Consider the following 56,646-nt stretch of genomic DNA (forward strand, 5'->3'; position numbering starts at 1 on the left):
GTGTATGCGGGCGATAGGATAAGCGCCCATGAAAAGCAAATCACTGTCTGGCGGCGGTCTGGTGTATTCCACGGAGACTGGCCGCATGTGCCCAGGGTGCCGTCAGCCCATCGCGCAATGCACTTGCAAGTCCGCCAGCGCCATACCGGTGGGCGACGGCATTGTGCGGGTCTCACGCGAGACCAAAGGCCGGGGCGGCAAGGCGGTCACGCTGGTCAAGGGGGTGGCTTTGGATCCTGTGGCGTTGGCCGCATTGGGCAAGCAACTGAGATCAGCTTGCGGGTCGGGCGGCACGGTGAAAGAGGGGGTGATCGAGGTCCAGGGCGATCATGTGGAGCGCGTCATGGCGGCGCTGCAGGCTCAGGGGTATCGCGTGAAACGGGCTGGTGGGTGAATCGCCGGTCATGTTGAAGGGAAGGGCTGTGCGGGGCTTCGGTCCTTTGCCTAGCTCAGGACAGGGCGACGGGAATCACGTTGGCCGGTGGGGCTTGATTTTGAGTTGATGGAGATGGAGAGATGCCGAGCAGGAGCTCGGCGGTCCCAGCAAACAGCCTGATTCAGGCGGGATCCGACATGAATTTTCAACATCTCCTGGATTCCCGCCTACGCGGGAATGACGGAAAGGCCGAAAGACGGAAAGACATGACGGTTCAGCGGCACGCTGGTTTGGGTATTTCCTGGGACCGCCGAGCTCCTGCTCGGCATCTTCGCCAGCGCGTTCCGCCCCCTGATCATGGCGAAGCTAACCACCCTGCCCCACACGCTTCCAAACGCGCTCCAGGACCTTGCGGCCGTTGTTGCGCAGTCGGTAGGCCACGATGTCGACCTCAGTGCCCCACTGATCGTCAGCCGCCAGAACCAGATCAGGAAAGCGCCCGTGTTCCAGACTACTGTCTGGCAACCATGCCACGCCCAGCCCCTTGTGGGCCATATTGGCCAGCACGTCTGTCATGGCAGACTCCACCATGGTGGCGCTGAGCAAAGCTTGCGGGGCATTCTCAATGGCCGAATCCACTACCTTTGAAAAGTAGACCGTGGGCGCATACATGAGCAGCGGTACTTTCTGCTGCGCAGATCCCGGCAAAGAAAATTTGGCGCTGCGGCCTTGGGGTGTCTCCACGGCCACGGAATAGGGACGCACCTTCTCCGTGCCCAGAAAGATTTTCTCGTGCCGGCTCATATCAGGCGCGATAGGGTTGGCGGCATGCTGGTAGCAGATCACCATGTCCACGCTGCCTTCTGAGAGAGATTGCATGGTGTCCAGCACATGGCCCGTGCCAATGCTGGCAGCCACATCCAAACCCTGGCTCCAATCGCTCCACCATTGCGCCAAGCGCGTGGCGGCCAAGGCAAAGGGCAGCGCTATGCGCAGGACATGGCCCTCTTGCTCTCCCGCAGCCTCGGCCTTGACGTCAGAGATCTGGCCGAGAAGCGCGATGGCGGCAGGTCTGAAACGCTCTCCAGCTTCCGTGATGCGCATGGGAAAGCAAGAGCGGTCTACCAGCGTGGCCCCCAACCATTGTTCCAACGCCTGAATGCGGCGGCTGAAAGCGGCCTGGGAAACGTTGCGCAGCTCCGCCGCACGCGTGAAATTGCGCACTTCGGTCAAGGTCACGAAGTCTTGTATCCAGCGGGTTTCCATAGTCCTTTAACTCTGCGCATCACCGTATGCCCCACATGTTAGGGGAGTGTCTGGGAATTTGGACGGGACGTGATTCGTTTTACGCATGGGCCCTGCGTTCAGCGGATGACGCCATTTGCGAAAGCGGCATTGGACGCAAGACGGGAAGTTTTCAATACTTTTCCCATCAGCAACTGATTCCCGAAAAGATTATGAACACCCATCTGCGCGAAGCCGCCAAGGAATTCATGGTTCGCTACGGCGGCGATACCTTCCCCAGCCTGTTCAGGAGCGCCAAGGGCTCCATCGTCATAGACGACACCGGGCGTGAGATTCTGGACTTCACTTCCGGTCAGATGTGCGCCACCATAGGCCACAACCACCCGGCCATTGTGCAGGCGGTGCATGAGGCGGGTGAGAAGGCGTATCACATGTTCAGCGGCATGATCCCTGAAGTGGTGGCTGAACTGGCCGAGACCATGGCCAAGGATTGGATGCCCAAGGGCCTGTCGAAATCGATCTTCATCAACACCGGGTCCGAGAGCAACGAAGTGGCCATGCGCATGGCCAAGATGTTCACGGATGGCTATGAGATCCTGGCCGTCGGCGGCTCATGGCATGGCGTGACCGGTGGGGCATCGGCAGCATCGTTTGCCAGTGACCGCAAAGGCTATGGCGTACACGTGCCAGGTGTCTTTGTGATGCCTGAGCCCAACTTGTACCGGCCGTACATCCAGGGCCTGGATGGAGAAGCTTCTGCCCTGGCTTGCCTGGAGATGGGCCTGAAGATGTATGACATGGCTTCCACCGGACGCCGCGCAGCCATCATCGTGGAGCCCATCATCAGCGCCGGGGGTGTGCTGGTCCCACCCAAGTCTTACATGAAGGCCCTGCGTGAGGCAGCCGATGAGCGCAACATGCTGCTGATTTTTGACGAAGCGCAAACCGCCTTTGGTCGCATCGGCCATCGGCACGCAGCTGATTTCTTTGGCGTGACGCCAGACATCATGTCGGTCTCCAAGACCATGGGTGGCGGCCTGCCTCTGGCTGGGGTGGCCACCACACCGCAGATTGAAGAAAGCATTCACTCCAAGGGCTTTACCTTCTACACCAGCCACGTTTCTGATCCCCTGCCAGCCACCGTCGGCTTGGCGGTATTGCGCACCATTCAGGAAGAACATCTGATCGAACGCGCTCAGACGATGGGCGCTTACCTGAGAAGGCGCCTTGAAGAACTGCAGTCGCGCTATGAAGCCATTGGCGACGTACGCGGTGAAGGCATGCTGCTGGGCGTGGAGCTGGTGAAGAGCCGCGACTCACGCGAGCCGTTCCACGCACTGGGCGCCCTGACGACACAGCGCTGCTACGAAATGGGTCTCAGCATGAACATCCGACGCCGGCCGGAGCGCGGCTCGGTATGGCGCATAGCACCGCCGCTGACGACCACGCAGTCCGAGATCGACCGCGGCGTGGACATTCTGGATGAGGCTTTGAGAGTCAGTCTGGATGAGATTGCTCGCACCAGGCTCGTAGCGGCTTAAGCCTTCACCATTGCCACCCCCTCCCCATGTTTGTATAGGAGCGAAACCATGAAGATTCACCAAGTTGCTTTAGGCGTCATGGCCTGCATGATCTTAACCATCAGTGCACATGCGCAAGACGCGGGCACCATGGCCAAAGTCAACTCTTCTGGAACGATCGTTCTGGGCGTCAGGGACTCCTCAGCGCCGCTGTCATACACCTTGGGGGGCAACAAGTTTCTGGGCTACCACATTGAGCTTTGCGAGAACATTGCCAACGCCCTGTTCCCCAAGGCCAGTATCCGCTACCAGGTCGTCACGTCTCAAAACCGGATGCCGCTGCTGCAGAACGGCACGATTGACCTGGAATGCGGCTCCACCAGCAACACCGCGGTACGCAAAGAACAGGTCGACTTTGCCAACACCACCTACATCACAGAAGCGCGCTATGCCGTCAAGACAAGCTCTGGCATAGCACGTACAGAGGACCTGGCAGGCAAGACCATCGTGACCACCACGGGCACCACACTGGTGCCACGCCTTCGAAGGCTGGAGAAAGACGGGCTGAAGTTCAACCTGATCCTGGCCAAGGACCATGCTGAAAGCATGCTGCTGGTGGACCAGGGAAGGGCCGATGCCTTCGCCATGGACGACAACACCCTGGCCGGCAATATTGCCAATCTCAAGAACCCGCGGGACTACAAGATCGTGGGCACACCGCTGGGCAAGGAGCCCATTGCCTTGATGCTTCGACGAAACGACCCTGCCTTCAAGCAGGCGGTGGATGGTCAGATTCAGAAGCTCATCGCATCCGGCGAGCTGCGCAAGATGTTTGACAAGTGGTTCATGAGCCCTATTCCACCGTCCAACACGTCACTCAATCTGCCGTTTCCGCCCTCGCTGCAAGCTGCGTTTCAAGCGCCGAACAACGATCCGGCTGAGACGTATGAGAAATAGAGCTTCTTAAAAAGTGTCTTTCAACGGCTTGCAGGATCGGGTGCCAAGACGAGGTGTGGCTCGGCGAGAAAGAGCCCCACACGAGGGCTCGATCAGCATGTGTTCAGCACGGCGGCCAGTTGATCCACAGACTCCCGTGCCTGCTTGTTCGTGGTGAAGCCGGAGAACCCCATGAGCAACCCACCCTGACGTGACCTTCGCATACGCCAGTTGCTCAGCGCTTCAACGGCCAGGCCGTGAGCCTGGGCCGCATCGGCCAAGTCCTTGTCGTGGTGTGACGTGTTCAGACGAGCCAGCACATGGATGCCGCCGGCTTGGGGTTGAACATGCAGTCGGGAACCAAATGCCTGCGAGAGCGCGTCAACCAGATAGCCACGCCGGGTGGCATAGAGTGACCGCATCTTGCGCAGATGACGGGCAAAGTGGCCTTGTTCCATGAAGTCCGCCACCGTGGCCTGCGACACGATGGAACCCAAGCCGCCGAGGTGATCGGCCGCGTCCCTCATTTTTTCGATCTGTGTTTCAGGCACCACCAGATAGGCCAGGCGCAGACCAGGAAACAGCACCTTGCTGAATGTGCCGGTGTAGAGCACGCGCCCGTCACGGTCCAGGCTCTTCAGCGCGGGAAGCGGCCTGCCGTGGTAGCGGAATTCGCTGTCGTAGTCATCTTCAATGATCCACGCCTGGCGCTGGCTGGCCCACTCCAGCAATTGCAGACGTCGAGGCAGCGACATCGCCATGCCCATGGGACTCTGGTGAGTAGGCGTCACTACGGCAAAACGGGCATGGGGTGCCTGCTTCAAGCCGGCTTCCACTTTCAGCCCTTCCGAATCCACAGGTACGGGCTCAAGACACATGCCTGCACGCTCCAGAAACTGGCGGGCAAATAGGTAGCCAGGGTCTTCGTACCATCCCGTATCGCCAGGTGTCAACAACGAACGACTGACCAGATCAAGGCCACTGCGGTAGCCCGCGGTGACAAACACCTGTTCCTGGGTGCAGGCAATGCCGCGTGAAATGCCCAGATAGGCGGCGATAGCGCGGCGCAGCGGCTCGTACCCTGTGGGATCGGGGTACGCCATGGATGCCGGATGCAGCGTGCGCACGTTGCGGCCTTCAAGGCGCGCCCAAGTCTTGCGGGGAAATGCATCCAGCGCCGGCAACCCAAGCTGGAAAGGGCGGATGGCGCCAGTAATGGACTGGGAGCCTGGAGAGGTTCGGGCCAGCGGTTCGGATGCAGCCGGGTGGCCGGAATCGCCCAGCGTCTCCAGCCGCGGAGACACGATGGTTCCCGCAGGGCCCCGGGTGAGGAAATAGCCTTCACTGCCCAGCATCTGATAGGCCATTTCTACGGTGCCGCGTGCCAGGTTCAGCTCACTGGCCAGACTGCGCACGGAAGGCACTCGGTCGCCTGGATGCAGCTTTCCGGCCGTGATCGCATCTCGGAAACGTGCGTACAGTTGCAGATAGATTGGCGCATCGTGTTCCCTGCTTAGCTTTAACTGATGCATGTCCATGAGCTATGTCCTATTCATTTAATCGATTCTTGCACCTTTCGCCTAGGCCATGATTTTTCTAAAGTCATGCCTTCATCGCAAGGAATTGGTATGAGCACTTTTAAATTGACTCTGGCGGACAGCGATCAGGACTATGTGGCCTGCTTCGACGTCATGCACGAGTTGCGGCCCCACCTGCGCGACGCGGCTTCATTTGCTGCACAGGTTCGTCGCCAGTCCGAACAGGGCTACCGCTTGTTGGCTGCAAGGCAGGGCCATGATGTCATGGGCGTGGCGGGCTACCGCATTCAGGAGAACCTGATCTATGGGCGTTTCCTTTATGTGGATGATCTGGTGGCTACCGCTGGTGCACGCAGCCAGGGGCTGGGCGGCGTACTGATCGAAGCGCTGCGCGAGACTGCTCGGCAGCAGGACTGCGCTCATTTTGTGCTTGATACAGGGCTTGGAAACGCCTTGGCGCAGCGCTTTTATTTCCGCCAAGGCTTGCTTTCCAAAGGACTGCATTTCGTCCAGGCTCTTTAAGGCTCAAAGCTCCATGAATCACATTTTCTTTCTGGAATGCAGCCCTGCAGGCAACCAGTCGATGGGTGCGCAGTTGGTGGCGACGGCTTTGCGCGATGGCCAATCTCGCACACAAGGCATGCGCCTGACCACGCGCAGTCTTGCGGCGCAGCCGCTTGCGCCCGTGTCTGCGCAATACGCGAAGGCCATCACCTCGTCAGCGCCATTGGATGATCCCGCTTTGGCCCTTTCTGAAAAGCTGATTAGCGAGATGGAAACTTCTGATCGGTTGTTGATCAGCACGCCCATGCACAACTTCACTGTGCCGGCCACGCTGAAGCTTTGGATCGACTATGTCCTGCGTATCCATCGGACTTTTACGAACACACCAGATGGCAAGGTCGGTCTGCTGCAAGATCGCCCGACCTTGGTACTCGTGCGCTCGGGCGGTGCATGCATTGGCGACGCAGCCCGGCAGCCTGACTTCCTGACGCCCTATCTGCGCCACGCCTTGTCCACTCTGGGTCTGCACCAGGTTCGCTTTCTGTACTTGGCAGGACCATCCCCGACTGTAGAGACGCTGGCCCACACCCGCCAGGCGCTGACTTCATTTCTCTTTCCTTCAATTCAACCGGAAACATCTCGTGAGCACACTTCGATTGCCCTACCAAACCCTGTCGTCTGATGCGTATCGCGGCCTCGGTCTCACCAAGGCCGCCCTGGACAAGAGCAGCCTGGGGAAACCATTGATTGAGCTGGTCTACCTGCGGGTCTCCCAGATCAATGGCTGCGCCTTCTGCCTGGAAATGCACGCATCAAGTCTGCGTGCGAGCGGTGTGCCGAACGCCAAGCTCGACAGCCTGGCAGGATGGCGCGTAAGCGCCCTGTTCAACGAACGTGAAAGAGCGGCGTTGGCCTGGACTGAGTCGCTGGTGGCTGTGGCGACCACCCATGCGCCCGATGAGGATTTCGAACCTCTCAAAGCACATTTCAGCGATGCGGAAATCTCAGACTTGAGCTTTGCCGTCGCATTGATGAGTGCGTTCAATCGCTTGGCGATTGGCATGCGTCAGTGATGCAGGGCCACTGATGCTTTCGCTGTTCAGGCCTTAAGTGGCACCTTGCGCCGCCTGCAAAGCCAAAGGGATGTAGTCGGCCAGGTGTGTCGTTTCGATATCGGTGAGAGTCTTCAACTTGATATGTCGGCGCAGCTTGCCCCCGCCTTGCAAATGCCCTGACTTGTCGGCAATGGCGGCCCCGCGAGAGAACTCGACGGAGATGTGGTCCTTGTACGCGAACACGCCGCCAAACTGGATTCCCGATGAGAACAGGATGCCGCCGTACTTGACCTCTTCTGACAGTGGCTTGACAAGCTGCTTCACCAGGGAACGGACCGCTTGGACTGTGGCGTAGTGTTCTTCGCTCAGGAAGCGGATATCTTCGAGCAGGGCTTGAACAGATTTGGGTTGCATTTTCTGATTGGGTTGGCGTTCGGTGTTGCGATGATGGGCATTCGCCGACTCCGCTTCGTCAGATGGTATTGCCTGGGAGCGCCAAGCTCCAGCTTGACTACAGCTTGTACAGAAGCCCCTAATTGCCAAGCTGGAGCTTGGCGCTCCCAGGGAACAGCCGGCTGCGCACGCGGTCGCACTAGTGTCCGGGATGACGGTAACAGGGCTCGACCATGCGTCGGACAAAGAAGCGGAAAAAAGACGCCTCTTAAGGGCTATTCGCGCACACCCGCAAAGCTTCAATGTCGCCAGCCACGATCTTGTCCAGGTGCTTGGTGACCTTATCAATGGGCCAGTCCCACCAGGCGGTCTCATTGAGCTTGGCGGCATCTTCTGGGTCAAAGCGTCGCTTGACGGGCTTGGCCGGATTGCCGCCCACGATGGTGTAAGGCTCCACGTCGGACACAACCACCGAACGTGAAGACACAATGGCGCCATTCCCGATTTTGACGCCGGGCATGATGAGCGCCTCATAGCCGATCCATACATCATTGCCAATGACGGTGTCTCCCTTGAAAGGCAAGTCACCAAGCTCAGGCATAACCGACTCCCAGCCACTGCCGAAAATCTGAAATGGGTAAGTCGATATGCCGGACATCTTGTGATTCGCGCCGTTCATGATGAACTTGACGCCGCGCGCTATGGCGCAAAACTTACCAATGATCAGCTTGTCGCCTATGAATGGGAAGTGATAGAGAACATTGCGCTCGAAGTTCTCTGAGTCTTCAGGATCGTCGTAGTAGGTGTAGTCGCCAATGACGATGTTCGGGTTCTGCACGGTGTTCTTGATGAAACACACCTGGGGGAACCCGGGCATAGGGTGTTTTGTTTTTGGGTCGGGGCCGTGCATGTTGTTGATGGATGTTGATAGGGCTTTGCGATTTATAGACTTTTCGCTCTGAGCGTAGTGGGGCTTAGCTCCGGCGCCTCTTGCCAGCGCCGAGTTCCTGCTGGGCATTCGGGTAATTTGCACGGGCTGCCATGCCGAGCAGGTGCTCGGCGGTCTCAGGGAGAACAGCCTCACTTTGCGGCGATGCGCCACATTCAGACATCGCCTTTCTCTTGAGCGAAGAACTGATCAAGCGCTTTGATTCTTGGCGAGTCGCTTCCGAGCTCGTTGTCTGCGGCTACCGCTTCGTACAACTTGGCGGCTCCAGCAAACATCTCTGAAGAGCCCCGTTCCGAGTTCAGGAAAAGAGAAATCTCTTCCATCTCACCCACCCATCGATGTGCCTTGGGAACCATGCGCGGCAACTCGCTCACTATCCATTTCAGCAAACCCGGTTGGCTGGTGCGCAACTCGTTCAGGAAGGCTTCCGTCACGTGATGTTCGTTCGCCCCAAGGACCATGGAGGTTGCGAGGGCCTGAAACCCCTTGGTGATTCCCGCGTACGACATCTTGAGGGCCGAAGCCTCACCCGGAGCCGAGCCCAGCGCTCGCACATCAAGGCCATAAGAATTCAACTCCAAGAAGCCGGTTAAATCACCACCCGAGGCATAGAACCGCGTGACAGAGGTACCAGGCTTGGGCGGCGGTCCAATGATGCCGGCATCAACAAATGGTAACCCCAAGGTGGAGAACTTCGCAGCCATAGCCGTGACGGTCTCTGGTGCCACCGCGTTGCAATCGACATAAACCACCGAAGGCTTCGCGGTTTGTATGACGGGTCGAATGCGATCGGCCAACTCAGCGGCTTTTGCTGGAGGCAAGATGGACAGAAACGCCTCGGCTTGCTCAATCATTTCTGCGTCGGTGGGCACAACACGCACATCAGCACGTTGAGCGCGCGCCACACTGGCCGCGCTGCGGCCGCTCAGTACGGTGATGACTTCTGCACCATTCTCAATGAGGCGCGCAGCGACGCCAGCACCCATTTCACCCATGCCTACGATGGCAATAGTCTTTTTCATGACGAGTGATTCCCATTTTCAGATTGACCTGCAGTGACTTGGACCTACCAAAACACATGCTGTGTGGGATGTTTTTCGTGAGCCTCGGCGGGCTGCACACAACCCCAAGCAAGCTTACCGCAGCTTGAAACTATTTCTTCGGCCCGATGATGTATGAACCGTTCACCCTGAGCTTGTCGAAAGGCTGCTCTGGCTTCATCTTGAAGGCTCAAACCCTTGGGTGTTGCTCATCAAGCGGATCAGGATCTCCACAAACGCATCAATCCTCGCCGGCCGGAATCGGCCGGCCACGGTGACGACTTCAATGGGTACGGGCTCAAGCTCCCAACTGGGCAACACACGCTTGACGGCGCCGCTTGCCAAATCAGGCCCGCACAGCCAGAACGCTGCGGCGCCCACACCCATGCCCAGTTGGACCCCTCGATAGCTGGACAACAAACCATCAGTCGCCACAGCGGACTGCATACGCACCTCCCGCCGCTCCTCTGTTCGAACAGATCGCAGCACCAGGCGGTCGTAGACCAAGGGAATCAGACCAATGAGCGGATGGTCCTTCAGGTGCTCTGGTTGCCGGATGGCGCGGCCTGGGTAGTCCTTGGAGGCGATCAGTATTCGTCGCATGAGACCCAGGCGCCGAACATGCAGCGTCTGATCTTGAGAGCCACCTGCGCATACCCACAGATCGGCGCCCTCCTTGATGAGGTCGACCGCACCATCGGTGAGCCGCAGCCTCACCTGAACTTGTGGATACGCGACGCGGTACTGACTGATGGCTTCCATGAGAAAGCTGCTTCCATAGGCATGAGGGCCGACGATGGTGAGTACCCCTCTGGGCACAGACGTGGTCGTCTTCAGGTCGTGTTCCCACTCTGACCATTCGTCTGCCCACACCATGGCGCGGCGTTGCAGTTCAACGCCCTCCGGGGTCAAATGAAACCTGTGAGTGGTTCTCGCAGCCAGGCGCGTACCCAGCAGCATTTCCAGATCGCGAAGCCGACGGCTGACCGTGGGCTGCGTGGTGCCCAGCGCCTTGGCCGCCGCAGAAAGGTTGCCGTGCTGAGCAATGGCAAGAAAGGTGAGGACGAGATGCAAACGGTCCAGCTTTTTGGTCATACGCGCCACGTATAGAAGATATCAATGCGAGCATGCTACCCAATGTGTCAGCTTGGCCGGAAGATGGGGATTAAGAGCAATGCTGCTTAGTTAGCTCCGTTCGCCCTGAGCCTGTCGAAGGGCATTTTTGTTGGGTAAAGGCTTCGACAAGCTCAGCCCGAACGGTTTTTCGGCCAACTAAACAGTATTTTGTCTATGAGCGCACATCCCTCATCCCACGGAGCACCCCATGAAACTACATCGCCAGCTCATCCTTTTCACAGCGGCCCTTTTTGCCTTGGGCACCGCCTCGCAGGCGCAAGACTTCAAAGGCCCCGTCAGGCTGATCGTGGGCTACCCTGCGGGCGGTTCGGCCGATGCGGTGGCCCGCATGGTCGCAGAAGGCCTGAAGGATGAGATCAAGGCGCCTGTCGTAGTGGAAAACAGAGCTGGCGCAGGGGGCCAGATTGCAGCGGATTACGTACGCTCCGTACCTGGAGACGGCACCACCATTCTGGTAGCCAATTCGCACATGATGGTGATGCTGCCTCTGACCTCCAAGGCCGTGAAGTACGATCCTGTGGCAGATTTCAAGCCCATCGGACGCATGACCAGTTTCTATGAAGCCATTGCGCTACCCGCCTCAGTGCAGGCCACAGACGTCAAGCAATGGATAGAGCTGGCCAGGGGCGACGCCAAGCTTTCCAGCTTCGGCGTGCCGGCAGCGGGCAGTGTGTCTCATTTCATTGGCTACAAGCTGGGCGCAGATGCCAAGGTTTCGCTGCAAGCTGTGCCGTACAAAGGTGCCGCGCCCCTGGTGCAAGACCTGCTGGGCAACCAGATCACCGCAGGCATTCAGCCTATCCTGGACGTGGCGCAGCACTCGCAGGCGGGCAAGCTGCGCGTTCTGGCGGTCAACGGTTCTAAACGAGCCCAGCTTTTGCCCGATACACCCACGCTGAAGGAATTGGGCGTCTCTGGTTTCGATTCTCTGGAGTGGACAGCCCTGTTCGTGCCCAAATCAACGCCTGACGCCACGGCAGAACGGCTCAATGCGGCGTTGAACAAGGTCCTGGCGCAAAAAAGCGTTCAAGAGCGCCTGCTCAAGCTGGGCATGGAATCGCACCCCAGCTCTCCGGCAGAACTGGGCTCCCTGGTCAGCAGCGACTTGAACACGTGGCGGCCGGTTGTCAAAGCATCCGGCTTCACCATCGACTGAGCATGAACGCGCCACATCGGGCCGTGGAGCTTCCCGGCCTTCACGCCTATGCTGATCAGATCAGCGTTGAGGCCGGGCAGACGATCTCGCTCCACGTCAGTTCCGACAGACCCTATTCGGTTTCTCTCTGCCGGCTCGGATCTGATCTGGATTCGCCCGGTCAAGACGAGGTTCTGGAGCGGCGGTCTGCCCTGGAGCCCAAGCTTCAGACCATTCATCCGGGCTCTTACGTTCACATAGCCCAAGGCCTGCCTCCAGGACCAGTCGGTACGCTGACGTTTGAAGGCTGGATCAAGGTCTGGAGCTTTTCAGGTTGGCAATGCGTGTTCTCCCAGATGGAGCAGCATCTGAACGCCATGGGCATAGGCTTGTTTGTGAGCCCTGACGGACACCTCACGTTCGGTTGCGGCGTGGGGCCGGAGCTCGACAGCAAGGGCTTGCCTGCGCGCCTGAGATCGCCTGAGCCCATCGAATTGAAAGCGTGGATGCATGTAGCGGTGCTCATTGAGCACGAGCGCGCAGAGATGTGGCTGGACGGTGCGTGCATCGCTTGTTGCGATCTCGCCCAACCCTTGAAGGTCGAGCAAGGCCCCATCCGGCTCGGGGCCTGTGGTGTCGATGGAGTAGCTGACCTGTTCTTTGAAGGCGATTTGGCCATGCCCGCCTTGTACGCCTGTGCGTTGGATGCAACGTGCATAGGAGCGCGTGTTCAAGCACTTGGCGTCATGCCCACGGGTCACCCTGAACTTCTCGCATGCTGGCCTCTGGATGAGTTGAAAGGCGCGAGGGTACGCGACAGTTCCGTTCACGCAAGGCATGGCAGCCTGGTCAATCACGGAACACGTGTCATCAACGGGCCCGCGTTTGATCCTGAGCAAGTGCCTCGGTACCGAGAAGATCCCAAGCTGAACTTCAAGCACTGTGCGCCGCCCGAACGCGCAGGCCTCAGACTGGCAAGTGACGACCTGGTCGATTGCGGCTGGGAGCCCACACATGTGTTTCAGTTGCCATCTAACGCACCGTCTGGCCTGTATGTGGCGCGCTTTGAATACTCTCTGGAAGGAAAGCCTGCGCGTTATGACGTGACGTTTGTCGTCAAGCGCAACCGCACGAAGCCCGCCCCCAAGTTGCTGGTGCTGTGCGCCACCAACACCTGGCTGGCCTACGCCACGACGCCGTTTGCAGCACCTTACATTCAGCCCGCCGTCTGGCCACGGCGCTGCGCGGGCCTGCCGAACAGCCATGCGCTGGCACCTGAGCAATGCCTGTATTCCTACCACCGCGGAGGACAGCCGACCTACTATGTGGGCACGCGCATGCCCAGGCCGCATACCGCTCCCTATGAGTTGTATGACCCTGCAGACAGCGGCTTTGCACAGTGGACGCGGCTGGAGCGGGAGCTCCATAACTGGCTGGATGCACACGGCTATGAATACGATCTGATCGCCGACATTGACCTTCACCGATCGCCAGAGTTGCTCAAAGGCTACAGCACCCTCATCATCAACGGCCACAGCGAATACTGGTCTGAACCCGCACGCGATGGCCTGGAAACGTATCTGGCACAGGGTGGTAACGCCATCGTGCTTTCAGGCAACTCCATGTACTGGCGTGTCAGCTTTGACGAAACTGAAAGCGTCATGGAGCAAAGAAAGACGCGCACGCTCCACGATGGAACTGAGGAAGGTGGTGAAGACGTCAATGCCCCCGCAGGCCCACACGGAGAGCAGTACCACAGCCAAGACGGCAAACGAGGCGGGCTCTGGCGCTACGCAGGCAGACCCAGCACCGAAGCGATCGGCCTGGAAACGGCGGGTTGGGGTTTTGCAGAGGCACAGGACTTTGGTGTGTACCGCGCAGGCAATGTGAATCACCCGTTCTTCAACGCCCCCTTTGCGACCGGCCTGCAAAAAGGCGACACCTTTGGGCATGGCCCTAACCAAAGTCTTCCGCGGGCCATTGGCCATGAATGGGATTTGACAGCTGCCACACTGATGCGCATGACGCCGAACTTCCCCCGCGATGCAGAAACGCTCGAGGCGCAACACGGCATAGAAGTGATCGCAGAAGGTATCAGAGCGCCCGGCAAGCTGGATGCTTATCTGGATTACTTTGAGACGCCCACCGCTTCGCTGGATGGCCTGTCCTGCGAAATGATTGTGTGGGACCGGCCCGATGGCGGCAGAGTATTCAACGCGGGTGCGGTGGGTGCCAGCTGGGTTCTGGGGGTTGACGAAAAAATGGGCAAACTACTGGCCAACGTACTGGCCGCCTTTGATGTGCCGTACCCCGCAGAAGGACACTACATGGATACGACCGAGACCCGCACGCCGCTGGAGAGCGTGTGAAGACACAAGACATACGGTCTCAGCGCCAAGATGGCGTGTGGAAGATCCAGCTGCATCGGCCGCAAAGCCTGAACGCGCTGACGCCTGAGATGGCACAAGCGCTGTTGGCGGGTATTCAGCAAGGGCTTGCAGACCCGGAGGTCAAGCTATTGGTCATTCAGGGCGAAGGCCGTGCCTTTTGTGCGGGCAAAGACAGAGAGGCGCCAGGCACTGCTGCTTTTGTGGCCACCCTGCAGGCCGTGGCCGACGCGCTGGTCAACAGTGAGAAGCCATCCATCGCCGCCGTGCACGGATGGGCTGTTGGCGCAGGTCTGGAGCTGGCCTTGAACTGCGATCTGGTGATCGCCAGTGACCAGGCGCGCTTCAAGCTGCCTGAGGCTCAACTCGGATTGCCCGGCACCGGTGGCGTGCATGCCCTGCTGCCGCGCTTGATTGGATTGAGCCGTGCGAAAGCGCTTCTATGGTTTGGCCAGGAGTTCAGTGCGGACCAAGCGCTTCAGTGGGGCCTGCTTTGGAGCGTGGTGCCGCCCGAGCGACTGGAAGCTGAAGTGACTGCGTGTGCGGAGCACCTCACAAGAGCAGACCCGAAGGCCCTGGGCCGGGTGAAGTCTTTGCTGCACCAGTCTGTGCTGCGGGATTTTCAGACCACCCTGGACGGGGAAAGCGTTCCTGATTGACGCTAAGTTGAAACCTCAGCTGCACGTCGATGAGGCCAGTGCCGCGCGACGACCGGCCTGCCCCCACAAAACCAGAACCAGACCGCCGGCGGCGAGTGCGGCGCCCACCCACGGCACCGCGGCATACCCCAGGCCCTGACCGATGACAAAGCCACCCAGGGCAGCCCCCAGTGCGTTGCCCAGGTTGAATGCACCGATGTTCACGGAAGAAGCTAGGCCCGGTGCTTGAGAAGCGGCCTGCATGACGCGCATCTGAACCGGTGGCACGATGCCGAAGGACACTGCACCCCAGACCACCAGGCCGATGGCCGCGCCGATATGGCTGGTCATCAACCAGGGCAGGGCGAGCATGACCACGGCAAGGGATGCCAACAGAAGTTGGATGGAGCGATCTACGGACCAGTCCGCCAAACGGCCACCCAGGATATTGCCGAGCGTGAACCCTATGCCAATCAACACCAGCGCGAAGGCCACAAAGCCCGGGCTGGCCTGTGTGATCTCTGCCAACAGGGGCGCCACATAGGTGTAGAGCGCAAACATGGCGCCAGAGCCCAGCACGGTGGTGCCCAGGGCCAGCAAGACTTCAGGACGCGTGAGTACTTTCAGCTCACGGCGTACCTCAGGACGCTCGCCTGGCTGCCCTTTGGGCAACGCCATCCACAGGGCCACCATAGTGATCAAGCCCAGAACCGCCGTGCCACCGAAGGCCATGCGCCAGCCCACTTGCTGGCCTATCCAGGTCGCTGCAGGCACGCCGCCCACATTGGCCACCGTCAGGCCCATGAACATGGCGGCGATGGCACTCGCTTGCTTGTCCTTGGGCACCAGGCTGGCCGCTACAACGGCACCAATCCCGAAAAAGGCACCATGGTTCAGGCTGGTGACAAGCCGGGACAGCAGCAAGGTGGTGTAGCCCGGCGCAAAGGCAGACAACAGATTGCCGACCGTGAAGATGAACATCAGTGCCATCAACGCGGTGCGCTTGCCAAACCTGCTGAACAACAAGGTCATTACAGGCGCGCCCACCATGACCCCCACCGCGTAGGCAGAGACCAGCATGCCCGCCGTGGGAATATCGACTTGCACACCGTCTGCAATCACGGGCAACAAGCCCATGGGTGTGAATTCGGTGGTGCCAATGGCAAAAGCCCCGGTCGCCAGGGCAAGCAGGGCGGTGGACGATTTGACAGCAGGAGTGGCTGAAGGATTCATAAAGCGATGGTCTGGTGCTGGCTGTGGAGGGGTGAGAAAAAGCCTTCATGCCTACAACGACGGGCCTTCAATCCACTGGGAGCAGACCCTTCCTATCTCTGAAGGACTGAGTGAAGGACTGGAGTGTGCTGCAATAACTATTGCAAATTAAGCCCAAAATCTGGCATATTCTCTTGATTAAAATTCAACAATGAAAACGACTCTGGATGAGATGCAGGCTTTTGTGGCGGTGGTGGACTCCTCCTCCATCACCGGCGCGGCAGAGGTTCTCGGCCTGACGGTTTCCGCGACCAGCCGAACACTGGGGCGTTTGGAAGAGAAGCTGCAAACCACGTTGCTGCGCCGTACAACGCGGCGGCTGGAACTGACTGAGGAAGGCAGCGCCTTTCTTCAACAGGCCCGTGCCATTCTGGCCTCGGTCAATGCAGCAGAAGAGCAGATGGCCGCCCGGCGCAGTCGCCCTGCCGGCTTGCTGAGAGTAGATGCTTCCACGCCCTTCATGCTGCACATGCTGGTGCCGCTGCTGGCTGGTTTTCGCGAGCGCTACCCTGAAGTGGAGCTGGAGCTGATTTCAAACGAAGGTTTTATTGACTTGATTGAAAAGCGCACAGATGTTGCCTTTCGCATTGGTGCACTGAAAGATTCCACCCTCCACGCCCGCCCCATTGGCAGCAGCCGCCTGCGGGTACTGGCCAGTCCCAAATACCTACAGCGCCATGGAACACCAGCTACACCTGAGCAGCTTGCGCAGCACGTTTTGCTGGGCTTTACACAGCCCGAGACGCTGAACGACTGGCCTTTGCGCCTATCCGACGGCAACCCCCTGCATATAAAGCCGACTATGGGGTCTTCCAGCGGGGAGACCTTGCGCCATATGGCCCTGGCCGGATTGGGGATGGTGTGCCTGTCGGACTTCATGACACGCGAGGACCGTGCGAGCGACAGCCTCGTACAGCTGTTTCCCAAGCACACGCTGGATGTGCGTCAGCCCATCAACGCGGTCTATTACCGTAACACCGCCCTATCCGCGCGAATCACCTGCTTTGTGGACCACGTGGTCGAGATGCTGGCCAAGGCGCCGCTCGAAGCTTGAAAACGCATCGACGGTCCATGGCCTTGGCCGCCCTTGGCCGGGCCATTGGAAGGCACGCCACCGGCGAGGCGCCATACGACTTGTTGCATTGACAAGCTCAACTTGTCGGGCGCCAGCGGAACGATTGCGGGCGATTGCTCTCTACATGTGCGGGTATTCCCCCATATCGTCCGAACTTGATCGACACATGGATCAGATTTCTTCCATCCGCAGCTTTATTCGCGTCGTGGAGTCCGGTAGCTTTACAAAAGCAGCCGATCTCCTGTCCCTGCCTAAAAGCAGCTTGACCAAGCAAATCCAGCACTTGGAATCCCGGTTGAAGGTCCGCCTGTTGAACCGAACCACGCGAAGCGTGACGGTGACTCCCGAAGGAGCGGCTTACTACGAGCGCACGCTGAATTTGCTCACCGAACTGGATGATTTCGAATCCAGTATGACCCAAGCCAACGCCGCGCTCAGCGGAAGATTGCGCGTAGACGTAGGAGCTTCCATGGCCAGGCTGCTGGTCATACCTGAGCTGCCCAAGTTCTTTGCCCGGCATCCGGACATTCAGCTTGACCTGGGGGTCAGCGACCGACCGGTGGACCTGATCGCCGACAACGTCGACTGTGTGGTGCGTGTCGGCAGACTCGTCGATCAATCTCTGGTGGCGCGCAGGGTTGGCAATGTGTCGTTCGTCACCGTGGCAGCACCTGGCTATTTGCAACGCCACGGCACGCCTGCCCACCCCCATGATCTGGAAACAGACGGACACCGCACGATCAACTTCTTCTCGTCCAGCACCGGCCGCGTGTTCCCCCATGAGTTCGTCAAGGGCCCTGAGCACCTGGAACTCTCCGGGCGCTATCAGTTGGCTGTGAACGAAAGCAACGCCCTCACTTCCGCCGTGCTGGCCGGCCTGGGGATCACTCAGATTTCCAACATTCAAGCCGCCCCGTTCCTGGCAGACGGCTCACTCGTGCAGGTGCTGCCTGAGTGGTCGCACCCAATACTGCCAATTCATCTGGTGTATCCCTTGAGCCGGCGCACGAACCCGCGCGTTCGTGCGTTCGCGGACTGGGCGATCTCGCTCTTTGCAGATCGGCTGGCGAACAAACCCACGAGCACTGCATCACAAGGTCTTCAGCGCCCGGCACCCGCCGCAGTCACGCTATCGCGCAAGGATTTTCAATGGGCCGACTTCGAGCGCGGGACCCTGGTCGCTGTAACGCCTTGATGGAAGGGCCAGTTTGAAGCCTCAGCGATGCGTTTTGGTGCAAACTCGCTTGAATGAGCTTCTCTCCTGCCGACATCGCGTATTTCATCGAAGTGGCCCGCCAGGGGCACGTCGGGCGTGCGGCCGAGGCCGCTGGCGTGACCCAACCTGCGGTCTCGAAAGCGATTCGACGATTGGAGGTAGCTACCGGCGTGCACCTGTTCGATCGTGGCGCGCACGGAGCGCGGCTTACCGCCGAGGGCGAACTGTTCCTTGAGGCGGCCCGTCGCTTCGACGCTGGTCACGCCGAGCTGTTGTGTTCTGCGTCTGAATTGCGGGCACAGTACGCGGGGTTGCTGCGCGTCGGCCTCACTAACGCGGCAAGTGACGGCCCCGCCGTGCGCGTACTCGCCAACATGGTGCGGCATCGGCCAGGCCTGCGCGTGACGATGGTGATTGGCAAGTCCGATGCACTCAATGAAGCGGTGGAGAAGGCAGAGCTCGACGTCGCCGTTGTGCCGTCTTATCCCGGTATCTCTTTCAGCTGCGATCAGCTCGCCTTGAGCCAAGACACCGCGCGCCTCGCGGCACGCTCTGACCATCCGCTCACACGGCGGGCTGCATTGAGCTTGGACGACCTCACCGATTTCGCCTGGGTCATGGCGAACCGCCAGAGTGCCGCACGCCGCCTGGTGACGCAGATCTTCGAACAGGCCGGTGTGCCAGCGCCACGCGTCACGCTGGAGGTTGAGTACATGTCCGAAGCGGCGATGGGCATGATTGCCAACACGGACATGATTGGCCTGGTTCCGAACTCGGTAATGCGCGCCTGGCGTGGCCGCGTCGCCACGCTCCCCGTGCCGCTGCTCGAGTTGCGGCGCACGCTGGTGTTGCTGACCCGGCGGCAGTCCAGATGGTCGCCGCTCATGACGGCCTTCCGCGATCAGATGCTGGCAGATCGCACGCCCATCTCTGGGGCGATCACACGCTGATCCACACGAGACAGCCTAACGATGCGCCGCTTGACATTCCTGCGGGTTATCGAATCTTTCATCGAGAGGAATGGAATCTGGCGCCGATGACGCTAGATTGAAGCAACCCACAGCTTCATAGAGAACCGTCCGTGAACCCACCCAATATCGTCCTCATCGTCGCCGACAACCTCGGCTGGGGCGAACTCGGCTGCTATGGTGGCGGCGCGCTACGCGGTGCGCCCACGCCGCGCATCGACGCACTGGCCCGCCAGGGCCTTCTGTTGCAGAACTTCAATGTCGAAAGCGACTGCGTGCCGACCCGCTCTGCGCTCATGAGCGGGCGGCATCCCATACGCACAGGTTGCCTGCAATCCGTACCGCCCGGCCTGCCGCAAGGGCTCACCCGCTGGGAAGTGACGCTCGCCGAATTGCTGTCAGCGCAGGGCTACGCCACGGCGCATTTCGGCAAATGGCATCTCGGAGATATCGAGGGCCGCTACCCTTCGGATCGGGGCTTCGACGAGTGGTACGGCATTCCGCGCACCACCGACGAAAGCCAGTTCACCTCGACCATCGGGTTCGACCCTTCTGTGGCCGAAATCCCCCACATCATGCGTGGGCGTCGCGGCGAGCCCTCGGAGATTGTGAAGGTCTACGACCTGGAAAGCCGTCGCGGCATTGATGCCGAACTGGTAGAGCACTCGCAGGCCTTCATGCAGCGCAACCACGCGGCGAGCAAGCCATTCTTCCTGTACCTACCGCTGGTGCACCTGCACTTTCCGACGCTGCCGCATCCTGATTTCGCCGGACGCAGCGGTGCGGGTGACTTCGCGGACTCGATGGTCGAGATGGACCACCGTGTAGGCCAGATCGTTGACGAGGCAGAGCGGCTCGGCATCGCGGACGACACCCTGTTCATCTTCTGCAGCGACAACGGCCCGGAGTTCCGCACCCCGTACCGCGGTACAGCGGGCCCATGGCGCGGTACGTACCACACGGCAATGGAAGGCAGCCTGCGGGTACCCTTCATCGCACGCTGGCCCGGACGAATTGATGCAGGCCGCATCAGCAACGAACTGGTGCACGTGACCGACCTTTTCACCACTCTGGCGTGCGTCGCGGGCGCACCCCTGCCAGATGATCGACCTATCGATGGCGTAGATCAACGCGCTTTCCTGTTTGGCGAGCAGGAGAAGTCGGCGCGAGAGGGATTTCTGTTCTACATCAAGAACGACCTTCGTGCGGTGAAGTGGCGTGATTGGAAATTGCACTTCTACTGGGAGCCAGAGGTCAATGAGGGCAAGGGCAAGCTCGAGTCGCCCTACCTTTTCAACCTCACACGCGACCCCAAGGAGGAGACCGATATATCAATCTTCAACACCTGGGTGCTCGGCCCCATGCTCCGCATGGTGCAGGCTTTCAACAGAAGCTGCGAGCAGTTTCCCAATACGCCTCCAGGCAAGCCCGACTGAGCACCGTCGCCGCAGCTCATCCATTCTTCTCCCCAGGATTCTCGAATGCCCACTCCATTCCTTCATCGCCGTGCGCTTCTCGCCGTGACTGCGACGCTGTGCCTGCCTTCCACAGTGCTCGCTGCTGGTGACCCTGGCGCCTGGCCCAACACCAAGCCCATCACATGGATCGTTGGTTTTGCACCCGGAGGCACCCTCGACGTGCTCACACGCATCGCTGCGCGCAAGCTCGGCGAGAAGACCGGGCAACCCGTGGTAGTTGAGAATCGGCCCGGCGCATCAGGCGTCATCGCGTTACAGACAGCGGCCAAGGCGGCACCGGACGGCTACACGCTCATCAGCGTACCCGGCCCAGTGCTGTACGCGACGCAGCCGCCAGAGGTTGGCAAGGAACTGGTGGCCATCGCAACACTGGCTCAGGGGCCGATGGTGCTGGTAAGTGGCGTGCCGAACCCACCGGCCCAGGTGTATGACCTGATTCAAGCCATGAAAAAGAGCCCGGCCGCGTGGAGCTATGCGAGTTCAGGCAGCGGTACGTCGCAGCACCTGGCTGGAGAGCTCTTCAACGTGAGCGCAGCGACTGCCATGACGCACGTGCCGTACAAAGGCGGCGGCCAAGCAGTGGCCGACGTAGTGGGCGCGCAGATCCCACTGGGCATGCTTGGCGTGACACCGGTGCTGCAGCACATCAAGTCCGGCAAACTCAAGGCCTACGCGGTCACGACCAGCTACCGCATTGAGAGTCTCCCTGATGTGCCAACCATGAAAGAGGCTGGACTGAAAAACTACGACGCTGCGCAGTGGTACGTAGTCGCTGCGCCAAAAGGCACACCAACCGCGCAAATACAACAGCTCAACACCTGGGTCAATGAGATCACTTCCTCAGCTGAGCTTAAGTCCGCGCTGGTGGCCAGCGGATCGGTTGCGGGCAAGGGCAGTGCGACAGACACGCAGCAGTTCATTGAATCCGACACACGCAAATGGAGAGACCTCGCCAAGTCCTTGAAGCTGGACCTCAATTGAAGCATGCAAACAGTCAGCACTGCCGCGAGAGCTGGAAACGTGCCCATGGTCTCAAGCTTGCCGATAGCGAGCAAGCATGATGCGTTCAGCGATCTCAAAAAAGGCTTGAAAGATCAGGGCCAGAGCGGCTGAAGGAATAGCGCCAGCCAACAAGGTGGTGCCATCGTTGAGCGCCAAGCCTTGTGCGATGCGTTCACCATAGCCCCCCGCGCCGATGAACGCCGCAATGGTGGCCGTACCAACGGTCATCACGGTTGCAGTCTTCACGCCGGCAGCCAAGATGGGCATAGCCAGCGGCAAGCGCACGAGCCGCCAAATCTGCCAAGGTGTCATGCCCAAGGCCATACCCGCTTCGCGCGTTCCCTTGCGTACTTCAAGGAGCCCGGTAGCGGTGTTGCGCACGATTGGAAGCAAGGCGTAGACGCTGAGCGCGACGATGGCAGGTATGGTTCCTATACGACCGAGCAGAGGTATCAGTGCTGCGAGCAGGGCAAGCGAGGGAATGGTTTGAAGCACCCCCACCACCCCAAGAATGCCGTGCCCCAGCGATTCCCTGGCGGCAGCGATAGACCCTAGCGGAACCCCAATCAACAGAGCGATGAAAACAGCAGCGCCCACCAACGCCAGATGCTCGCGCGTCAAACGCCAGAAATCGTTCCCGAAGGTCGCAGCCCATAAGGACCTGCGGTGCTCTGAAGCTGACGGCTTGGCACTGGTCCCGCTCAGAAAGTTGGCGGCAATATCCGCAAAGCTTCTTCCCTTTAGCTCCGCTTCGGCGTTCATCTCTATCATGCGAGAGACATTGATCTTGCCTTGAAGCTCGGTGATGCGCTTCCACGCCAATGGCGCTCTACTAGGCAAGTCTGCGCGATACAGCAGCACCGCGTCGTAGCGGGGAAAGTAGGCTTCGTTGTCTTCCAGCGTGACCAGCCCGAGTTCGGAGATCTTTGCATCTGTGGTGTAGATGTCCGTCACATCGATACGGCTCGAGGCCAAAGCCTGGTATGAAAGACCATGATCGATGGCGGTGGGCCGCTGCGGCAAGCCATAGCGGCTGGACAGACCTGGCCAGCCATCTTCGCGCCCCAAAAATTCTTGCGAAACGGCCACGCGCAGCGAGGGTTGTGCGCGCAGGTCGGCCACCGTACGCAGTCCGTGCGAGCGAGCGATGGTGGATGTGGTGGCCAGCGCATAGCTATTGGAGAAGCCCAAGGGCACGCCCATTTGGAGGCCCATCTCACGCAACCTGGCTTGCACGACATCCGTGGGAGAGCCCGTGGGCAGTTTGAGAATTTCCCGCTCAACGGTTCCCAGGTATTCCGGGTAGAGGTCAATCGCCCCCGTCTTCAAAGCCTCCAGCACCACGGCGCCATTGCCCATGCCCTGCCGATGAGCGCTGCTAGCGCCAGTCTGACGAGCAGCTTGTGCGATCACCTCACCAAGGATGTAGCTCTCTGTGAACCGCTTCGAACCCACAGTCACGCGCTCCGCTGCTTGCAGCGGCGTCAAAGCAAGAAAAGCAAAGCAGAAGGCAATGCATGCGGCGAATAGCGTTCGACAGTGCATGAGACCATTATCCGGCCCGCCGAGAGCGGCCTGCCCGGGGCCGGCCATCTCTGGACGTCTCGCGGATATCAGGCAAGGCGGCGTGCGTAGGTGACAGCCAAGTCGTATGCCAGCAGTTAATATGGATGTGATGGAAGTTGCGTCAATCAACAAAGAAGACATGCCCGAATGGGCTCGGGCTGCACGCGCCATGCCCAGCCGGGAGGGTTTCATAGACGTGGAGGGCTGCGCCATTCACTACATCGCCTGGGGCGATCAAGCCAGGCCACCCATCGTGCTCATTCATGGCAATGCGGCCAACGCAGAATGGTGGCGCTTCATTGCCCCGCTTCTGGCTGCAGATCATCACGTCATCGCGACGGACTTGCCGGGCATGGGCGACAGTGCACACAGTGGTCTCTACGACCGGGAACGCTGTGCCCGGCAGATCATGGCCGTGGCTGATGCTCTGGCGCCTCGCCAAAAGCCCCTTGTGGTTGGACACAGCCTGGGCGGGTTTGTCTCCATCATGGTGGCCAAAGCCTATGGCGACAGGATGGCTGGCCTTATCGTGCTGGACTCACCCCCCTATGAGCCCAAAGACAGCGGCCCCTCGCCTTTCGTGAGGTCCAACCCGGTTCCCAAGATTTATCCAACACGGGAAAGCGCCCTGGCGCGCTACAAGGTCCTGCCCGAGCAGGAGGTCAGCTGCGGGTTTTATCTTCAGCACATTGCCGAACATTCGATCAAGCCAGAGGCCGGTGGATGGCGCTGGAAGTTCGATCCCCCCGCGCTCTCGCAACCGCGGCCACGCGATTTCGTGCAAGACCTGCTGACGATGCAGTGCCCTGTGGCGCTGATGTGGGGTGCATTGAGTTCACGGCTGGATGATCGTATGCGCCAGTTCTGCTATGAGACGTTTGGCGGCGTGCTACCGGTGGTGGAAATTCCCAACGCACGGCATCACATCATGCTGGATGAGCCGCTGGCGCTGGTCGCGGCGCTGCGGACCCAGATTGCGAACTGGAAAGCGCGGGGCGGTAGTAGGGCCAGTTGAGGGGGGAGCACGAAGATGCCGAGCAGGAGCTCGGCGGTCCCAGGGGGCCTCTCAACGAATATGCGGTCTGGAGCCTCTTGGTGCCGTCAGAAGTTCAGCACCAGCAGCTCAGGAATTGTCTTCCCGGTCGTCTTCAGGCTGCGGGGTCCATGGGACGCCGTGTTGATGCAGGTACTCCCGGATCAGTTTGCGCACGACCTGCGACGGTGTGACGTCCTGCGCCGCGCAAAGCGATTCGAAGGCTCGCTTCTTGGCAGGATCGATCAACACCGTCAAACGGGCAGTTTTTTGCTCTAAATTGGTCATGTAGCTAGGGATTCTCTGCGAAACCTATCGCGGAAGTCGGGTGCGGGCGTCGGGGTGGGCTGCAGGCAAGGTTTGCAGTCAATAGCGGGCGCTATTGGCAAAAGTTCAACGCCGCAGGCCGCGCGAGGGCAACATTCCGGCGCCGCGAGCGGTTTTGCAGGTAACCCTTAAGTCGATTGCACTCTACGCGCCAACCGAAGTAGCCGCATGGTACCGCAAAAAAAAGCACTCCCAACCCCGCCAATGCAGGCCGGACGAAGTGTTTGGGCCGATGGTGCAAATGTTTGATAAACATCATGTTTTCAAACAAGCTGCGCGGAAAGCAACGGCCTTATTCAAGCCGTATTCGATGTGAGTGCCAGCTACGGCTCTAAAGGCCGCAGCATAAGAAAATAGGTCGCGCAGAGATGCATCCAGGCATCTCTGCGCGCATGGGCAACTCAGAAATTCAGTTCTTTATCAACATCTTGCACCTTGCGACGTGCCATGGCCAGGTTGGAGCGGCCCTTGTCCAGCACGGTGTAGATGAAGATGCCTTCTTTTCTCGAGCTCGGGCGAAGCACGTGGTACTGCTTTCCGAGTGTGATGAGGATGTCGTCGATCACGTCGTTCAAGCCAAGTGCTCTCATGGTCTTGACTTTGGAACGCATCACTTCGGTATTACCCGCAGCAGCAATTTCCATGTCAATGCCTGACCCGATGGAGCCCAGGATCATGCCGCTGGTGGAATCGACGATGGCTGCGCACATTGCGCCGTCGAGGGCCATCAGTTCGTCGAGAGATTGCTTGATCGTAGCCATTTGAATGATTGGTGGGTTGATGTCTTTAAGGTGCGAATGCACTTGCATCATCACTGTATGTGTTTTTGATGCGATTCATATGTTAATGAAATAACAATACCACTGCACTTGTATCGGTTTTATGCAGGCTGTAACCAGCCCCCTGAATCCACACGTGGTGACGCGCTTGAGGAGGTGACAGGGATCGATTCACTGAAGCAATGGCGCCATATGCCTTCTCACCCTTAAGAGCGCCCATTTGCCACCAGGGCACTGCATAATGATCCGCATTCCCACCTATGCCCCACAGACCGCTAACGCGGCGGGGCCTTGCACCATGTTGATCCTCGTTCTGGGCCTGGTCCTGTTCCTCGGCGTTCATTCGGTTCGCATCTTTGCGGAGGGCTGGCGATCACGTACCGTGAGCAGCATGGGGCCCCTGACATGGAAAGCCGTCTACTCCGTGATCTCGGTGATCGGCTTTGTGATGATCATCTGGGGGTATGGGATGGCGCGGCAGCAACCAGTGATGGTGTGGTCGCCCCCCATGGGTATGAAACATGCGAACTCGCTGTTCACACTGCTGGCCTTCATTTTTCTGGCTGCGGCCTATATTCCGCGCAACCACCTGAAAGCCAAAATGCACCACCCCATGGTGCTGGGAGTCAAGCTCTGGGCCTTCGGCCATTTGCTGGCGACAGGCAAGCTGGCCGATTTGATCCTGTTCGGTTCATTTCTGCTTTGGGCTGTCTTGAATTTTCGGGCTGCACGCCAGCGCGATCGAGCCCAGGGCACGGTGTACCCCCCAGGCACCTTGACCGCAACCGTACTGACCATCCTGGTGGGCGCCGTGGCTTGGGCCGCGTTCGCCTTCTGGTTGCACGCCGCACTGATCGGCATTGCGCCCATGGGTCGTACGCTTTAAGTGGGTCCGCCAGAGCCTATTGGGTCGCTGCCGTTTTCCGTGGGCACAAACCCCTTTCAACGAGCGGCGCGGATGGCCGGCAATGGCTTGAAATGGCTTGAGACTGTCAACAAGAGCGGACGACCGATAATTCGGGGATGAACCCCGAATCGACCCACGACACTACACGCATTGACGACACCCGGATTGGCGCGGTACGCCCGCTGATCACCCCAGCCCTCCTGCTGGAAGATTTGCCCGCACCTGAGGCAGCCCAGGCGCTGGTGGAAGAAAGCCGTGCAGCCATCTCGCGTGTTCTGCATGGGGCGGATGACCGCTTGATCGTCGTCGTGGGTCCGTGCTCCATCCACGATCACGATCAGGCCATGGAGTACGCCCGCCGCTTGAAGTCCGAGGCAGACGCCCTGTCCAATGAATTGCTCATCGTCATGCGGGTCTATTTCGAGAAACCACGCACCACGGTCGGATGGAAGGGCTACATCAACGACCCGCATCTGGATGGCAGTTTCGCCATCAATGAAGGGCTTCGGGTGGCCCGCAGGCTGCTGCTGGATGTGCTGAACGTAGGGTTGCCTGTGGGCTGCGAGTTCCTGGATCTGCTGAGCCCCCAGTTCATCAGTGATCTGGTGAGCTGGGGCGCCATTGGCGCACGTACGACGGAAAGCCAGAGCCATCGCCAATTGGCGAGTGGCCTCTCATGCCCGGTGGGGTTCAAGAATGGCACAGACGGGGGGGTCAAGGTGGCGGCTGACGCCATAGTGGCCGCGCGTTCACCGCACGCGTTCATGGGCATGACCAAGATGGGCCTGAGCGCCATATTCGAAACACGCGGCAACGACGATTGCCACGTGATCCTGCGTGGGGGCAAAGTGCCCAATTACGCCAACGCCGATGTGGAAGCCGCCTGCGCGCTACTCAAAGCGTCCGGTCTGCGCGAACAGGTCATGATCGATGTCTCGCATGCCAACTCATCCAAACAGCATGCGCGTCAGATTGTGGTGGCAGAAGACGTAGCCAGGCAAATCGCGGCCGGTGATCATCGGATTACGGGCTTGATGATAGAGAGCCACCTGGAAGAAGGTCGCCAGGATATCGTGGCAGGCCAGCCCTTGAAGCCTGGCGTGTCGATTACCGATGCCTGCATCAGCTTCGAGCAAACGGTACCCGTGCTGCGAGGATTGGCAGATGCGGTGCGCAGCCGGCGCGGCGGCTGAACGCAAAGCCATAAGCCCATCCTTGGCGGATGGCTAGCGTCAAGATAGCGCCTTACTGTCTCGTCGTTTCCTGAATGGCCGGTGACCGGTCTTCAGGGAACTGCCAAAACAGTGAAAAGTAAGCGTAAAACGCTTACCTGGGTCCCCGCGGAGGCATGGGACCACGACCGTTGAGGTGACGGAAGTTGATCCGGCCCTTGCTCAAGTCGTAGGGAGACAATTCCAGCGAGACACGGTCTCCAGCCAGAATGCGGATGTGGTTCTTGCGCATCTTGCCGGCTGAATAGGCAATCAACTCATGCCCATTGTCCAGCGTGACACGAAAGCGGGTGTCGGGCAGCACCTCATTCACAACGCCCTGCATTTCAATCAGTTCTTCCTTTGCCATACGCGACTCCTGATGCTTCGAACTTGAAGGCCATCGCGAGCGCATGGAGAGGGTGCGCAGGTAATGGCCATAAAAGGACGAGGCAGAAGATGGCAAGCAGCGCGGAAAAACTACACTGCGGCCTCTGTACAAGGCCCAACGGCAGCGCTCAGGTGACGTGCACCCTAACTGGGTGCTTGTGCGTCTTGCAAGCTTTGATTAGCTTACCCTTTTGGGCGCCGCCCGCCCTTTTTTAGCTAACTTAGCATTTTACTGTGGGATTGCATTTTTTGCACTTCCACAATATGAAATTACCAGTCGGCCATTGCGGCAGGTGACTGGGTGATGTAACTGTGCGCCTCCTTCGCGCCCGCGTCAACACCAGCAGAGAAGGTTGGCGCCTCACCCCCTCGCGCAAGCGCATCCATCAGCAGTTGGAATGGACGCTTCCTGCGGATCACTTTTGTCCAGACGGCTCGTTACCGAGCAATTACCTATTGCTGCTCGGAAGTTATTGACCTAATATCGGACAACTTATTTCAAATATCGGACTCCACGATTCTTGAAGGGCGCATCCAAATGACGGTTTTCGATCCCTTTCCGCTGCCCGAGCATCAAGGCCTGACGCCCACGCACACCATTCGTTGGGAGGCTATTGCCGAGACGGTGGTACGGCGCATCCTGGCCATACAGCCGGGCGAGCGGGTGATCATTTCCGCTGACCCTTATTACGGAGGCGCTGCGCTGGAAGCGATGCGCTGTGAGATCCAGCGGGCCCGAGCCATCGAGCTGGCCAGCATCCTGCATTGGTCTCCAGCCGTGGGCGGGATGCGACTGGCCAGCGGGCGCCATCCGGATAGCGAGATGGACAAGGCGGAAACGCAGGCCATGAAGCAGCTGTTTTCATGCGCCGACGTGTTCTTATTGCTCATGAACGACAGGCGCCGGGCGTATCGAACGGTGTCAACTTCCCAATCTGACGAGGTCGTCAATGATTGCAAAGGCGTCCGATCAGCCCATTTGCACTGGTTTCAGGACCCTCGCTACCCGGACCCCGCTCACCCGGTGAATCTGTTGCATGACCGGGTCAACGAGAAAGCCATCATCGAACTCGACTACAGCTGGATGCGTCGCATGATGGAGCGGATGGCCGAGATGGTCCGAGGCCGTGAACTGCGGCTTACAGACGAGGCAGGCACCGATCTGCGCTTTCGCGCGGGTCTGCATTTCCACACCAACTATGGCGACGCCTCGCGTGAACGCATGGCCAGGTTCAGCAGCGGGCGCGACCGCGAAGAGGAGGTGCCTGTAGGGAGCTTCCGATTTATTCCCGACCCTCAGAGCGCGCATGGAAGGGTGGTATTTCCGAACCGCACGGACGGTGAAGCCATGGCGTTGGGGCGCGGGTTTGATGTCCAGCCGTTTGCAAAGGCCGGATTGGCGTTTGAGTTTCGCAACGGACGGGTGGTGTCGGTCCAGACAGAAGGAGACCAGAGGGCGCTGGATCAGGCCTGGGCTGGCGAATCTGGCGACAAGGACGTGTTGGGGGAAATCATTGTTGGCTGCAACCCCCTTCTTACCCCGGTCCCCGGCAGCTCTTTTCTGCCGCACTACGGTTTTGGCGCCGGTGTGACTCGCCTGATTCTGGGCGACAACCTGTTGTCTGGTGGCCACTTCCGGTCCAGTTTTCATCGGTGGTTGACATGGAGCAACGCCACCCTCGAAGTTGAAGGCCAGCTGCTGATTGAGCGAGGCCGCCAGATTCCTCTCGAAAGTCTTCGTCCCTAACTACCCTGGAGCCCACGATGCTATCTACTCGACGCGCCTTCGCCATCTCGCTTGCGGCTCTGGCCGCTGGCATTTCGTTGCAGGCCCATGCCCAGACGTACCCCACGCCGGGCAAGCCCATACGTATCGTGGTGCCCTTCAGCCCAGGTGGACAGGCCGAGGTGATCGGCCGCAGGTTGGGAACACATTTGTCAGAATCCATGGGCGTGCCGGTCATCATTGACACCAAGCCGGGAGCCAACACCGGGATTGGCGCGCTGGAGGTGCAACGCGCTGCACCGGATGGATACACGCTGCTGCTGACCAACATCCTGACCCATGTGCAAAACCCGCTTCTGCGGCCCAAGCTGTCCTACGATGCCTCCAAGTTCACCCCTATCTTTCAGATTGTGGGCTCCGGTGTCGTGTTGATTGCGAACTCTGCGCAACCCTTCAACAACGTGCAAGAGCTGGTGGCTTATGGCAAGGCCAACCCCGGCAAACTCAGTTACGCCTCCATTGGCACGGGGTCTACAGCGCATCTGCTGGGCGAGCTGTTCTCACAAAAGACCGGCATCAACATGACGCATGTGCCCTATAAAGGCAGTGCACAAGCTGGCCAGGATCTCATTGGGGGCCAGGTGCCCATCATGTTCGACGGTTTCGGAACGGCGATCTCGGCGATCAGCACCAAGCAAGTCAAGCCCATCGGGGTCGCTTCGCACACACGCAATGCGGCCATGCCTGATGTGCCCACCATTACCGAACAAGGCGTCTCGGGCATCGAAAGCGAAGGGTATATTGGCATCTTCGGTCCGGCAGGCATGCCTGCAGAAGTGGTGACACGCCTGAACAACGAGTTTCAGAAAACCCTGGCCATAGACTCCGTCGACAAGTTTTTGCGCGGCACGGGCAATACGCCGGCAGGTGGCTCGGCTGAGAAGTTTTCGCAAAAGATCTCGGACGAGATGAAGATCTGGAGCCCGGTGGTGAAACGACTCAATCTCGTGCTGGAATGAGCCCGCGCTATCTTGTTCTCGGCGCGACGGGGCGCATAGGCAGCCTGGTAGTGCGTGAGCTGTCGGGTCGCGGCTTACCACTCGCGGGCCTGGTACGTGATGCCCAGCGGGCAGCGTCCATGTGGCCTTCGGAGGTGGTGCCGATCATTGGCGAATTTGATTCGCCAGCATCGATTGGGGCTGCCATGCAGGGGATGGAAGTGATCTTCATCTCCTCCCCGGTTCATCCGGAGATGGCGGCTTGGCAAAGCCACGCTGTGCGGGCTGCCGCTGACGCGGGTGTGCGGCGCATTGTCAAACTTTCTGGCTCGGCATGGACCATGGTCGAGGGGAGCATGACCACCGTCGGTGCCGCCCACGCTCAAGTCGAGGCCGCCATGCGTGCGGTGCAGAAATCGGGTGGCCCTGAATGTATTTGCGTCCGGCCCAATGCCTTTCTACAGGGAATACTGGGGCGGATAGGCACAGAGTTGTCAAACGGCGACACCTTCTCTCTGGGGATAGGTCCGGCCCGCGTGGCGTTTGCAGACATGAGAGACATCGCAGCTGCATGCGCGCACGCGATGGCAGCCAGCTCCACTGCGCAGACGATAGAAGTCACTGGCCCCGAAGCCCTGGGCGGCCAAGAGATCGCAGACCTTCTGGTGCAGATGCTTGGCAAGCCCATTCACTACAAACCGCTCGAGGTCAACGACGCGATGGCCAGAGCCCGGGCAAGCGGCGCTGATGACTTCACCATAAGGCATCAGACAGAAGTGCTCACTCTATTGCGTGAGGGCGCGGGAGAGCGGGTCAGCTCTGATTTTCAGAACGTGCTGGGGAGAACGCCACGGACGGTTCAGGACTATTTGGGCGGAGTGTGCTCCAGGTTGAACGGGGCAGGATGATGCGGTGCTGTGTGGTGTCAGCCGTTCGCCCCGAGAGTTCAGGGACCGCTAAGGCGGCGAAAGGCGAGTTGGTCGAACAACGCTCCACTTCGGTTTTTTGGATGAAGACCTCTCAACCGTTCGGGCTGAGCTTGTCGAAGCCTGTCCTGAGCCTGTCGAAGTGGCGTTTCGCAAGGCTTCGACAAGCTCAGCCCGAACGGTGGTTTCCAGCTCAAAGGATAGTTGTCGTTTGACAAGAACCACAGAACCTCAAACCGAACGGAAATGAAGTCATAGAAGGTCGATAACGATCGAAAACGAAAAGAGGCAAGTGATGCAGACATTCCTGAACACCGTGAACGGCCAGCCCGTGGCAGCCGGCAAGACTTTTGATTCACTTAATCCAGCCACAGGTGAGGTGATCGCCAAGGTCGCTTGCAGCAGCCGCGAAGAAGTGGATCAGGCGATAGCCACCGCACAGAAGGCTCAACCCGCCTGGGCAGCACTGACTGACGCGCAGCGCCGTGCTTATCTGATCAAGATCGCCGATGCCATCAAAGCCCATGCTGAACCGCTTGCGGAATGGGTCACGCGTGAGCAGGGCAAACCGTTGGGTGGTGATGGCCGAGGCTCTGTTCCGGGCTCGCGCTTCGAGCTCATGGGCTGCGAAGGCTGGACACGCGCTACGGCGGCGATCGACGTGCCTGTGGAAGTCGTGTTCGAGAACGAACAGCGGCGCGATGAAGTGCATCGCCAACCGTATGGCGTGGTGGCGGCGATCGCCCCCTGGAACTGGCCGTTGCTGATTGCGATGTGGCAGATCGTGCCCTCTTTGCGCATGGGCAACACGGTCGTCATCAAGCCTTCCGAATACACCAGCGCCTGTTCGCTGGAGTTGTTCAGGCTCATCGCGGAAGTCTTGCCTCCCGGGGTGCTCAATACGGTCAGCGGCTTTGGCGACGTGGGGGGCTGGCTCTCCGACGATCCGCGGATAGGCAAGATCATGTTCACCGGATCGGCTTCCACCGGTTCCAAGGTGGCCGCTGCAGCGGCGCGCAACCTCACGCCGACTACGCTGGAACTGGGCGGCAACGACGCCGCCATCGTGTTGCCTGACGCAGACCCCGAGTCGATTGCCATGGGGCTGTTCTGGGGAGCGTTTCTGAACATGGGGCAGACCTGCGCCTGCGTGAAGCGGCTGTATGTACCGGACTCCCTGCATGATCAGATCGTTGCCGCGCTGGCCAAGCTGGCCGGGGCCATGCCCATGGGCGATGGCATGTTGCCGGGCACCGCCATGGGACCCATTCAGAACCGGATGCAGTTCGATAAGGTGGCCAGGCTGGTGGAGGCAGCGCGTTCTGCGGGTGCGACCATCGTTTGCGGTGGCCAGCCCTCAGAGGGGCCCGGCAACTTTTATCCACTGACGCTGGTGACGGATATCAAGGACGGCAACCCACTGGTTGATGAAGAGCAGTTTGGGCCGGTGCTACCCATCATTCGCTATACGGACGTGGACGATGTGGTGGCCAAAGCCAATCGCCTGGACGTGGGGTTGGGTGCGTCGGTTTGGTCGCGCGATGCCGAACAGGCGCGCGCGGTGGCCATGCGCTTGCAAGCGGGCACGGTGTGGATCAATCAGCATGGGGTGATTCACCCCCTGGTGCCGTTCGGTGGAAGCAAGCGTTCAGGCTGGGGCGTGGAGTTTGGGGTGGAGGGCTTGAAATCGGTCACACGGCCTCACGTCATCAGTATGCAGAAGTCATAGGAACGCTTGACGCTCACATCTCGCTCCCCGTCATCCCCGCGCAGGCGGGGATCCAGTGCGGTCTCTCCAGTGCCCCTGGATCCTCGCCTGCGCGGGGATGACGAGAAGGAACAACGGAAGACATGTAGATACCGAGGCGCTGAGGGAAAGGGATTGTCCTTAAACAAGCGGCTGGTGTCATGAAGAAAGAAAACGAGAGTAAGGAATTTTGATATGTCAAAAATGACAGGTGGGCAGGCACTGGCCAAGCAGTTGGCGCTGGAAGGCCTGAAAGACATCTTCCTGGTACCCGGGGTTCAGCTGGATTGGGCGGTCGACGGTATTCGCGAGATGGGTGATGCTTTTCGTTTGCTGATTCCCAGGCACGAACAGACCACGAGCTATATGGCGGATGGCTATGCGCGCGCCAGTGGCCGGATCGGTGTGTGCATGACCGTGCCGGGGCCGGGGCTTACGAACGCGATGGCGGGGCTGTCTACGGCCTATGCCTGCTCATCGCCCTTGCTGTCGATCACGGGGCAGATCCACTCCACCACCATTGGTGCGGGTTACGGCATGCTGCATGAGATCAAGGGCCAGTCTGAGCTGATAGGCAGCGTGACCAAATGGCATGGCATGGCGACAACGCCCAGCCAGGTACCGGCGCTGGTGCGCGAAGCAGTTTCAAAGATCCTCAGCGGTCGCCCGCAACCTGTGGGTATTGAAATTCCACACGATGTGCTGAGCACTGCCGCCGAAGTGGAACTGGTTGAGCCGCCACAAAACACCGATGGCCGGCTCGCGCCCGATGCCTCCCAGATCGAAGCCGCAGCGGCCGTACTGGCTGCAGCGAAGTTCCCGGTCATTCATGCTGGCGGCGGCGTGCTGGCGGCGGATGCGTCTGCCGCGCTGGAAGATCTGGCTTCGCGATTGCAGGCACCTGTGATCATGGCAGAGACCAGCCGTGGGGCGATCTCTGATCAACACCCCATGGCCGTGACCTCCGTGGCGGGGCGTGCGGTGATTCGCCATGCGGATGTGGTGCTGGTGGTGGGCAGCCGCTTCATGAATCGAATGGCGCCTGCGCCGCAGTGGACTTCTCCAGACACACAGTTTATTTATCTGAACGTGGAAGCGGAGGCGGCAGCGCCTCCGCGCAAGCCTGGTCTGTTGATACAAGCAGATGCTCGCCTCGGATTGGAAGCGCTCACACGTGCCTTGCCTGCAAGCGGCATTTCACGCGCCCATATGGTTGAAGCGGCGCGCCAATGGGCTGCGCAGCAGATCCGTGAAGTAGAGCCGCAGTATTCGTATGTGCAGGCATTGCGCCGCGCCATTCCGGACAATGGCTTTCTCATCAACGAACTGACGCAGGTGGGCTACCTCTCTACCGTGGCCTACCCAGTGCACCAACCCAGAACCCTGATCACGCCCGGCTACCAGGGCACACTGGGTTTTGGCTTCCCTACCGCGCTGGGAGTGGCAGCCGCCATGCCCGATCGCGCCGTGGTGTGCATCACCGGCGATGGTGGGTTCGGGTGGGGCATGCAGGAGCTGGCGACGGCGCGCCGCTATGGCCTGAACATGGTGGTGATCGTTTTCAATGACGGGCATTTTGGCAACGTGCGCTTGCTGCAACAGCAAACCTTTGGCCACACAGTAGGCGTTGAGCTGTGCAACCCGGACTTCCCCAAACTCGCGGATGCGTTCGGTATTCCGTCGGCGACGGTGTCGTCTGCAGCGGAGATGGAGACGGCCCTGCGCGGCGCGCTCTCGCGGGGTGGGCCGAGCCTGCTGGAAGTTCGCGTGGGCCCTATGCCCAGCGCCTGGCATCTCATTGGCTACAACAGCATTTTCAAAAGGCCTTCGCCGGAACCGGCGGACCCTATCGCCAACTTGCTGAAAAATTGAAGTTCGACATCGGAGTATCCATGCAGCCAGATCAAGCCCCAGCAGATCAAGCCAAAACAAATGCCGTCGATCCCGCGGTAGCTGATTTGCGCAATCAGGTGAAGAACCTGCTCAAGAGCCGCGCCATGCTGATGGCCGCGCTTCTGGATGAGCTGGAACCCGAGATGGGCCTGCAGCGCGCTGAAGCGCTGCTCCGGCGTGTCATGCACAAGCGCAGCGAGGGAGCAGGCAAACGCTTTTTCTCAGACTGCGCCCCGAGCAACATGACCGCGTTGCGTGATCGCTTCATCGATTTTCTTCCCGACCATGGTGGACTCTTTGAAATCGAGACGCAATGCGACGCAGGCAAGCTGGATCTGAAGTTCCATACCTGCCCCATTAAGGAAGCCTACGAAGAAGCCAAGCTCTCGCCGGAGCGCATGCAGGTGCTGCTTCGGATTGCCGGAGGTGGCGATGTAGGCCTGTTTGAAGGCGCTGGCTTTGCCATCAGAAACGATACCTGGGCACCCGGTGGCCAGGGCTGCTGCCACTTGCACATACAACCTAAAACATAAAAGGTCGCTATGCAAATTCGCTATGACAACGAACTCGTGCTGGTCACGGGTGCAGCCAGTGGCATCGGTCGCGCTCTAGCGCTTGCTTTTGCGGAAGCGGGCGCGCGCTTGGTGCTGGTCGACCGCTCGGCCGAGCAACTGGCCGCCACCGCAGCAGAAATCAAGGCCAAGGGAGGTGCTGCCCCCCTCGTGCACGAGTTGGACATAACAAACCGGGCGGGGTGCAAGGCGCTGGCTGCCAAGGTAATGTCAGAAGCGGGCGCCGTGCAGCACCTGATCAACAATGCGGGCACCGATGGCAAAGCGGATGTGGGCACGGAAGAAGCGGATGCCGTCTGGGACCGCGTCATCAACGTCAACTTGAATGGTTTGCACAACATGATCTCGGCCTTCGTGCCTCATGTGCTGGAGACTCGCGGCACCATTTTGAACGTGGGCTCCACACTGTCCTTTCTTGGAAAGCCCCGGTCTGTCGCCTATGCTGCTTCCAAAGCGGCCGTGCACAACGTGACCCAATCATTGGCCATTGAACTCGCCCCGCGTGGCGTGCGCGTCAATATGCTCGCCCCTGGTGTAACCGAGTCTGGCCTGACCGCTGGCTTGCTCGCCAATCCACAGGCGCTCGCTGACTTCTTGAAGCGCATTCCCATGGGACGTGCCAGTCGCCCAGAGGAAATGGCGGGCGCTGTCTTGTTCGCCTGCTCGTCGCATGCGAGCTATATGACAGGTAGCACCATCGCTATGGATGGAGGTTGGTTGGCGCATTGAATTGGACTGTGTCTGAAGCCTGAGTCCTCGGCTGTTCGCTGGGACCGCCGAGCTCCTGCTCGGCATGGCGGCGTTTGCGGAGCTCAGGAAGGTGCCAAGCTGGAGCTTGGCAGCCCCGGGGAATAACAACTCCACCTGCGTGGCTTTCAAGAATCCAGAACAGTTCTAACTGAGCCGGTGCTGCATAGCTTTTGCACTCGTTTCCTCTTGTCAATGTGGCCTGGCCATGGCAATATTGAATTATCCGAATAACGCATCTTGATGTCCGATATTCGGAAGCATAAATTACCCCGCTCGAAGACCGGTTTGATGACTTTGTGGCGGGTGTGTGACCGCCACCGTTTTGAGGTACCCCACGATGAAGTCGATCCACGCCATACGCTCCTTGCTCATCTGCGCACTGCTGGTCACTCAGGCGCCCAGCTTTGCGCAGGACAATTTTCCGAACAAGCCGGTCAAAGTCATTGTTCCGTTTCCTCCAGGAGGCGGCGTCGATGTGATCGCGCGCATGGTGGGCAACAAACTGAGCACCGATTGGGGTCAGCCTGTGGTCATGGACAACAAGCCCGGAGCCGGTACTTTGATAGGCGCCCACGCGGTGGCCACTGCGCCCGCCGATGGCTATACCCTGCTCGCTGCCACAGCCGACACACTGGCCGTAGCAGCTGCGTTGCAGAGCAAACCCATCACGCTGCCGGAGAAGACGCTCCAGCCACTCACGCAGATCGTGCGCACCCCTCTTCTTATCGCGGTGAAGATGGATAGCCCGTACAAGAACTTGTCTGATTTCATAGAGGCCGCACGCAAGAATCCTGGCCGCCTGTCTTATGGCTCTGCTGGCATAGGGACCATCCACCACATGTCGATGGAAGGCCTGGCTGAACAAGCCAAGGTCGACATCAAGCATGTGGCCTACCGGGGCTCGGGTCCCGCCGTGGCGGACCTGCTGGCGGGCGTCATCGATGTGGCGATGCTGGAGTCCCCCACGGCGCTGCCACAGATCAAAGGTAGCAAGTTGCGGGCGCTGGGCATTTCAACGCCCACGCGTGCTGCAGTAGCGCCAGAAGTGCCCACCATCGCTGAGCAGGGCTATCCGAACTTCTCAGCCATTTCGTGGATGGGGTTTGCAGTGGCACGCGGCACACCACCCGCCATTGCGGAAAAACTCTTCGCCGGCATTCGTGACGCCATCGAAAGCCCCGATGTCGCCCAAAAATTGCGCGGCATGGGACTGGAGCCAGTGACCAGCAAGTCCACAGCGGAATTTGAACGTTTTGCTGAAACGGAGCGTGTGCGGTGGGCGGCACTGATCAAGTCCAAGAACATTCACGTGGATTGAACCTGGAAACCGCATCCTTTTGCGGGGATGCATGGGGTGTCAGGTCAAGGTCCCTTAGGACGTCTGCGCGGCAGGACAGCTTGAATCAGCCCCGCTTCATGCCGTTGGCCTGGCATCGCTCCTGGGGACCCTGCTCAAACTCATGGGGGATGCTGGGCGTGGGCATCAGGATGGGCTCCCCGTTCCCGGGCCCTTAACCTCTCCCCCTTCTTGCGCTTTTGTAACCTTTATGGGCTACATACAAGACCTTGGCAATGCGATCTAATGCATGAGGAGCTTTGGGCATGGCTCGGTGGCGCTTAGCACACGATTTGATTTCTGGCTGCATCGCTTGGCCGGGGTAAGAGGGGCTCCCGCCCTCGATCCACGGCGTTAGAACGTGGTTACGATCTGTTCGGGGTCGCGAAATCAGATTCCATCGCTTGACTCCGTACCAACGATTCGTATAGATGCGTGGAGGGGCTGGGTCATGTCTTCAACGAACTGCGGCAGCAAGAGCGCGCCTGATTTTTCAGGAGTCAGAGTCATCCGAGCTTTTGCGGATGGGCGAGCACGCCTTTGGCTCATGTTCCGTGGAATTGCCTCATGGGACAAGCTCACCATCATGACGCTGCTGGTGATGACTTTAGGGCTATGGGCCGGTCATGCGCAGGCGCAAGGCTGGAGTGATGCGGCCAACCTCACGGACGCTCGGCGCTCGCACACGTCAACGCTGCTGGCCAATGGCAAAGTACTGATTGCCGGGGGGATGGGCAGCAGTGGGATTCTCGCGAGTGCGCAGATTTACGACCCGGCAACCAATACCTGGAGCGCTGCGAGCAACATGCCGCAGGCTAGATTCTTTCATACGGCAACGCTGTTGCCTGACGGAAAGGTTCTGATCGTAGGTGGGTCGGCGAGCGGCGTCTCCGTCATGAGCGCGCATGTTTATGACCCGGCCAACAATACTTGGAGCGCAGCCGCCAATCTGACGACCGCCAGACACTCACACACGGCAACTCTGCTGCCCAACGGTAACGTTCTGATCGCAGGAGGCTACGGAAGCAACGCTCTCGCGAGTGCACAGATCTATAACCCTTCGAGCAATACCTGGAGCCCTGAGGTCAATATGACGACGGCTCGGTTCAAGCACTCTGCGACGCTTCTCCGCGATGGCACGGTAATGGTCGCCGGAGGAGAAGGTAGCGGGCCGCTGATCGGCAACTTCCTTACAAGTGCGCAGGTCTTTGACCCTTCGAACAATAGCTGGGGCTCAGAGATCCACATGACGACGGCTCGGATCAATCACACCGCGACACTCCTGCCCAATGGCAAGGTGTTCATCGCAGGGGGATTCGGCTTCGGCGGTGCGCTCATGAGCGCACAGATTTACGACCCTTCGAACAACAGCTGGGGTTCTGAGGTCAACCTGGGCACGGCTCGGTATTGGCACACGGCAACGCTGCTACCCAATGGCAAGGTGTTGCTCGCGGGGGGATACAACGGCGGTGCTCTCAACAATGCGCAACTGTATGACTGGTTCAGCAACACCTGGAGCAATGCAGACAGCCTGACGACGTCCCGTGACATGCATACTGCCACGCTGCTGCCCAATGGCAACGTGCTGGTCGCCGGGGGAGAAACCACCGGCCAAATCGCTGTCGCGGACGTGGAACTGTATGACTCGGCCAGCTATAGCTGGGCCGCAATAGGTAACTTGACAGACGCCCGGTTCAGATCCACGGCCACGCTGCTGCCGAGCGGCAAAGTCCTCGTCGCAGGGGGGACCGGCAACGGCATCCCTGTCCCCGGCGCGCAGCTATTTGACCCGGCAAACAGCAGCTGGAGCCCGGCTGCCAACATGTTGGTACCCAGGAATTGGCCCAAGGCAACCCTGCTAACCAATGGCAAAGTGCTGCTTACGGGGGGAGCCAATCTCGGCGTTTATCTCACGAACGCGGCTATGTATGACCCGGTAGCTGACAGCTGGAGCGAAACGAGCCCCGTGCCAACGGGGTTTTCCGGCCACACCGCCACGCTGCTACGCAATGGCAAGGTTCTGGTAGCGGGTGGCATCAATGACTCAGGCCCGCTTTCGAGCGCATACCTCTATGACCCGGTGAGCGATATCTGGAGCGGGGCAGGCAGCCTGAACGTAGGCAGATCCCAACACACAGCAACGCTTTTGCCCGATGGCAGAGTTCTGGTCGTGGGAGGCTACAACGGCGCTTATCTCTCGAACGCACAGCTTTATGACCCGCAGCTCAATAGCTGGAGCGATGCGGTGAACCCCGGGATCGCGCGATCGCTCCATACAGAGACACTTCTGCCCAATGGCAAGGTGCTGATCGCGGGGGGGTTCAACCAAGGCAATCTTGTGAGTGCGCAGTTGTATGACCCGGCAGCGAATAGCTGGAGCAATGCAGCGAATATGGGTGTAGCCGGAGGGTTTCACACGGCCACGCTGCTGCCTAACGGCAAGGTGCTGACGGCCGGCGGCTTCAACGGTGTCTATCACGCGAGAACACATGTGTATGACCCGGGGCTGAACAGCTGGAGCGATACGGGCAACATGCTGTCGACACGGGCAATTCACTCTGCCATCTTGCTGCCCAATGGCAAGGTGCTGGTTGCAGGAGGCGTCGATATCAATGGGGTTGCCATCTGGAATGCGGAAATTTTCTCAGATGCAAGTGATGTGTCTCCATCGCGAAAGCCCGTGCTCAATGCACCGCCGAACAACTTGCTTCTGCCGGGCGCGACCATTTCGCTTGGAGGGACACAGCTTCACGGCGATAGTGAAGCCGGTAGCGGTGACGCCCGCTCCTCCGCGAGTAATCTACCCCTGGTGCAGCTCAGGCGGCTCGACAGCGGCGCGGTGAGTTGGTTGAGCCCCACAAGCTCCACCGCTACTTCATACACCTCCGCGGCGTTGCCTGTGCAGCCTTTGCAAGCCCATGCGGGTTGGTATTGGGCGACTGCGTTCGTCAATGGCATGGCCTCCAATGCCGTGTTGATGCTAGTGCCTTTGATTCCACAAGCGCCCGGCAACGTGGTTGCGGCGGCAGGCCAAGCTGCTGCACTCGTGAGCTTTACCGCGCCTGCTGACGATGGAGGTGCTGCGGTGACGGGTTACCTGGTCAAAACCTATGCAGCCAGCGATACGGGAACGGTTGTAGGCCAGCAGACTTGCAGCAGCCTTGAGTGCCTCGTCACTGGATTGGCCAACGACACCGCCTATGTGTTTACCGTGCAGGCGGTTAACGTGATGGGCGAAGGTGCTGTTTCACCATTCAGCGCACCAGTCACACCCACGGCTAACAATGCGGCGCCCACCTCCTTGATGACAGTTACCGGCGATGAGCAAGTCACCCTCAGTTGGACGGCTCCTGCTCAGGTGATCGGTGTCACTATCACGGGCTACACCGTCACGGCCTACACCACTGGAAACCCACCTCAGGCCACCAGCACCTGCAGCACCTCTGCCACGCCGCCTGATGTGCCGGCCACAAGCTGCACTGTGGCGGGGCTTAGCAATGGCACGCCGTACAACTTCACGGTACAGGTGGTCACCACCGCCGGCCCGGGCACGAGCGCTTCCAGCACGGCTCCTGTGTCACCGGTGGCCAGTGTGCACGTGCCCGGCGATGGCAGCCTGCCCAACGGCAGGGTGGGTCAAAGCTACGGCGCCAGCGTCACGCCTGCAGGAGGCGTCGCTCCCTACCACTTCGCAATCACTTCAGGCCAGCTACCTGCAGGCCTCGGTGCAGCTATGTCTGCAGACGGGGCTTCCATCATCATCAGCGGCACGCCCACTCAAGCTGAGACGCAGGCCTTCACGGTGTCAATCTCCGACAGCACCGTGCCTGAGCTGCTCTTGATGAAAGCGGGGCCGACGATACCGACACTTGAGCAGACCTTCAGCATCACCGTGGATGCGGCCGCCCCAACGATTGCTCCTGTGCCACTGTTTGATGGACCATGGGAGAAGCTGTTGTTGTCTCTGGCGCTGGTGGGGGCTGCGGCATGGGGTGTACGCATGCGCCGGGTTAACTGAAGCTGCGCCGTCCCCGCGGACATTGGGCCCGAGCCCAGCTTCAGGTGAGGTCTTCAGAGCGCCCGGTTGACCCAACCCACAATGGCATCTAGCGTTTCGCGCACCTTTTCAGGCTGGCCGGCAAGATAGTGGGTTCCGCCTTTGAGCTCATGGCGCGAGATGCGGCCCGGCTGGCGCGACTTCCACAGCGCGTTCATCGCTGGTACTACCGAAGCATCTGCCGTGTGCTCAATGGACAGCACAGGCACACTGGTTTCGATGAGGTTGCTGGGGCCATCTGCCTTGGTGCATTCCGCCCACTGGCTCAAGTACGCCGTCAATGTGGTGTAACGGCCAATGTTGTTGGCGCCATAGTTGACTTCACGTGGGTTGCCCCAGATGTTGCTGCCTGCGGGCCGGTCATTCGGGTCCAGGCTGGGGTCCAGATGCCGCGGGTCAGCCGCTGTGCGGTAGATGAGGAACGCCATATCGCGCACGGGGACCGGCATGGCGCGGATATAGGCCAGTTGCGCACGCGCCCATTGTTCGATGCGCGCGTTGCGCTCCAGTTGCGCAGCTCGGTAGCGCGTCAGCCACTCTGCACTGTAGGCAGGGCCATTGGCCGGGTTGAACATGTCCAGATCAGGGTTGACGGAGAAAGGGTCGCGCTCATCAATCACCGAAGGATCGAGCCAATCGGCAAACAGACGTGAGCGGCCTGGGTGTGCTGCTGTGAGCACGATGCCGTCGACCGGAGGCAGATCTTCAGCCACCAGCCCTGTAGGGTCACCCGCAGGCGTATGCGTGGCGGTGAAATTCTCCGCCTGCGCCTGGTAGTAAGAGGCCAGTGCGGCGCCGCCGGAGTTGCCGATGAGAATGATCTTCTCGTAGCCTTGCTCGCGCAGATAGCGCACGCCGGCGCCCAGGTCTTGCAGCACCCGCTCCATGATGAGCTGAGAATCGTTGTTCACATAGCGGGAGTTGAGCCCCAGCATGGTAATGCCAGCCTCGGCCATGGGCTCCAGCAAATAGTGCCCCATGAAGTTGCTGGCCGGGTGCATGACGATCGCCGCTGTTTTGCGGTCCTTGGCACGCACCATTGCGCCATAGATCTTGGGCCACAGCTGGGCAATGCCAGACTGCGAATCCATGGAGATGCCTGGCTTGACGTCCAGGACCACAAGCTCTTTATTCAAGGAAGTCATGCGCGCCCCTCCGCTTTGTCGGCCGTCCATTGGGCCAAAGTGGAATGGGCGCTGCGTGAGAATTCGTCGAGGACGTCTGCCCCACTGGCCTGCCAGGACAGTTCCAGGCGCAGACCATTGGGATCGTGGAAATAGATCGATTGCAACCAGCTGTGATCAACGATACCGATCACTTTGACGCCCGCATTGAGCAGACGCTGGCGTGCACTTTCCAGCTCTTCACGAGAACTGACCGACATGGCCAGATGGTTGACCCAGGCGGGTGTGGTGGGGTCAGAAGCGCCCTGACCGTCGCCCAGGTCGAAGAAGGCGACATAGGAGCCGTCTTGCATCTGAAAGAAGAGATGCGCGAACGAACTTTCTTCTCCTGTAGAAGGGACACGGTCTTCACGCACGACGTGCGCCAGTGGCAGACCCAGCAGGTCTTCATAGAAGGCCCGGGTTTCTTCTGCGTCGCGGCAGCGCCAGGCGACGTGATTCAGTCGATTGACCTTGAATTCAGGGGTTTGCATGAAGACCTCGCAATGGGTTGAAGATAAGGTTGAAGATAGTTGACGAAAAACGGTTGCCTTGGGTAGACTGTCCGAATACAGGATGCTATTGTTCAAATATAGGACATCAGTCTGCCACAATTTCTCTCAACGGCCAAGGACATTGATGGAGTTCGTTTCATATTTCGACTACGAAAAATTCGCGCCCGTAGTCCCCAAGACCCTGCAAGGGCGCGATCAGACTCGTCACCAGGTAGCGGTGGTGGGCGGCGGGCCCGTAGGCTTTGCGGTGGCCCTCGGTCTTGCTCGCCAAGGCATTTCCAGCGTGGTGCTGGAGGCCGACGACAGCGTTTGCCTGGGCAGCCGTGCCGGTTGCGTCACCTCGCGGACGCTGGAGATCTTTGAGCAGACCGGAGTGGCTGAGCCCATCATGCGACAGGGTCTGCCCTGGGCAGAAGGCTGGAGCTACTACCGTACGGAGGAGGTCTTGCATCTGGAAGTGCCGCAAGATCCGGCCGCACGGTTTCCCAGGTTGGTCAATATCCAGCAGTGCTATATAGAGCAGTACATGCTGGACTCGATCAGGGCCAACTACGCCGATCTGATTGAGATTCGCTGGCAAAACCGCATGGAGGCCATGCGACAGGTTGATGGCGGCGTAGAACTGGATGTGTCCACGCCCGAAGGCAGCTACACGCTGAGTGCAGACTGGGTAGTGGGCACCGATGGCGCCCACAGCGCCGTGCGCAAAGCCTTGGGTGCCCGCTTCGTGGGAACGCGCTACGACGGCCAGTACATCATTGCGGACATCAAGATGAAGAGCGAACTCCCTGCAGGGCGCCGCGCCTGGTTCGATCCGCCCTCCAATCCGGGTGCCACCCTGCTTTTACACAAGCATCGCGACGACCTGTGGCGTTTCGACTACCAGTTGCGCGAGGACGAAGACCCCGAGGAGGCCGTCAAGCCAGAGAACGTGCTGGAGCGCATTCGAAGCCACCTGGAGCTCATTGGCGAACATGCGCCCTGGGAGCCGGTCTGGATCAGCCTCTACCGAGCCAGTTGCCTGACGCTGGAGAGCTACCGCCACGGCAGGGTGTTGCTGGCGGGGGACGCCGCTCACCTGGTGCCCATCTTTGGGGTGCGGGGCCTCAACTCCGGCATGGAAGATGTCAACAACCTGGTCTGGAAACTTGCCTTCGTGATGAAGGGGCAGGCCTCTGAAAAGCTACTGGATACCTACACGCCCGAGCGTGTGTTCGCCACCCGCGAGAACATGCGCCATGCCTCCAAGAGCGCTGAGTTCATGGCACCACCGGCCCCGGCGTTTGCGCTGATGCGTTCTGCCGTGTTGGGGCTGGCGGCAGACCACCCCTGGGTGCGCCGCCTGATTGATCCGCGGCAGAGCACGACGGTGGGGTATCCCACCTCACCGCTGAACCAGTCTGCTGAAGATGCGGCCTTCAGTGCAGGGCCTCGCAGTGGCTTTGCGTTCCTTGATGGACCACTGCCCCAAGGCGGCCATCTGTGCCAGCACATCGGCCCGGGGTTCACCGTGATGGCCTTTGACCCGGTGCCAGAACTGGCGGCCCAGGTGACGGCACAGAATCTGCACGTGAAACTGCTCAAGCTGGACGCCAAGGGAGAGATCGGCCAACGCTATGACGCCCAAGCCGGAACGGTGTACCTGATCCGTCCTGACGGAAACGTCTTGGCGCGTTGGCGCCATGCGGACGCTTCAGCCATTGCCCAAGCCATAGAACTCTGCTGCCAAGGAGGCTCACTGTGAACGCACTTGCTCCCCAGGATCTTGACGATCTCTATACCGACCTGTGCTATCGCATGGCCCGCGCCGGCGAAGATGCGACACCGCACATTCTGGCGCGCCTGTCTCTCTTACTGATGCACGAGGTGGGTGATGCGCAGCGCGTGCGCAAGGCGATTGAAGACGCCACCAAGGATTTCCCGGAAACCGTGGCGGTAGAAAGCCCGTTTTGACACCTGATTGCGTTCACCCCATCCACACCGTTCGGGCTGAGCCTGTCGAAGCCTTTTGCGGCGCTTCGACCCTTCGACAGGCTCAGGACGGGCCAAGCTCAGGGTGAACGGATTTGTGTTTTAAAAAGCAGCCTGGTATGAGAGCAAGACTTCGATGCGACCGTGATCAAGCTCAACGCAGCAGAGCCCGGCTATTAGCCCGCGCTCTGCTGCTTGAGGGCCCGGGCGATGGCGTTGGCGGCTTTTTTCAGTGCCTTGACATAGGTCTCCACGGCCTCGGCACGTACGGCAGGGTACACCACGCCAATCGAGGCGATGGGAAGTTTGCCCTGCATGATGGGTACGGACACGCCTTGTACGCCCGGCGAAAGCTCGTCGTGCGATACGGCATAGCCCACTTCGCGAACTTCAGCCAGCAATTGATTCAGGTGATCCGGGTCTTCGGCGTGCTGCAGTGCGTAAGCGATCGTGGGTGCTTCGCAAAAAGCCAGGATGGAGCGCCCGCTCGCGCCCTTGGACAGCGGATGGCGAAACCCGCGCGTCAGCTGCACTCGCATGAAATGGTGCCCACCTACGGATTGCTCGATCTGGATAGCCTCATGACTGCCCTGCAAGGCCGTCAGGATGAAGGTTTCACCAAACTCCTGAGCCAAAGAGTCCAAATAGGGTTTGGCCGACGCAATCAGATCCGGCTCCACAAACTGCGCCAGATGCAGCAACGCCGTGCCGGGCAGGTAGCCGGCTTCCACGCGCCGTACGAACCCACGTCCCTGGAGCGTGGCCAGCAGGCGATGCACCACGGTACGATGCATATCGAGAAGGCGCGCCAGATCCGTGGTTCCCAGGGGACCGTGTTCGGCAATGTACGCCAACAGAACCAAAGCCTGATCGGCAGTCTTGGAAATTTCGGGCATGACTCAGTGATGGTGCCTGTTCAGATGATGTCCGATTATCGGTCATCACAGTCTGAGAATCCAAACACTTAAGGAGAAATCGTTTTGCAACGTGTTTTGATCCACAACATCGGGGAATTCTATTCCGGCGATCTGGCGCAGCCGAGCTTGCCAGTGAAGTCCATTGCCATCGCGCAAGGGCGCATAGAGGCGCTGGACCCTGCCTCTCACGAAGGCTTTGACACGGTAATTGATGCGGGCGGACTGGCTGTCGTCCCCGGCCTGATTGACGGCCATGTGCATCCCGTTGCAGGCCAATGGACGCCTACGCAAGACGCCATAGGCTGGGTCAGCAACTACCTGCATGGCGGCACCACCAGCATGCTGTCGGCAGGTGAACTGCACTTCCCCGGGCTGGACTATGGCTCCCTCACACCCGACCTCGTGACCTCGCTCGCAGAAGTCACCGCCAACACCTTTGCCAATGACAGAGCCTGCGGGGTGAAGCTGCATGCAGGCACAGCCTTGCTCATACCCGGCATGACCGAAGCCCACTTTGATCGGCTTGCCAAGGCGGGGGCGAAGCTGGTGAAATTCCTGTTCTACCCCTTCGCGCAGGACCCGGAGGAAGCCAAACGCTACGTGCGCTGGGCGCGTGAACGCGGGTTGCGCAGCAAGGTGCATACCGGAGGGGTTTCGCGTTCGGGCGTCAGCCAGATCTGCGGGTTTGAGATCCTGTCATGGCTGCAGCCCGACATTGCCGCGCATATTTCTGGCGGCCCGATTCCAATGTGCGACGAAGATCTGGACCGCGTCATCGATGAGCTGGAGTTCCCGCTTGAAATCTGCTCTTCTGGCAACTACGCCTCCGGCCACCGCGCAGTGCGGCGCCTGGTGCAGCGCGGGCGGCTCGATCGCCTGACCCTGGGCAGCGACACGCCGGGCGGCACGGGCGTCATTCCGCGCGGAGCCTGGCGCAACATACTCTTTCTTTCTTCGATGTGCGGTCTCTCGCCTGCGGAGGCCATTGCAGTGGCAACCGGCAACACGGGCCGTGCCCATGGCCTGCAAGAGGGCATCCTGGCCCCAGGACGTCCGGCCGATCTGGCCTTGTGCGGACCTGTAGAAGGCTCTGCCGGCACTTCACTGGCAGACGCGGTGGCGCACGGAGATTTGCCTGGCATCACCCATGTGCTGATCGACGGGCAAGCTGTCGTGTCGGGGCGCAGCCGACAGACGCCACCGCCGCGCCTGCGTCCGGTGGTGAATTGCTGTGGGCCGGACTTCATCAGGAGTGCCGCATGATCTTGCTGGACGCGCCGACGCTTCGCGCCGTGTTGCCCACCGTGGAATGCGTGGAGGCCATGCGGCAAGTGTTCATGGACACCGCAAACGGCGGCTATTACGCGCCGGTGCGCAGCCGTGTACGGCCTGAAGGCGAGAGCCCCAACGGCATGACACTCATGCCTTCTCTGCGCATGAAGGCCCCACGCAGATGGTGTCTCAAGCAAATGGTGGTCACGCCGCATAACTCAGCGCAAGGCCTGGACCCCCTTCAAGGCATGGTGCTGCTCCACGACGGGGACACGGGCCACATACTGGCCATGGCCGATGCCCCCGAGCTGACTACCTTGCGCACCGCGGCCACCACCGCCTTGGCCACCAGGACATTCGCCCGAGCAGATGCGCGCACTGTCGCCATCATTGGTGCGGGCATACAAGGGCGCAACCATGCCATCGCCATGCGCGCCATCTTGCCCAACGCCCAGATCCGGCTCTGGGGACGCTCCGCAGAGAAAGCGGCTGAACTCGCGCGGGAAGCCGGGTGCGAACCAGTAACAAGCATTGAGGCAGCGGTGCGTGATGCCGATGTGGTGTGCACCGTCACTGCGGCCCACGATCCGATTCTGCGAAAAGAATGGATCGCCCCGGGTTGCCACATCAACGCGGTCGGCTCAAGTACCCCTGCAGCCTGCGAGATCGATCCAGCATTGATGGCCGCTGCACGCCTGTTCGTGGACCGCAGAGATGCCGCACTGGCTGAATCAGGCGATGTACGCCGCGCCTTGGCGGCAGGGACCATCACCGAACGGCACATCCAGGCCGAACTGGGGGACGTGTTGCTGGGCCGCGCACCAGGCCGTACCAGCCAAGACGAGATCACGCTCTACAAATCGCTGGGGTTTGGGGCGCTCGATCTGGGCGCCATTGAGTTAGCCGCCAACCGAGCGGAAGCAGCGGGCTTGGGAATTTCGGTTTCTTGGAATTGAAGGGAACGTAAGCATGGATTTCGTTTCGATCGCTCGCGATCCTGGCAAGCCCTATGAAACCGTGAACCTGCCGGTATGGCGGGCCTCCAGCGTGCTGTTTTCCAATGTGGCGGATATGCGTGCAGAGGTGGCTGCTACAGCGGCAGGCCAAATGCGCGCGGCCAATTACGCCACCGCTGGCACGCCCACCACCTTTGCATTGGCCGAGGCCGTTGCCCAGCTAGAGGCGGGCCCCCATGCGGCCCGCGCGGCCTTGATGCCCAGCGGACTGTCTGCGATTGCAGCCACTCTGTTTGCCTTTCTCTCACCGGGCGACCACCTGTTGATGAGCGATTCGGTGTACGGCCCCGCGCGCCTTTTTGTGCAGGGCATGCTCACGCGCTTTGGCGTTCAAACGACTTTCTATGACCCTTGCGTGGGCGCCGGCATCGAAGAGCTGTTGCAGCCCAACACCCGCATGATCTACATGGAAAGCCCCGGAAGCTACACATTTGAGATTCAGGACGTTCCGGCCATTTGCGCAGTCGCTCAGAGGCACGGCATCCTGACCGCCATCGACAACGCATGGGCCTCGCCCGTGTTGTCGAGGCCGTTTGACTGGGGCGTGGACATCTCGGTGATTCCCCTGACCAAGTACTGGAGCGGACACGCCGATGTGTTAATGGGCGCTGCTGTGGTGCGCGAAGCCCTATGGCCGCAGCTTCACCAGTCGGTCAGGCAACAGGGCCTGTGCGTCGGTGGCGATGACGCGTGGCTGATCCTGCGCGGCATGCGCACGCTGGAAGTGCGCATGCACGCCCATGAAAGCCACGGCCTGGCACTGGCGCACTGGCTGCAGACGCGCCCGGAAGTCTCGCACGTGCTCCATCCTGCATTGCCATCTCACCCTCAGCATGAACTGTGGAAGCGTGACTTCCGAGGGGCCAGCGGCCTGTTTGCTTTCGAGCTCCGGTCCGCCACGGCTGAGCAGGTCAGTGCACTGTGCGACAGGCGCCAACATTTCAAGCTTGGATTTTCCTGGGGCGGCTTCGAGAGCCTCATGATGCCCGGCAACCTGACCGGCCTGCGTACCGCAGAGCCCTGGTCAGGCGGCCCTTTGATACGCATACATGCAGGGCTGGACAACCCCGCAGAACTTATCGCCGATCTGGAAGCAGGCTTTGCGGCCATGGCCGCAGCCGCTTCCTGACCCCATTTATTTCTACTTGATTGGTCACTTGCCCATGAGTGCTTTGTTACCCCTTGCTGGTGTTCGCGTGGTGGAGTTCTGCTCTACTGCCTCAGGCCCTTTTTCGACCATGCTGCTCTCAGACATGGGTGCGGAAGTGGTGAAGATTGAGCCCCCTGCAGGCGATGGCCTGCGTCAATGGCCGCCTCTGAACCAGGGCTACAGCGAAAACTTTGCTTCGCTCAACCGGAACAAGCGCTCCGCAGTGCTGAACCTGAAAGACAAAGCCGACGTGGAACTGGCCAAGAGGCTGATTCTGGAAGCCGATGTGGTGGTGGAGAACAATCGCCCTGGGGTGATGGACCGCCTGGGTCTGGGCTATGCGGCCATGTCCGCAGAAAAGCCCTCACTGCTTTTCTGCTCCATTTCGGCCTATGGGCAAAGCGGGCCGCGTTCTGGTGAAGGTGGGTTTGATCTCACCATTCAGGCTGCCGCCGGTGTGATGAGTGTCACGGGCGAGCCGGATGGTGCGCCCGTGAAATGCGGTGTACCGGTATCTGACTTCGCCTCTGGCTTGTACGCGGCTTTCTCCATCGCTTCCATGCTGGTGCACGTACGAGCCGGGGGCCAAGGTGCGCACATTGATATCCCCATGTTCGGATGCACCCTGGGCATTGCCGCTCTACAGACCAGCGAATACTTCGGCAACGGTCGCAGCCCGGGCAAGCTCGGCTCGGCCCATCCGCGCAATGCGCCCTATCAAGCCTTCGAGGCGAAGGACGGTTACTTTGCCATTGCAGCGGGTAACCACAAGCTGTGGCTGGATGTGCTGGCCGTAGTGGGCAAACCTGAACTGGCTGAAGACGCGCGCTTTGTCACCACCACCGACCGCGCCAGGAACCAGGTGGCGCTCAAGGATATTCTGGAGGGCGTGTTCACCACTCAGCCGGTCGACCACTGGATACAGGCCTTCAACACGGCTGGCGTGCCCCACGCACGTATCAACGACTACGCCGCTGCATTGGCAGACCCGCAAGCGGTTCATATGGGCTGGGTACAAGCGCTGGAGCTTCCCAACGGGCAAAAGACTCAGACCTTTACGTCACCCATACGGCTCAATGGCCAAGGCTTTGGAGTCCGCCGTGCGCCCCCTGATCTGGGCCAGCATACGGAAGAGATTCGTGCTGAGTACTCCAGTACGGACAGCTGAGCTTGTGGAAAGATTGAAGCCGTGCGCAAGGCTTCGACAGGCTCAGCCCGAACGGTTTTTTTATCAGTGGCCTTAAAGCATAGAAACCAAGAACAGGCCTGACTCAGCCCGAACGGTGGTTCTGGAATAGATGCATTCGGTACTAACCCTTTTCTTCCAACATCTTTGGTGCTGAAGCCGCGCGACGAGCGGAAGGAGCAGGTTTGGCGGACTCTTGCTTGGGAGCGCCGGCACACTTCAATCCCGCACTGCGATCACGCATGTCTTTGAGGCGGGTCGCAATCTGATCGAGCACAGGTGGCGGGAGCGACTGCTGGAATTCATAGTTCAGCCGGGTGATCTCCGAAACGAGATAAGAACATTCAGCCTCTTGCTGGCTGGGCTCTGATACCAGGGCAACACGATCGACTGGTGGCGCTTTTTCACCCGTGGAGCCTGAGACGCCGTTGGGATCCACTGCCGTGGCCTCCGCCGGGGAAAGCTGGGCGACTGCGCCTTCAGGGCAAGCCTCGTTGGTAAAGGTCACCTGCCCGTTGAGTTCGCACTTATTGATGATGTTGGTCCCCACCACAGCGGGCGCCTGCAATTCGCCCTCTGCCACAGGCGGCGGGCTGGACTGAGCTGGCCGCACAGGCACGGGTTGAAGCGCTTGCGAAGCGGCAGAGGCCGCCGAGGCCATAGAGGCTATGTCGGGTGCCGCTTCCGTGGGAGCGGCTTGAACACGCTCCGCGCTGGCTGACCACCATTGGTAGCCCTTGTATCCACCCAGCAGCAAAAGCGCCGCTGCAAAGAGGGCGATGATCCAGCGCGTGGTGGAATTCTCAGATTCAGTTGGCGGGCTATTGGGCCGTTCGTCTGGGGTGTTAGCGTCCATGAAGAGGCTGCAAAGTAAAAAGCACCAGAGCAATGATACGGCTTCGCAGGATCTAAGCCATTTCCTCAGGAATTGGCGCCTCCAGTAAATACGAGCTCATCCGAGTCTGCCGTCATACAAAGTTTCCGCTAGTGTTACATAGGGGTCGAAATCTCAATGCATGATCAATGCCAGGCAATACCCCAAGGCAACACCAACCGCTGTTCCGAAAACAACTAGCCATGCTGGCGCTGTCTGCCCTGAAGCAGTAGAGAGGCTGTTGACACCAAGCGTTGCCGGGACGGCCTTGTGCGGCAAGCTGGAGGCCGGTGTTGACGTTTCGGTGTGAGATGAGTCCTGGGTGTCGCCTGTCAACTGCCTGGCGAAAGCCAGGAAAAAATCTTCTGCGTTCTTCTTGGCCACCGATTGGATCAGGCGGCTACCGACGCTGGCCAGCTTGCCACCAACTTCTGCTCCGGCGGTATAGCGCAGGAGGGTCGCCTCGCCATCGGGCACCAAGCCCACGCTGGCGCTCATTTTGGCGAACCCTGCCGCCCCCCCTTGCCCACGACCGATCAGCGTGTAGCCGTGGGGAGCGTTGACTTCCGACAGCTCCAGCGTACCCCGAAAGGTGGCTGAGATGGGCCCTACCTTGGTGGTCACGATCGCGGCAAAAGTGTTCTCAGCTGTTTTCTCCAGTGATCGGCAACCAGCAATGCTGGCCTGCAAAATGGCGGGGTCGTTCAGCGCCTCCCATACGCGCTGCTGAGGAGCCGCGATGCGGTATTCGCCGGAGAATTCCATGCTCACTCCTGAACGTAATGGCAATAAAGCGCCTGTGTGCCCTGGCGGCTGAGGCCTCGTGTGGCGAGCTGCTCGTAGAGTTGGCGTGCCAAGGCCGCGCCCGGCAACTTCAGGCCCATGCGCTCGGCCTCCGACAGGGCAATTCCCAGATCCTTGAGAAAGTGCTCAATGAAGAATCCCGGCGCGAAATCTCCTTTGACAATTCGCGCACCCAATACATTGAGCTGAAAGCTCCCTGCCGCGCCTGAGCCTATGGTTTGCAAGACACGCTCAGGATCCAGCCCGGCGGACTTGGCATAGGCCAGACCTTCCGATACGCCCATGATGGTGGAGGCAATGACGACCTGGTTGCACATCTTGGTGTGTTGTCCAGCTCCTGCTGCTCCAGCGTGGGCAATATTGCTTCCCATCAGCTGAAGCACGGGCAACACGCGGTTGAATGCGGCCTCATCGCCACCGACCATGATGGAGAGCTTGGCATCGCGAGCTCCCACATCACCACCAGAGACGGGCGCATCCAAGGCTACGCAGCCGCGCGTCAGAGCCTCTGCGGCCAACCGCTGTGCCAAGGCTGGACTGGAGGTGCTCATGTCTATCAAGACGGCCTGCTGCGCCGTTTTCAAGATACCTTCTGCTCCCAGCCAGACCTGCTCCACATCGCTAGGGAAACCCACCATGGTGATGACCACATCGGACGAAGCAGCAACCTCAGCCGGTGTGTCACACCAAAGGGCACCTCTTTCAACGAGCGCGTCGCCCTTGGCGCGCGTTCGGTTGTAGATGCGCAGCGGATGGCCTGCCGCAAGAAGGTGACCGGCCATGGCTTGGCCCATGATGCCCAGGCCGACAAAGCCCACGCGCAGATCTGATGGATTGGCACTCATATTGGCACTCATGGTTGCACCTTGGTGAAAGTGGAATGACGAGAGTTGCGCAGCAACTCCCGGATATACATAGGCGTGAGAGGCTGACAATCTGCCACCACGCCGAGGAAAGAAAGCGCATCGTTGATTGCGTTCGTTACGGCGCCAATGGCGCCCATGACGCCACCCTCGGCCATGCCTTTCATGCCCCCCGGCGTTTGTCGATTGGGCGTGTGCATGGGAAGCAGTTCAAAGCGCGGTAGCTCACAAGCGGTGGCAACAAGATAGTCTGCCAGCGAGCCGGAAAGGTTCTGGCCAGTGATCTCGTCGTACTCCACGTGCTCATACAAGGCGCCAGATAGACCCATGGCAATGGCCCCGTGCTGCTGACCTTCCACCACGAACTGATTCAGCACAGTGCCGCAGTCCTCGGCCACTATGTAGCGCTCAAAGCGAATGGCACCAGATAGCGGGTCAATCTCAAGGACACACGCGTGGCTTGAGTTCGAGTACGTCATGGGCGGGGGTTCATAGGTCGTATGAAATTCCAGGCCGGGCTTCATGCCCGGGGGCAGTGCCAGGGGGTCAAGGTAGGCCGTGCGCGCAATGTCGGCCAGCGTGAGCGGAGTGTCTGCCCAGGCGTGCGCCAGCTTGTTTTGGATCCGGCCATCCATGAGGCGAAGCTGCTCGGCATGCCCTGTGCCCAGCATGCAGCATGCAATGTCGAGCACAGCTTGGCGTGCCACTTGGGCGCACAAGTAGAGCGCCCCGCCGCCGGCTGTCCCGCCCCTCGCGCCACGGCTGCCCATGCCATAGGGAGCAATATCGGTATGGCCGAGATGCAGCTTGACGCACCCGGGAGAAACGCCCAGTCCATCTGCCACCGCGTTGGCGAGCGAGGTTTCGTAACCCTGCCCTGAGGCACCCAGACCGACAGCAGCACTGACTTCTCCAGAGGGCTCTATGCGCACCCAGGCAGCCTCATGGCCGGAACCCAGTATGCCTGCAGCCTTGTAGAACTTGGAACCATAGGTGGTCGATTCGACCACGTTGCACAGACCCAGCCCCAACAAGCGGCCCTCTTCCCGCGCCTTGCTTTGGCGCTCACGAAACGCGGAATAGTCAATGGCCCGCAGTGCACCTTCCATCGTTTCACAGGGCGTGACGTCTGCGAGCACCTCACCCGTGGGCATGGTGAAAGGCATCTCCTCTCGGGTGAGCATATTGACGCGCCGAACATCCATGGGGTCGAGATCCAGGCTCCGGGCGATGGCATCCATGGTGCCATCCATCACCCAACTGGTGATCGCCATGGGCGCGCGCATGGGGGCATTGCCTGTCTTGTTGGAAAGCACTACCTGCACGTCGTAGCTGTAGTGGTGGATGCGGTAAGGCCCGGTCAGGATCATGGCGACCACTCGCGCCAGGTAGTTGCCGGGGTAGAAGCTATAGGCGCCGAAGTCTTCAACCATCTCCAGCTCCAACGCCAATACCCGGCCTTCGGCATCCACTGCGGCCCGCGTGCGGCAATGGTCCTCCCGAGACTGTGCCGCAGCCAGCAGGTTTTCCATGCGGTCTTCGCGCCAGCGAACAGGGCGCTTGAGCTGGATGGCCAAAGCTGCCACGGTGAGCTCTTCGCGGTACAAGGCAATCTTTTGGCCAAACGCACCACCGACGTCTGGTGAATCAATGGTGACTTGTGTTTCCTTAAGACGCAGCCTGGTGGCTAAAGTGGTTCGATACGGATGCGGTACTTGCGTGCCCACCTGGAACAGGAGGTGCCCGCGCCCTTGGTCCCATTGAGCAATGCATCCCCTGGTTTCAATGGGCAGATGGGTTTGCCGGTGCTGTGAGAAGGTGGACTCAACGATCCGGAAGGCTGAGCCCATGGCCCCCGCTACATCCCCATGCACTGCTTTTTGGTGCGATAGAAGATTGGATGGCAGGGACTCATCCACCAGGGGAGCGTCCGGTTCGAGTGCACGCCAGAGATTGGTGACTGAAGGCAGGGGTTCGTACTCGACCTGCACCTGTTCTGCCGCATCTTCTGCGAGGTAGCGATCAATGGCCACCACGCAGGCCACCGGGTCACCCTGGAATCGGACTTTGCTGATGGGCAAGGTGTCCATTTCCATCGGGTGCAGCCCGTCGATGGGAGGGGCCATGCTGTGCCTGGTGGTCCACTGTTGCAGATCCTTTCCGGTGACCACTGCGACGACACCGGGCATGGCTTGCGCGGCTGTCGTGTCGATGGACAGGATTCGCGCGTGGGCATGGGGGGATCTGATGAAACAGGCGTGGAGGGCGTTGTCGACGAAGATGTCGTCGATGTAGCGGCCTTTTCCTGTGAGCAGGCGGGCGTCTTCTTTTCGGGGTTGGTGACCGCCGATGTGGCGGAATTCTGAAGTGCTCATGGCTTGAGAGCCCGCTCGAAGTATTGTCGCGCGGACTTCGCGCACAAAGGCGTTCTCACTCCCTCTCCCGCGTGTGGGAGAGGGTTGGGGGGGCCGGCCAACCGACTCGCCTCCTTCATCCGCTGCGCGGCATCAACGATCGCCCTCACAATGTTCTGGTATCCCGTACAGCGGCATAGATTGCCCGACAACGCCTCTCTGATTTCCACCTCAGAAGGATCAGGATGTTCGCGCAGAAACGACTCGAAGGTCATCACGATGCCAGGGGTACAGAAGCCACATTGCAAGCCGTGCGATGCGTGCATAGCCTGCTGCAAAATCGATAGGTCCGTGGGCGAACCCACAGACTCGATCGTGGTGACTTCGTGGCCTTCCATCTGAATGGCAAAGGCGAGGCAAGCGCGCTGGGGCCGGCCATCCACCAGCACAGTGCATGCTCCGCACACACCGTGTTCACA

The 56,646-nt window shown here is 59.9% G+C and carries 51 protein-coding genes (1 of these 51 cut by a window edge); 32 read left to right on the top strand and 19 right to left on the bottom strand.

Annotated features, from left to right (window positions below):
• Positions 1–28: 28 nt before the first annotated feature.
• The gene (locus ABIE13_RS11385; protein WP_354443414.1) at positions 29–394 is read left to right on the top strand and encodes a translation initiation factor Sui1; all 366 of its coding nucleotides are present in this window, start codon (positions 29–31) and stop codon (positions 392–394) included.
• Between the two features lie 348 nt (positions 395–742).
• Here ABIE13_RS11385 and ABIE13_RS11390 read toward each other — a convergent pair whose 3' ends face one another.
• Positions 743–1,642 carry a LysR family transcriptional regulator gene (locus ABIE13_RS11390; RefSeq protein WP_354443416.1) on the bottom strand — a complete coding sequence of 300 codons (900 nt, stop codon included), beginning with the start codon at positions 1,640–1,642 and terminating at the stop codon, positions 743–745.
• 191 nt (positions 1,643–1,833) lie between these two features.
• Here ABIE13_RS11390 and ABIE13_RS11395 point away from each other — a divergent pair, with 191 nt between their 5' ends.
• Entirely contained in the window at positions 1,834–3,162 is a 1,329-nt protein-coding gene (locus ABIE13_RS11395; protein ID WP_354443418.1) for an aspartate aminotransferase family protein, read from the top strand.
• A gap of 48 nt (positions 3,163–3,210) precedes the next feature.
• Positions 3,211–4,098, top strand: a complete 888-nt coding sequence (locus ABIE13_RS11400) for an amino acid ABC transporter substrate-binding protein (RefSeq protein ID WP_354443420.1) — start codon at positions 3,211–3,213, stop codon at positions 4,096–4,098.
• 92 nt (positions 4,099–4,190) lie between these two features.
• Here the strand turns inward: ABIE13_RS11400 and ABIE13_RS11405 are convergent, their stop codons facing one another.
• Positions 4,191–5,615 (bottom strand): PLP-dependent aminotransferase family protein, encoded by a 1,425-nt coding sequence (locus tag ABIE13_RS11405; protein WP_354443422.1) that lies wholly within the window; start codon positions 5,613–5,615, stop codon positions 4,191–4,193.
• A 90-nt stretch (positions 5,616–5,705) separates the two neighbouring features.
• On the opposite strand from ABIE13_RS11405, the gene ABIE13_RS11410 reads away from it, so the two are divergent.
• From ABIE13_RS11410 to ABIE13_RS11420, 3 genes are read left to right on the top strand one after another with little or no spacing between them, the layout of a single operon-like run.
• Complete coding sequence (locus ABIE13_RS11410; protein ID WP_354443426.1) at positions 5,706–6,137, top strand: GNAT family N-acetyltransferase; 432 nt, start codon at positions 5,706–5,708, stop codon at positions 6,135–6,137.
• Between the two features lie 13 nt (positions 6,138–6,150).
• On the top strand, positions 6,151–6,801 hold the full coding sequence (locus ABIE13_RS11415) for an FMN-dependent NADH-azoreductase (RefSeq protein ID WP_354443427.1): 651 nt from the start codon (positions 6,151–6,153) through the stop codon (positions 6,799–6,801).
• Positions 6,761–7,192, top strand: a complete 432-nt coding sequence (locus ABIE13_RS11420) for a carboxymuconolactone decarboxylase family protein (RefSeq protein WP_354443429.1) — start codon at positions 6,761–6,763, stop codon at positions 7,190–7,192. Before ABIE13_RS11415 ends, ABIE13_RS11420 begins: the two co-directional genes overlap by 41 nt.
• 33 nt (positions 7,193–7,225) lie before the next feature.
• Here the strand turns inward: ABIE13_RS11420 and ABIE13_RS11425 are convergent, their stop codons facing one another.
• From ABIE13_RS11425 to ABIE13_RS11440, 4 genes are all read right to left on the bottom strand, one after another.
• On the bottom strand, positions 7,226–7,588 hold the full coding sequence (locus ABIE13_RS11425) for a DUF1801 domain-containing protein (protein ID WP_354443431.1): 363 nt from the start codon (positions 7,586–7,588) through the stop codon (positions 7,226–7,228).
• Positions 7,589–7,835: 247 nt separating this feature from the next.
• Entirely contained in the window at positions 7,836–8,477 is a 642-nt protein-coding gene (locus tag ABIE13_RS11430; RefSeq protein ID WP_354443432.1) for a Vat family streptogramin A O-acetyltransferase, read from the bottom strand.
• Between the two features lie 194 nt (positions 8,478–8,671).
• Positions 8,672–9,538, bottom strand: coding sequence for an NAD(P)-dependent oxidoreductase (locus tag ABIE13_RS11435; protein WP_354443434.1), 867 nt, complete (start codon positions 9,536–9,538; stop codon positions 8,672–8,674).
• Positions 9,539–9,733: 195 nt separating this feature from the next.
• Entirely contained in the window at positions 9,734–10,651 is a 918-nt protein-coding gene (locus ABIE13_RS11440; RefSeq protein WP_354443436.1) for a LysR family transcriptional regulator, read from the bottom strand.
• 229 nt (positions 10,652–10,880) lie between these two features.
• On the opposite strand from ABIE13_RS11440, the gene ABIE13_RS11445 reads away from it, so the two are divergent.
• From ABIE13_RS11445 to ABIE13_RS11455, 3 genes are read left to right on the top strand one after another with little or no spacing between them, the layout of a single operon-like run.
• A complete protein-coding gene (locus tag ABIE13_RS11445) occupies positions 10,881–11,849 on the top strand; it encodes a tripartite tricarboxylate transporter substrate-binding protein (protein ID WP_354443438.1) in 969 nt (322 codons plus the stop codon).
• 2 nt (positions 11,850–11,851) lie between these two features.
• Positions 11,852–14,197 carry a N,N-dimethylformamidase beta subunit family domain-containing protein gene (locus ABIE13_RS11450; protein WP_354443440.1) on the top strand — a complete coding sequence of 782 codons (2,346 nt, stop codon included), beginning with the start codon at positions 11,852–11,854 and terminating at the stop codon, positions 14,195–14,197.
• The gene (locus ABIE13_RS11455) at positions 14,194–14,874 is read left to right on the top strand and encodes an enoyl-CoA hydratase/isomerase family protein (RefSeq protein ID WP_354443441.1); all 681 of its coding nucleotides are present in this window, start codon (positions 14,194–14,196) and stop codon (positions 14,872–14,874) included. The genes ABIE13_RS11450 and ABIE13_RS11455 overlap by 4 nt, the downstream gene beginning before the upstream one ends.
• A gap of 15 nt (positions 14,875–14,889) precedes the next feature.
• Here ABIE13_RS11455 and ABIE13_RS11460 read toward each other — a convergent pair whose 3' ends face one another.
• Positions 14,890–16,086 carry an MFS transporter gene (locus ABIE13_RS11460; protein WP_354443443.1) on the bottom strand — a complete coding sequence of 399 codons (1,197 nt, stop codon included), beginning with the start codon at positions 16,084–16,086 and terminating at the stop codon, positions 14,890–14,892.
• A 190-nt stretch (positions 16,087–16,276) separates the two neighbouring features.
• On the opposite strand from ABIE13_RS11460, the gene ABIE13_RS11465 reads away from it, so the two are divergent.
• The 5 genes from ABIE13_RS11465 (at position 16,277) to ABIE13_RS11485 (ending at position 21,843) form a co-directional block, all read left to right on the top strand.
• Entirely contained in the window at positions 16,277–17,179 is a 903-nt protein-coding gene (locus ABIE13_RS11465; RefSeq protein WP_354443445.1) for a LysR substrate-binding domain-containing protein, read from the top strand.
• A 187-nt stretch (positions 17,180–17,366) separates the two neighbouring features.
• Positions 17,367–18,395 (top strand): LysR family transcriptional regulator, encoded by a 1,029-nt coding sequence (locus tag ABIE13_RS11470; protein WP_354443446.1) that lies wholly within the window; start codon positions 17,367–17,369, stop codon positions 18,393–18,395.
• A gap of 53 nt (positions 18,396–18,448) precedes the next feature.
• Positions 18,449–19,366: a LysR family transcriptional regulator gene (locus ABIE13_RS11475; RefSeq protein ID WP_354443448.1), complete on the top strand. Its 918-nt coding sequence runs from the start codon at positions 18,449–18,451 to the stop codon at positions 19,364–19,366.
• 131 nt (positions 19,367–19,497) lie between these two features.
• Positions 19,498–20,820 (top strand): arylsulfatase, encoded by a 1,323-nt coding sequence (locus tag ABIE13_RS11480; protein ID WP_354443450.1) that lies wholly within the window; start codon positions 19,498–19,500, stop codon positions 20,818–20,820.
• Between the two features lie 45 nt (positions 20,821–20,865).
• Positions 20,866–21,843 (top strand): Bug family tripartite tricarboxylate transporter substrate binding protein, encoded by a 978-nt coding sequence (locus ABIE13_RS11485; RefSeq protein ID WP_354443452.1) that lies wholly within the window; start codon positions 20,866–20,868, stop codon positions 21,841–21,843.
• A 51-nt stretch (positions 21,844–21,894) separates the two neighbouring features.
• Here ABIE13_RS11485 and ABIE13_RS11490 read toward each other — a convergent pair whose 3' ends face one another.
• Positions 21,895–23,409 (bottom strand): glycine betaine ABC transporter substrate-binding protein, encoded by a 1,515-nt coding sequence (locus ABIE13_RS11490; RefSeq protein ID WP_354443453.1) that lies wholly within the window; start codon positions 23,407–23,409, stop codon positions 21,895–21,897.
• A 106-nt stretch (positions 23,410–23,515) separates the two neighbouring features.
• Between ABIE13_RS11490 and ABIE13_RS11495 the strand changes: the two genes are divergently transcribed.
• A complete protein-coding gene (locus tag ABIE13_RS11495; RefSeq protein WP_354443455.1) occupies positions 23,516–24,445 on the top strand; it encodes an alpha/beta fold hydrolase in 930 nt (309 codons plus the stop codon).
• A 108-nt stretch (positions 24,446–24,553) separates the two neighbouring features.
• Here ABIE13_RS11495 and ABIE13_RS11500 read toward each other — a convergent pair whose 3' ends face one another.
• Together ABIE13_RS11500 and ABIE13_RS11505 are read right to left on the bottom strand one after the other, a co-directional pair.
• Positions 24,554–24,751 carry a CopG family transcriptional regulator gene (locus ABIE13_RS11500; RefSeq protein ID WP_354443457.1) on the bottom strand — a complete coding sequence of 66 codons (198 nt, stop codon included), beginning with the start codon at positions 24,749–24,751 and terminating at the stop codon, positions 24,554–24,556.
• A 440-nt stretch (positions 24,752–25,191) separates the two neighbouring features.
• Positions 25,192–25,551: a hypothetical protein gene (locus tag ABIE13_RS11505; RefSeq protein ID WP_354443459.1), complete on the bottom strand. Its 360-nt coding sequence runs from the start codon at positions 25,549–25,551 to the stop codon at positions 25,192–25,194.
• A 316-nt stretch (positions 25,552–25,867) separates the two neighbouring features.
• Between ABIE13_RS11505 and ABIE13_RS11510 the strand changes: the two genes are divergently transcribed.
• Complete coding sequence (locus tag ABIE13_RS11510) at positions 25,868–26,455, top strand: NnrU family protein (RefSeq protein ID WP_354443706.1); 588 nt, start codon at positions 25,868–25,870, stop codon at positions 26,453–26,455.
• 137 nt (positions 26,456–26,592) lie between these two features.
• Positions 26,593–27,669: a 3-deoxy-7-phosphoheptulonate synthase gene (locus ABIE13_RS11515; RefSeq protein WP_354443461.1), complete on the top strand. Its 1,077-nt coding sequence runs from the start codon at positions 26,593–26,595 to the stop codon at positions 27,667–27,669.
• 133 nt (positions 27,670–27,802) lie between these two features.
• Here ABIE13_RS11515 and infA read toward each other — a convergent pair whose 3' ends face one another.
• Complete coding sequence (gene infA, locus ABIE13_RS11520) at positions 27,803–28,057, bottom strand: translation initiation factor IF-1 (RefSeq protein WP_028603828.1); 255 nt, start codon at positions 28,055–28,057, stop codon at positions 27,803–27,805.
• 558 nt (positions 28,058–28,615) lie between these two features.
• Between infA and ABIE13_RS11525 the strand changes: the two genes are divergently transcribed.
• The 9 genes from ABIE13_RS11525 (at position 28,616) to ABIE13_RS11565 (ending at position 42,043) form a co-directional block, all read left to right on the top strand.
• Positions 28,616–29,824, top strand: coding sequence for a hypothetical protein (locus tag ABIE13_RS11525; RefSeq protein WP_354443463.1), 1,209 nt, complete (start codon positions 28,616–28,618; stop codon positions 29,822–29,824).
• A 17-nt stretch (positions 29,825–29,841) separates the two neighbouring features.
• Positions 29,842–30,822: a Bug family tripartite tricarboxylate transporter substrate binding protein gene (locus ABIE13_RS11530; RefSeq protein ID WP_354443465.1), complete on the top strand. Its 981-nt coding sequence runs from the start codon at positions 29,842–29,844 to the stop codon at positions 30,820–30,822.
• Positions 30,819–31,709, top strand: a complete 891-nt coding sequence (locus tag ABIE13_RS11535) for an NmrA family NAD(P)-binding protein (RefSeq protein WP_354443467.1) — start codon at positions 30,819–30,821, stop codon at positions 31,707–31,709. Before ABIE13_RS11530 ends, ABIE13_RS11535 begins: the two co-directional genes overlap by 4 nt.
• A gap of 313 nt (positions 31,710–32,022) precedes the next feature.
• Positions 32,023–33,456 (top strand): aldehyde dehydrogenase family protein, encoded by a 1,434-nt coding sequence (locus ABIE13_RS11540; RefSeq protein ID WP_354443469.1) that lies wholly within the window; start codon positions 32,023–32,025, stop codon positions 33,454–33,456.
• A 213-nt stretch (positions 33,457–33,669) separates the two neighbouring features.
• Positions 33,670–35,346, top strand: a complete 1,677-nt coding sequence (locus ABIE13_RS11545) for a thiamine pyrophosphate-dependent enzyme (protein ID WP_354443471.1) — start codon at positions 33,670–33,672, stop codon at positions 35,344–35,346.
• 20 nt (positions 35,347–35,366) lie between these two features.
• Entirely contained in the window at positions 35,367–35,900 is a 534-nt protein-coding gene (locus ABIE13_RS11550) for an L-2-amino-thiazoline-4-carboxylic acid hydrolase (protein WP_354443473.1), read from the top strand.
• Between the two features lie 9 nt (positions 35,901–35,909).
• A complete protein-coding gene (locus tag ABIE13_RS11555) occupies positions 35,910–36,668 on the top strand; it encodes an SDR family NAD(P)-dependent oxidoreductase (RefSeq protein WP_354443475.1) in 759 nt (252 codons plus the stop codon).
• Positions 36,669–37,026: 358 nt separating this feature from the next.
• Positions 37,027–38,007 (top strand): Bug family tripartite tricarboxylate transporter substrate binding protein, encoded by a 981-nt coding sequence (locus ABIE13_RS11560; RefSeq protein WP_354443477.1) that lies wholly within the window; start codon positions 37,027–37,029, stop codon positions 38,005–38,007.
• A 469-nt stretch (positions 38,008–38,476) separates the two neighbouring features.
• Positions 38,477–42,043 (top strand): kelch repeat-containing protein, encoded by a 3,567-nt coding sequence (locus ABIE13_RS11565; RefSeq protein ID WP_354443479.1) that lies wholly within the window; start codon positions 38,477–38,479, stop codon positions 42,041–42,043.
• 53 nt (positions 42,044–42,096) lie between these two features.
• On the opposite strand, the gene ABIE13_RS11570 is transcribed toward ABIE13_RS11565, so the two are convergent.
• Positions 42,097–43,227, bottom strand: a complete 1,131-nt coding sequence (locus tag ABIE13_RS11570; protein WP_354443481.1) for an alpha/beta hydrolase — start codon at positions 43,225–43,227, stop codon at positions 42,097–42,099.
• A complete protein-coding gene (locus tag ABIE13_RS11575) occupies positions 43,224–43,739 on the bottom strand; it encodes a VOC family protein (protein ID WP_354443483.1) in 516 nt (171 codons plus the stop codon). The genes ABIE13_RS11570 and ABIE13_RS11575 overlap by 4 nt, the downstream gene beginning before the upstream one ends.
• Positions 43,740–43,884: 145 nt before the next feature.
• On the opposite strand from ABIE13_RS11575, the gene ABIE13_RS11580 reads away from it, so the two are divergent.
• Together ABIE13_RS11580 and ABIE13_RS11585 are read left to right on the top strand one after the other, a co-directional pair.
• Entirely contained in the window at positions 43,885–45,504 is a 1,620-nt protein-coding gene (locus ABIE13_RS11580; RefSeq protein ID WP_354443484.1) for an FAD-dependent monooxygenase, read from the top strand.
• The gene (locus tag ABIE13_RS11585) at positions 45,501–45,713 is read left to right on the top strand and encodes a hypothetical protein (protein WP_354443486.1); all 213 of its coding nucleotides are present in this window, start codon (positions 45,501–45,503) and stop codon (positions 45,711–45,713) included. Before ABIE13_RS11580 ends, ABIE13_RS11585 begins: the two co-directional genes overlap by 4 nt.
• 194 nt (positions 45,714–45,907) lie before the next feature.
• Here ABIE13_RS11585 and ABIE13_RS11590 read toward each other — a convergent pair whose 3' ends face one another.
• A complete protein-coding gene (locus ABIE13_RS11590; protein WP_354443488.1) occupies positions 45,908–46,627 on the bottom strand; it encodes an IclR family transcriptional regulator in 720 nt (239 codons plus the stop codon).
• Between the two features lie 84 nt (positions 46,628–46,711).
• Here ABIE13_RS11590 and ABIE13_RS11595 point away from each other — a divergent pair, with 84 nt between their 5' ends.
• From ABIE13_RS11595 to ABIE13_RS11610, 4 genes are read left to right on the top strand one after another with little or no spacing between them, the layout of a single operon-like run.
• The gene (locus ABIE13_RS11595; protein WP_354443490.1) at positions 46,712–47,911 is read left to right on the top strand and encodes an amidohydrolase family protein; all 1,200 of its coding nucleotides are present in this window, start codon (positions 46,712–46,714) and stop codon (positions 47,909–47,911) included.
• A complete protein-coding gene (locus tag ABIE13_RS11600) occupies positions 47,908–48,876 on the top strand; it encodes an ornithine cyclodeaminase family protein (protein ID WP_354443491.1) in 969 nt (322 codons plus the stop codon). The genes ABIE13_RS11595 and ABIE13_RS11600 overlap by 4 nt, the downstream gene beginning before the upstream one ends.
• 13 nt (positions 48,877–48,889) lie before the next feature.
• Complete coding sequence (gene metC, locus ABIE13_RS11605) at positions 48,890–50,065, top strand: cystathionine beta-lyase (protein ID WP_354443492.1); 1,176 nt, start codon at positions 48,890–48,892, stop codon at positions 50,063–50,065.
• A 34-nt stretch (positions 50,066–50,099) separates the two neighbouring features.
• Positions 50,100–51,254, top strand: a complete 1,155-nt coding sequence (locus ABIE13_RS11610) for a CaiB/BaiF CoA transferase family protein (protein ID WP_354443493.1) — start codon at positions 50,100–50,102, stop codon at positions 51,252–51,254.
• A 142-nt stretch (positions 51,255–51,396) separates the two neighbouring features.
• Here ABIE13_RS11610 and ABIE13_RS11615 read toward each other — a convergent pair whose 3' ends face one another.
• The 5 genes from ABIE13_RS11615 to ABIE13_RS11635 form a co-directional block, all read right to left on the bottom strand.
• Entirely contained in the window at positions 51,397–52,128 is a 732-nt protein-coding gene (locus tag ABIE13_RS11615) for a hypothetical protein (RefSeq protein ID WP_354443494.1), read from the bottom strand.
• A 153-nt stretch (positions 52,129–52,281) separates the two neighbouring features.
• Complete coding sequence (locus tag ABIE13_RS11620; protein WP_354443496.1) at positions 52,282–52,911, bottom strand: SRPBCC family protein; 630 nt, start codon at positions 52,909–52,911, stop codon at positions 52,282–52,284.
• Between the two features lie 2 nt (positions 52,912–52,913).
• Complete coding sequence (locus ABIE13_RS11625; protein WP_354443498.1) at positions 52,914–53,807, bottom strand: NAD(P)-dependent oxidoreductase; 894 nt, start codon at positions 53,805–53,807, stop codon at positions 52,914–52,916.
• Positions 53,804–56,188, bottom strand: a complete 2,385-nt coding sequence (locus ABIE13_RS11630) for a xanthine dehydrogenase family protein molybdopterin-binding subunit (RefSeq protein WP_354443499.1) — start codon at positions 56,186–56,188, stop codon at positions 53,804–53,806. Before ABIE13_RS11630 ends, ABIE13_RS11625 begins: the two co-directional genes overlap by 4 nt.
• On the bottom strand, positions 56,185–56,646 hold the 3' portion of the coding sequence (locus ABIE13_RS11635; protein ID WP_354443500.1) for a (2Fe-2S)-binding protein. It continues 123 nt past the right edge of the window; the window shows 462 of its 585 coding nt (coding positions 124–585); its start codon lies off the right edge, out of view — the gene reads right to left on this strand; the stop codon is at positions 56,185–56,187. The genes ABIE13_RS11630 and ABIE13_RS11635 overlap by 4 nt, the downstream gene beginning before the upstream one ends.

Source organism: Ottowia thiooxydans, from assembly GCF_040548795.1.
In the GTDB taxonomy this organism is placed as follows: Bacteria; Pseudomonadota; Gammaproteobacteria; order Burkholderiales; family Burkholderiaceae_C; genus Ottowia; species Ottowia thiooxydans_A.

What these genes read in the sequence shown, in the direction of transcription:
- ABIE13_RS11410 (WP_354443426.1), top strand. Translation starts at nt 5,706, where the DNA reads ATGAGCACTTTTAAATTGACTCTGGCGGACAGCGATCAGGACTATGTG.
- ABIE13_RS11620 (WP_354443496.1), bottom strand. Translation starts at nt 52,911, where the DNA reads ATGGAATTCTCCGGCGAATACCGCATCGCGGCTCCTCAGCAGCGCGTA.
- ABIE13_RS11505 (WP_354443459.1), bottom strand. Translation starts at nt 25,551, where the DNA reads ATGGCTACGATCAAGCAATCTCTCGACGAACTGATGGCCCTCGACGGC.
- infA (WP_028603828.1), bottom strand. Translation starts at nt 28,057, where the DNA reads ATGGCAAAGGAAGAACTGATTGAAATGCAGGGCGTTGTGAATGAGGTG.
- ABIE13_RS11485 (WP_354443452.1), top strand. Translation starts at nt 20,866, where the DNA reads ATGCCCACTCCATTCCTTCATCGCCGTGCGCTTCTCGCCGTGACTGCG.
- ABIE13_RS11575 (WP_354443483.1), bottom strand. Translation starts at nt 43,739, where the DNA reads ATGCAAACCCCTGAATTCAAGGTCAATCGACTGAATCACGTCGCCTGG.
- ABIE13_RS11395 (WP_354443418.1), top strand. Translation starts at nt 1,834, where the DNA reads ATGAACACCCATCTGCGCGAAGCCGCCAAGGAATTCATGGTTCGCTAC.
- ABIE13_RS11450 (WP_354443440.1), top strand. Translation starts at nt 11,852, where the DNA reads ATGAACGCGCCACATCGGGCCGTGGAGCTTCCCGGCCTTCACGCCTAT.
- ABIE13_RS11590 (WP_354443488.1), bottom strand. Translation starts at nt 46,627, where the DNA reads ATGCCCGAAATTTCCAAGACTGCCGATCAGGCTTTGGTTCTGTTGGCG.
- ABIE13_RS11560 (WP_354443477.1), top strand. Translation starts at nt 37,027, where the DNA reads ATGAAGTCGATCCACGCCATACGCTCCTTGCTCATCTGCGCACTGCTG.
- ABIE13_RS11630 (WP_354443499.1), bottom strand. Translation starts at nt 56,188, where the DNA reads ATGAGCACTTCAGAATTCCGCCACATCGGCGGTCACCAACCCCGAAAA.
- ABIE13_RS11415 (WP_354443427.1), top strand. Translation starts at nt 6,151, where the DNA reads ATGAATCACATTTTCTTTCTGGAATGCAGCCCTGCAGGCAACCAGTCG.
- ABIE13_RS11500 (WP_354443457.1), bottom strand. Translation starts at nt 24,751, where the DNA reads ATGACCAATTTAGAGCAAAAAACTGCCCGTTTGACGGTGTTGATCGAT.
- ABIE13_RS11510 (WP_354443706.1), top strand. Translation starts at nt 25,868, where the DNA reads ATGTTGATCCTCGTTCTGGGCCTGGTCCTGTTCCTCGGCGTTCATTCG.
- ABIE13_RS11530 (WP_354443465.1), top strand. Translation starts at nt 29,842, where the DNA reads ATGCTATCTACTCGACGCGCCTTCGCCATCTCGCTTGCGGCTCTGGCC.
- ABIE13_RS11610 (WP_354443493.1), top strand. Translation starts at nt 50,100, where the DNA reads ATGAGTGCTTTGTTACCCCTTGCTGGTGTTCGCGTGGTGGAGTTCTGC.
- ABIE13_RS11430 (WP_354443432.1), bottom strand. Translation starts at nt 8,477, where the DNA reads ATGCACGGCCCCGACCCAAAAACAAAACACCCTATGCCCGGGTTCCCC.
- ABIE13_RS11465 (WP_354443445.1), top strand. Translation starts at nt 16,277, where the DNA reads ATGAAAACGACTCTGGATGAGATGCAGGCTTTTGTGGCGGTGGTGGAC.
- ABIE13_RS11525 (WP_354443463.1), top strand. Translation starts at nt 28,616, where the DNA reads ATGACGGTTTTCGATCCCTTTCCGCTGCCCGAGCATCAAGGCCTGACG.
- ABIE13_RS11390 (WP_354443416.1), bottom strand. Translation starts at nt 1,642, where the DNA reads ATGGAAACCCGCTGGATACAAGACTTCGTGACCTTGACCGAAGTGCGC.
- ABIE13_RS11545 (WP_354443471.1), top strand. Translation starts at nt 33,670, where the DNA reads ATGTCAAAAATGACAGGTGGGCAGGCACTGGCCAAGCAGTTGGCGCTG.
- ABIE13_RS11495 (WP_354443455.1), top strand. Translation starts at nt 23,516, where the DNA reads ATGCCAGCAGTTAATATGGATGTGATGGAAGTTGCGTCAATCAACAAA.
- ABIE13_RS11490 (WP_354443453.1), bottom strand. Translation starts at nt 23,409, where the DNA reads ATGCACTGTCGAACGCTATTCGCCGCATGCATTGCCTTCTGCTTTGCT.
- ABIE13_RS11550 (WP_354443473.1), top strand. Translation starts at nt 35,367, where the DNA reads ATGCAGCCAGATCAAGCCCCAGCAGATCAAGCCAAAACAAATGCCGTC.
- ABIE13_RS11555 (WP_354443475.1), top strand. Translation starts at nt 35,910, where the DNA reads ATGCAAATTCGCTATGACAACGAACTCGTGCTGGTCACGGGTGCAGCC.
- ABIE13_RS11470 (WP_354443446.1), top strand. Translation starts at nt 17,367, where the DNA reads ATGGATCAGATTTCTTCCATCCGCAGCTTTATTCGCGTCGTGGAGTCC.
- ABIE13_RS11565 (WP_354443479.1), top strand. Translation starts at nt 38,477, where the DNA reads ATGTCTTCAACGAACTGCGGCAGCAAGAGCGCGCCTGATTTTTCAGGA.
- ABIE13_RS11460 (WP_354443443.1), bottom strand. Translation starts at nt 16,086, where the DNA reads ATGAATCCTTCAGCCACTCCTGCTGTCAAATCGTCCACCGCCCTGCTT.
- ABIE13_RS11515 (WP_354443461.1), top strand. Translation starts at nt 26,593, where the DNA reads ATGAACCCCGAATCGACCCACGACACTACACGCATTGACGACACCCGG.
- ABIE13_RS11405 (WP_354443422.1), bottom strand. Translation starts at nt 5,615, where the DNA reads ATGGACATGCATCAGTTAAAGCTAAGCAGGGAACACGATGCGCCAATC.
- ABIE13_RS11445 (WP_354443438.1), top strand. Translation starts at nt 10,881, where the DNA reads ATGAAACTACATCGCCAGCTCATCCTTTTCACAGCGGCCCTTTTTGCC.
- ABIE13_RS11425 (WP_354443431.1), bottom strand. Translation starts at nt 7,588, where the DNA reads ATGCAACCCAAATCTGTTCAAGCCCTGCTCGAAGATATCCGCTTCCTG.
- ABIE13_RS11435 (WP_354443434.1), bottom strand. Translation starts at nt 9,538, where the DNA reads ATGAAAAAGACTATTGCCATCGTAGGCATGGGTGAAATGGGTGCTGGC.
- ABIE13_RS11570 (WP_354443481.1), bottom strand. Translation starts at nt 43,227, where the DNA reads ATGACTTCCTTGAATAAAGAGCTTGTGGTCCTGGACGTCAAGCCAGGC.
- metC (WP_354443492.1), top strand. Translation starts at nt 48,890, where the DNA reads ATGGATTTCGTTTCGATCGCTCGCGATCCTGGCAAGCCCTATGAAACC.
- ABIE13_RS11625 (WP_354443498.1), bottom strand. Translation starts at nt 53,807, where the DNA reads ATGAGTGCCAATATGAGTGCCAATCCATCAGATCTGCGCGTGGGCTTT.
- ABIE13_RS11385 (WP_354443414.1), top strand. Translation starts at nt 29, where the DNA reads ATGAAAAGCAAATCACTGTCTGGCGGCGGTCTGGTGTATTCCACGGAG.
- ABIE13_RS11475 (WP_354443448.1), top strand. Translation starts at nt 18,449, where the DNA reads ATGAGCTTCTCTCCTGCCGACATCGCGTATTTCATCGAAGTGGCCCGC.
- ABIE13_RS11580 (WP_354443484.1), top strand. Translation starts at nt 43,885, where the DNA reads ATGGAGTTCGTTTCATATTTCGACTACGAAAAATTCGCGCCCGTAGTC.
- ABIE13_RS11540 (WP_354443469.1), top strand. Translation starts at nt 32,023, where the DNA reads ATGCAGACATTCCTGAACACCGTGAACGGCCAGCCCGTGGCAGCCGGC.
- ABIE13_RS11535 (WP_354443467.1), top strand. Translation starts at nt 30,819, where the DNA reads ATGAGCCCGCGCTATCTTGTTCTCGGCGCGACGGGGCGCATAGGCAGC.
- ABIE13_RS11600 (WP_354443491.1), top strand. Translation starts at nt 47,908, where the DNA reads ATGATCTTGCTGGACGCGCCGACGCTTCGCGCCGTGTTGCCCACCGTG.
- ABIE13_RS11400 (WP_354443420.1), top strand. Translation starts at nt 3,211, where the DNA reads ATGAAGATTCACCAAGTTGCTTTAGGCGTCATGGCCTGCATGATCTTA.
- ABIE13_RS11440 (WP_354443436.1), bottom strand. Translation starts at nt 10,651, where the DNA reads ATGACCAAAAAGCTGGACCGTTTGCATCTCGTCCTCACCTTTCTTGCC.
- ABIE13_RS11615 (WP_354443494.1), bottom strand. Translation starts at nt 52,128, where the DNA reads ATGGACGCTAACACCCCAGACGAACGGCCCAATAGCCCGCCAACTGAA.